The sequence below is a fragment of the Nostoc sp. genome (genome assembly GCF_036917275.1).
In the GTDB taxonomy this organism is placed as follows: domain Bacteria; phylum Cyanobacteriota; class Cyanobacteriia; order Cyanobacteriales; family Nostocaceae; genus Nostoc.
Genome location: NZ_JBALDF010000056.1, coordinates 115344 through 173014, shown reverse-complemented (window position 1 = coordinate 173014; position 57671 = coordinate 115344). Strand labels below are relative to the sequence as shown.

General features: G+C 41.0%; 43 protein-coding genes and 1 pseudogene (2 of these 44 cut by a window edge). 24 read left to right on the top strand and 20 right to left on the bottom strand.

Annotated elements, in window-relative coordinates; genetic code table 11:
- The 13 genes from V7K35_RS21565 to V7K35_RS21505 form a co-directional block, all read left to right on the top strand.
- Positions 1-2226, top strand: the end of a protein-coding gene (locus V7K35_RS21565; RefSeq protein ID WP_335081445.1) for a beta-ketoacyl synthase N-terminal-like domain-containing protein. It extends 3618 nt beyond the left edge of the window; 2226 of the gene's 5844 nt are visible here — the last part of the coding sequence; its start codon lies off the left edge, out of view; the stop codon is at positions 2224-2226.
- Between the two features lie 7 nt (positions 2227-2233).
- Entirely contained in the window at positions 2234-2434 is a 201-nt protein-coding gene (locus tag V7K35_RS21560) for a hypothetical protein (RefSeq protein WP_335081443.1), read from the top strand.
- Between the two features lie 147 nt (positions 2435-2581).
- Positions 2582-3544, top strand: a complete 963-nt coding sequence (locus tag V7K35_RS21555; RefSeq protein WP_335081441.1) for a cupin-like domain-containing protein — start codon at positions 2582-2584, stop codon at positions 3542-3544.
- A gap of 54 nt (positions 3545-3598) precedes the next feature.
- Positions 3599-5155: a condensation domain-containing protein gene (locus V7K35_RS21550; RefSeq protein WP_335081439.1), complete on the top strand. Its 1557-nt coding sequence runs from the start codon at positions 3599-3601 to the stop codon at positions 5153-5155.
- Positions 5156-5174: 19 nt separating this feature from the next.
- On the top strand, positions 5175-6224 hold the full coding sequence (locus tag V7K35_RS21545) for a TauD/TfdA family dioxygenase (protein ID WP_335081437.1): 1050 nt from the start codon (positions 5175-5177) through the stop codon (positions 6222-6224).
- A gap of 19 nt (positions 6225-6243) precedes the next feature.
- The gene (locus V7K35_RS21540) at positions 6244-9483 is read left to right on the top strand and encodes a non-ribosomal peptide synthetase (protein ID WP_335081435.1); all 3240 of its coding nucleotides are present in this window, start codon (positions 6244-6246) and stop codon (positions 9481-9483) included.
- Between the two features lie 9 nt (positions 9484-9492).
- Entirely contained in the window at positions 9493-14349 is a 4857-nt protein-coding gene (locus V7K35_RS21535; protein ID WP_335081433.1) for an aminotransferase class III-fold pyridoxal phosphate-dependent enzyme, read from the top strand.
- A gap of 158 nt (positions 14350-14507) precedes the next feature.
- Positions 14508-19820: a beta-ketoacyl synthase N-terminal-like domain-containing protein gene (locus tag V7K35_RS21530; protein WP_335081431.1), complete on the top strand. Its 5313-nt coding sequence runs from the start codon at positions 14508-14510 to the stop codon at positions 19818-19820.
- Positions 19821-19926: 106 nt separating this feature from the next.
- Positions 19927-20799, top strand: coding sequence for a TauD/TfdA family dioxygenase (locus V7K35_RS21525; RefSeq protein WP_335081429.1), 873 nt, complete (start codon positions 19927-19929; stop codon positions 20797-20799).
- Between the two features lie 81 nt (positions 20800-20880).
- On the top strand, positions 20881-21795 hold the full coding sequence (locus V7K35_RS21520) for a cupin-like domain-containing protein (protein WP_335081427.1): 915 nt from the start codon (positions 20881-20883) through the stop codon (positions 21793-21795).
- 30 nt (positions 21796-21825) lie between these two features.
- A complete protein-coding gene (locus V7K35_RS21515; protein ID WP_335081425.1) occupies positions 21826-22590 on the top strand; it encodes a class I SAM-dependent DNA methyltransferase in 765 nt (254 codons plus the stop codon).
- 113 nt (positions 22591-22703) lie between these two features.
- The gene (locus V7K35_RS21510) at positions 22704-24206 is read left to right on the top strand and encodes an aspartate aminotransferase family protein (protein WP_335081423.1); all 1503 of its coding nucleotides are present in this window, start codon (positions 22704-22706) and stop codon (positions 24204-24206) included.
- 19 nt (positions 24207-24225) lie between these two features.
- On the top strand, positions 24226-25185 hold the full coding sequence (locus V7K35_RS21505; protein ID WP_335081421.1) for a GNAT family N-acetyltransferase: 960 nt from the start codon (positions 24226-24228) through the stop codon (positions 25183-25185).
- 67 nt (positions 25186-25252) lie between these two features.
- Here V7K35_RS21505 and V7K35_RS21500 read toward each other — a convergent pair whose 3' ends face one another.
- Positions 25253-27358, bottom strand: a complete 2106-nt coding sequence (locus V7K35_RS21500) for an acylase (RefSeq protein WP_335081419.1) — start codon at positions 27356-27358, stop codon at positions 25253-25255.
- Between the two features lie 132 nt (positions 27359-27490).
- Positions 27491-27961, bottom strand: coding sequence for a TonB-dependent siderophore receptor (locus V7K35_RS21495; protein ID WP_335081417.1), 471 nt, complete (start codon positions 27959-27961; stop codon positions 27491-27493).
- 407 nt (positions 27962-28368) lie between these two features.
- Between V7K35_RS21495 and V7K35_RS21490 the strand changes: the two genes are divergently transcribed.
- The 4 genes and pseudogenes from V7K35_RS21490 to V7K35_RS21475 all read left to right on the top strand — a co-directional run.
- Positions 28369-28689, top strand: coding sequence for a hypothetical protein (locus V7K35_RS21490; RefSeq protein WP_335081415.1), 321 nt, complete (start codon positions 28369-28371; stop codon positions 28687-28689).
- Between the two features lie 142 nt (positions 28690-28831).
- Entirely contained in the window at positions 28832-29119 is a 288-nt protein-coding gene (locus V7K35_RS21485; RefSeq protein WP_335081414.1) for a tetratricopeptide repeat protein, read from the top strand.
- A 277-nt stretch (positions 29120-29396) separates the two neighbouring features.
- Positions 29397-30497, top strand: a complete 1101-nt coding sequence (locus tag V7K35_RS21480) for a hypothetical protein (RefSeq protein ID WP_335081412.1) — start codon at positions 29397-29399, stop codon at positions 30495-30497.
- Positions 30498-30779 (top strand): annotated as a pseudogene (locus tag V7K35_RS21475) (transposase); the annotation flags it as partial. It abuts the gene before it with no gap.
- A gap of 453 nt (positions 30780-31232) precedes the next feature.
- On the opposite strand, the gene V7K35_RS21470 reads toward V7K35_RS21475, so the two are convergent.
- The 4 genes from V7K35_RS21470 to V7K35_RS21455 all read right to left on the bottom strand — a co-directional run bounded on the left by V7K35_RS21470 (position 31233) and on the right by V7K35_RS21455 (position 34618).
- A complete protein-coding gene (locus V7K35_RS21470; protein WP_335081410.1) occupies positions 31233-31499 on the bottom strand; it encodes an NIL domain-containing protein in 267 nt (88 codons plus the stop codon).
- A gap of 154 nt (positions 31500-31653) precedes the next feature.
- Entirely contained in the window at positions 31654-32532 is an 879-nt protein-coding gene (gene cysW / locus V7K35_RS21465; protein ID WP_335081408.1) for a sulfate ABC transporter permease subunit CysW, read from the bottom strand.
- Positions 32519-33379 (bottom strand): sulfate ABC transporter permease subunit CysT, encoded by an 861-nt coding sequence (cysT, locus tag V7K35_RS21460; protein WP_335081405.1) that lies wholly within the window; start codon positions 33377-33379, stop codon positions 32519-32521. The genes cysW and cysT overlap by 14 nt, the downstream gene beginning before the upstream one ends.
- Positions 33380-33472: 93 nt before the next feature.
- Entirely contained in the window at positions 33473-34618 is a 1146-nt protein-coding gene (locus V7K35_RS21455) for a sulfate ABC transporter substrate-binding protein (protein WP_335081403.1), read from the bottom strand.
- Between the two features lie 402 nt (positions 34619-35020).
- On the opposite strand from V7K35_RS21455, the gene V7K35_RS21450 reads away from it, so the two are divergent.
- A complete protein-coding gene (locus tag V7K35_RS21450) occupies positions 35021-35476 on the top strand; it encodes a hypothetical protein (RefSeq protein WP_335081402.1) in 456 nt (151 codons plus the stop codon).
- 240 nt (positions 35477-35716) lie between these two features.
- Here the strand turns inward: V7K35_RS21450 and V7K35_RS21445 are convergent, their stop codons facing one another.
- The 4 genes from V7K35_RS21445 to V7K35_RS21430 form a co-directional block, all read right to left on the bottom strand.
- Entirely contained in the window at positions 35717-36496 is a 780-nt protein-coding gene (locus V7K35_RS21445) for a class II glutamine amidotransferase (RefSeq protein ID WP_335081400.1), read from the bottom strand.
- A 154-nt stretch (positions 36497-36650) separates the two neighbouring features.
- Positions 36651-36950 carry a putative quinol monooxygenase gene (locus V7K35_RS21440; protein WP_335081398.1) on the bottom strand — a complete coding sequence of 100 codons (300 nt, stop codon included), beginning with the start codon at positions 36948-36950 and terminating at the stop codon, positions 36651-36653.
- 102 nt (positions 36951-37052) lie between these two features.
- Positions 37053-37571 (bottom strand): 5-(carboxyamino)imidazole ribonucleotide mutase, encoded by a 519-nt coding sequence (purE, locus tag V7K35_RS21435; RefSeq protein ID WP_335081396.1) that lies wholly within the window; start codon positions 37569-37571, stop codon positions 37053-37055.
- Positions 37572-37696: 125 nt separating this feature from the next.
- Positions 37697-39271, bottom strand: coding sequence for a group II intron reverse transcriptase/maturase (locus V7K35_RS21430; protein ID WP_335081394.1), 1575 nt, complete (start codon positions 39269-39271; stop codon positions 37697-37699).
- A gap of 607 nt (positions 39272-39878) precedes the next feature.
- On the opposite strand from V7K35_RS21430, the gene nagA reads away from it, so the two are divergent.
- Positions 39879-41060 carry an N-acetylglucosamine-6-phosphate deacetylase gene (gene nagA / locus V7K35_RS21425; RefSeq protein ID WP_335081392.1) on the top strand — a complete coding sequence of 394 codons (1182 nt, stop codon included), beginning with the start codon at positions 39879-39881 and terminating at the stop codon, positions 41058-41060.
- Here the strand turns inward: nagA and V7K35_RS21420 are convergent.
- The 4 genes from V7K35_RS21420 to V7K35_RS21405 form a co-directional block, all read right to left on the bottom strand.
- Positions 41057-41380: a hypothetical protein gene (locus V7K35_RS21420; RefSeq protein WP_335081390.1), complete on the bottom strand. Its 324-nt coding sequence runs from the start codon at positions 41378-41380 to the stop codon at positions 41057-41059. The genes nagA and V7K35_RS21420 overlap by 4 nt on opposite strands.
- 224 nt (positions 41381-41604) lie before the next feature.
- Positions 41605-42729, bottom strand: a complete 1125-nt coding sequence (locus V7K35_RS21415) for a site-2 protease family protein (protein ID WP_335081549.1) — start codon at positions 42727-42729, stop codon at positions 41605-41607.
- A gap of 701 nt (positions 42730-43430) precedes the next feature.
- Positions 43431-44285 (bottom strand): sulfurtransferase, encoded by an 855-nt coding sequence (locus V7K35_RS21410; RefSeq protein ID WP_335081388.1) that lies wholly within the window; start codon positions 44283-44285, stop codon positions 43431-43433.
- Between the two features lie 64 nt (positions 44286-44349).
- Complete coding sequence (locus V7K35_RS21405; RefSeq protein WP_335081385.1) at positions 44350-44763, bottom strand: DUF6220 domain-containing protein; 414 nt, start codon at positions 44761-44763, stop codon at positions 44350-44352.
- 210 nt (positions 44764-44973) lie between these two features.
- Here V7K35_RS21405 and V7K35_RS21400 point away from each other — a divergent pair, with 210 nt between their 5' ends.
- On the top strand, positions 44974-45636 hold the full coding sequence (locus tag V7K35_RS21400; RefSeq protein WP_335081383.1) for a LuxR C-terminal-related transcriptional regulator: 663 nt from the start codon (positions 44974-44976) through the stop codon (positions 45634-45636).
- 415 nt (positions 45637-46051) lie between these two features.
- On the opposite strand, the gene V7K35_RS21395 is transcribed toward V7K35_RS21400, so the two are convergent.
- Both V7K35_RS21395 and V7K35_RS21390 read right to left on the bottom strand, forming a co-directional pair.
- Positions 46052-47764: a putative bifunctional diguanylate cyclase/phosphodiesterase gene (locus tag V7K35_RS21395; RefSeq protein ID WP_335081381.1), complete on the bottom strand. Its 1713-nt coding sequence runs from the start codon at positions 47762-47764 to the stop codon at positions 46052-46054.
- Between the two features lie 708 nt (positions 47765-48472).
- A complete protein-coding gene (locus V7K35_RS21390; protein ID WP_335081379.1) occupies positions 48473-50857 on the bottom strand; it encodes a tetratricopeptide repeat protein in 2385 nt (794 codons plus the stop codon).
- Positions 50858-50991: 134 nt separating this feature from the next.
- On the opposite strand from V7K35_RS21390, the gene V7K35_RS21385 reads away from it, so the two are divergent.
- The gene (locus V7K35_RS21385) at positions 50992-51240 is read left to right on the top strand and encodes a hypothetical protein (RefSeq protein ID WP_335081377.1); all 249 of its coding nucleotides are present in this window, start codon (positions 50992-50994) and stop codon (positions 51238-51240) included.
- A gap of 197 nt (positions 51241-51437) precedes the next feature.
- The gene (locus tag V7K35_RS21380; RefSeq protein WP_335081375.1) at positions 51438-51797 is read left to right on the top strand and encodes a hypothetical protein; all 360 of its coding nucleotides are present in this window, start codon (positions 51438-51440) and stop codon (positions 51795-51797) included.
- On the opposite strand, the gene V7K35_RS21375 is transcribed toward V7K35_RS21380, so the two are convergent.
- From V7K35_RS21375 to nfi, 3 genes are all read right to left on the bottom strand, one after another.
- Positions 51789-53747 (bottom strand): FHA domain-containing protein, encoded by a 1959-nt coding sequence (locus tag V7K35_RS21375; protein WP_335081373.1) that lies wholly within the window; start codon positions 53745-53747, stop codon positions 51789-51791. The two genes, V7K35_RS21380 and V7K35_RS21375, sit on opposite strands and share 9 nt — an antisense overlap.
- A gap of 65 nt (positions 53748-53812) precedes the next feature.
- Positions 53813-54361: an FHA domain-containing protein gene (locus V7K35_RS21370; RefSeq protein WP_335081371.1), complete on the bottom strand. Its 549-nt coding sequence runs from the start codon at positions 54359-54361 to the stop codon at positions 53813-53815.
- Positions 54362-54468: 107 nt separating this feature from the next.
- The gene (gene nfi / locus V7K35_RS21365) at positions 54469-55134 is read right to left on the bottom strand and encodes a deoxyribonuclease V (protein WP_335081369.1); all 666 of its coding nucleotides are present in this window, start codon (positions 55132-55134) and stop codon (positions 54469-54471) included.
- 243 nt (positions 55135-55377) lie between these two features.
- On the opposite strand from nfi, the gene V7K35_RS21360 reads away from it, so the two are divergent.
- Positions 55378-55899 (top strand): hypothetical protein, encoded by a 522-nt coding sequence (locus V7K35_RS21360; RefSeq protein ID WP_335081367.1) that lies wholly within the window; start codon positions 55378-55380, stop codon positions 55897-55899.
- A 235-nt stretch (positions 55900-56134) separates the two neighbouring features.
- Complete coding sequence (locus V7K35_RS21355; protein WP_335081365.1) at positions 56135-57232, top strand: hypothetical protein; 1098 nt, start codon at positions 56135-56137, stop codon at positions 57230-57232.
- Between the two features lie 217 nt (positions 57233-57449).
- On the opposite strand, the gene V7K35_RS21350 is transcribed toward V7K35_RS21355, so the two are convergent.
- Positions 57450-57671 carry the 3' portion of a DNA cytosine methyltransferase gene (locus V7K35_RS21350; RefSeq protein ID WP_335081363.1) on the bottom strand. The gene runs 1035 nt beyond the window's last position, so 222 of the gene's 1257 nt are visible here — the last part of the coding sequence; its start codon lies beyond the right edge, outside the window; its stop codon occupies positions 57450-57452.

The following is a 57671-nucleotide window of genomic DNA, read 5'->3' as shown; positions in this document are numbered from 1 at the left end:
ACTAAACCTCAATTAGATTTTGACATAACAGACGGTCTGCTGATGAATCCCTTAGAGGATGAAGAACGCAGCCGAGGTAATCCATTTTTGTCCAAAGAGCAATGGCAAGAAAAACTGCGATCGCATGGGTTTGGTGAGGTCACTGTTTTCTCAGAGACAGAAGTTTTCGGGGAAGAAATATTTCTGGCTAGAGCTTCGGCAACTGATTCAGCACCTACTGCATTTACAGTTTTGCTTCAAAGAGAAGATGTTCAATTATCTCCAGATAAAAGACCTGATCTTGCCGACTGGTTTTACATTCCTTCCTGGAAGCGCTCCATGCCGCCGCAACCATTTATACCTGGAATTAGGAAAAATCAATCGGGATACTGGTTAATATTTGGGGATGAGTGCGGCTTGAGCGAAAAAATGGTGCAGCAGCTAGCACTTGCGGGTCAGAATGTAATTGGTGTAAAAATCGGGCAGCAATTTGAGCGTGAGAGTGAGTGCAGATATACGATTAATCCTCAAGAACGGGATGACTACGATACTCTGTTTAAAGAACTGCGTCAACTAAATAAGATTCCCAACAAAATAGTTCACTTATGGAACGTCACACCCGACATTGAACCAGAATCAGAAATTAAGTTACAGGAGAAGATAAAGGCACTGGCCTTTTATAGTTTACTGTTTCTTGCCCAAGCAATTGGAGAACACAATCCCACTGATTGTCAAATTACAGTGATCTCAAACAATATGCAGGCAGTAACGGGTGCAGAGGTGTTGTGTCCAGAGAAGGCACTAGTTCTTGGCCCATGTCAGGTCATACCGCTAGAGTATTTAAACATCAGCTGCCGTAGCATTGATATTGTTATTCCAAAATCTGAAAGTAGGCAACAGCAGCAACTTCTCGACCAACTCCTAGCGGAACTAGTAAGCCAACCTTCCAACCAGATTATTGCCTACCGTGGACTTCACTGCTGGGTGCAAGATTTTGAACCAGTCCGATTAGATGCAACCGTTGCCGAAAACCCTCGATTAAAAGAAAGAGGAGTTTATTTGATCACTGGTGGATTGGGGGGAGTTGGTTTGACACTAGCAGAATACTTGGCACAGAGCGTACAGGCAAAATTAGTATTGTTGGGGCGATCGCCTTTCCCGGAACCAGACGAGTGGGAAACATGGCTATCCACTCATGATCAACAAGATCACATAAGTTCTAAAATTCGCAAATTGCAAAGCTTAAAAGCACTGGGTTCAGAAGTCATGACGATTAGTGCTGACGTTGCTGACTCTGAACAAATGTTGGTGGCGATCGCAAAAGTAAATCAACGATTTGGTCAGATCAATGGAGTGATTCATACCGCAGCAATCCTTGGCGGAGGTATGATTCAACTAAAAACAAAAAAAGACGCAGCAAGTGCTTTAGCACCGAAAGTTCAGGGAACACGAGTACTCGAAGCTCTCTTCAAAGAAACCAAGCTGGATTTCTTTGTCCTGTGTTCATCAATGAGTTCATTTATTGGGTCATCCGGGATGGTAGATTATACCGCCGAGAATGCCTTCCTTGATTCCTTCGCTCACTACAGTGCTTCCAAACATGGCACATTCATCAAATCTATTAACTGGGATAGATGGAACAATTTAGGAATGGCAGTTTCGGTCGAAGCACGACATCAGGAGATAACAGGAAAAGAATTGACAGGAGGAATGACTTATGAAGAGGGTATTGAAGCGTTTAAACGTATTTTGTGCAGTAGCACAGTTCCTGAGATGATTGTATCAACTCAAGATTTTTCCAGCCTGATGAAGCCAAAGGAATCAGCTAAGTCTTTAGAGGAAAAATTAGCCCAGCTGAGTCAATCCAAACCAACCCACTCCCGCCCTAATCTTGCAAATGCTTATGTTGCTTCTCGCAATGAAATTGAGCGAAACCTTACTGACATTTGGCAACAAATTTTAGGTATTGAACAGGTAGGTATTCATGACAACTTCTTTGAATTAGGAGGAGACTCTTTATTTGCCACTCAATTAGTTTCTCAACTGTGCAAAACTTTCCAAATAGAACTTTCTTATAAGGGATTTTTTAATCAGCCGACAGTAGCTGAGTTAGCTGAGGTTATCGTAGAAAAGCTGGCAGAGCAGACTGATTTGGAAGATTTAGCTAGAGCTTTAGCAGAGATTGAACAACTATCAGAAGATGAGACGCAGACAATACTTGCTTTCCAAAACGAAGTGATTAACTGAGCTTGATATGACTATTGAATCACCACTTTATTTCTCTGAAATTATTGGGTTTAGTTTTTTGACAATTGGGCTAATTATTGTCACACCGTTAGTTATATATCTGCTTAAAATATTGTGGCAAAAAAATAAATGTAAGTTGGTATGGACGCCTGTTGATTTTGTTGAGCATCGCACTAACCTCTCGAATGATGAATTTATCCGGGAGTAAGCCCAATAAAAGGCTATCTTTTTCCATTAGTTTTGAAATTTCCGTGGTTAGGTCATGTTCTATTTTCTATTGGTTTCATCTAAGGTTTTGATTCCACTATTAACGAATGAAAAGTGCGATTTTTAAAGGAAATCAACTAGACTTAATATGGCTATAGAATCTTTTTCTTTTTTCGACACTCTGAAATTGAGTTTTGTCTTAATTACATTGTTTGTTACAACACGCCTAATCATTTATCTACTCAAGAGAATGTGGCAAAAGAACAAATGCAAGTTGGTATGGACGTCTATTGATTTTGTTGAGCGTCGCAGTAATCTTTCATGTGATGAGTTTGTGCAGAAGTACGCATCTGTTGGCAAACCTGTTATCATTACTGACATGATGCAAGACTGGAAAGCTATGAAAAAGTGGACTTTAGATTTTTTCAAGTCGCATTATGGCTCAATTGAGTATGTCGTAAAGAACAATAAAAATGAAGATAGGGCTTTCATGACTATCGCTGATTACATTGACTATATGAGTCTCAATGATCGTGAGGAATGTCTGTACCTAGCTAATTGGGTGGTTTCTTATTACCCGGAACTTTTAGAAGACTACAAAGAACCTATTTACTTTTCTAATTGGTTCCAAAGACTACCAAGAAAACTTTTACAAAAATATGAATATGATAACCCAGAAATATTTATAGGTTATAAGGGTACATCGGTCGGTCTTCACAAAGATCCTACTAGTTGTGCCGCTTGGTTGGGACTGATTTCTGGACGAAAAAAAATTATTTTTTTTACACCAGAGCAAAAAGATGTTTTGTACGAAGGAAAAGTAGATGCCTTCAATCCTAATTTAGAAAAGTTTCCACTTTACGCCAAAGCAAAGCCAGTGGAAGTCACACTTGAACCAGGAGAAATTATTTATATCCCGCCTAACTGGTGGCATCAAGTGAAGAACTTAGAAAACAGTATTGGTATGGGAAATATTTTTGTGAACGAATCTAACTCAGAATTAGTGTTCCAATCTTTTCTTGAAAAGAGTCCTATCAAAGGTTATCTTATACCATTAATTTTGGAGTTTCCTTGGTTGAGTAGATTTCTGCTTGCTGTTGGTTTACTTTAAACCTAATATTTCTTAAACAATTAGCGCTTTATCATTTGATATTAGTTTGTGTAAATGAGTGACCTTTCCCAAAAAATTGCTGCTCTTACCCCAGGAAAACGTCAACTTCTCCTGCAAAAGCTTCATAACAAAAAAGGGGAGGTCTTGTTGCGATCGCAAATAGTCCCTCAAAGTCGAGAGTCCAACTCGTTTCCCCTATCCTTTGCCCAGCAGCGCCTGTGGTTTCTCGACCAGTTGCAGCCTGGTCATAGCGCCTACAACATTTTCCAATCCATGCGTCTGGTAGGATGGCTAAATGTGCCGATGTTGGAGCAAAGCTTCCAAGAAGTGGTGAAGCGTCATGAAGTTTTAAGAACCACATTCACTACAGTGGATAGTCAATCAATACAAGTTATTGCTCCGACTCCTACTTTTAGACTACTAGTGGTAGATTTGCAACAACTTCCCAAAGACAAGAGGGAAGTTGAGGTTCTGCGACTAGCTCATGAAGAAGCTCAACACTCCTTCAACTTAGCCAAAGGTCCCTTACTCCGAGTTACTCTACTGCGGCAAAGCGAGACGGATCATGTCCTATTGTTGACAATGCATCACATCATCTCTGACGGCTGGTCAATAGGTGTGCTTATTTGTGAAATCGCAGCCCTTTACGAAGCTTTTTCTCTGAGAAAACCCTCACCGCTTTCTCAACTATCTATTCAGTATGCAGATTTTGCCGTTTGGCAGCGACAATGGTTACAAGGAGAGCAACTAGAAACTCAGCTTGCTTACTGGAAGCAGGAATTGGGTAGTAGACTACCTGTAATAGAACTACCCACTGATCGTCCTCGACTAACAATTCAGACTTTCTCCGGAGCAAGGGAAACTCTGATGTTACCCAAAACCTTATCCGAGAAGCTTAAAGCTTTGAATCAACGGCAAGGTATTACGCTATTTATGATACTACTTGCAGCCTTTGGGACTTTGCTTTCCTGGTACACAGGGCAAGAAGATATCGTCGTGGGTACTGATATCGCCAACCGCAACCAAGCCGAGACCAAGAGATTGATCGGGTTCTTTGCCAACCAACTGGTATTGCGTACCGATTTATCAGGAAATCCTACCTTTCTAGAGTTATTAGAACGAGTCCGCGAAATGACCCTGGAAGCCTATGCTCACCAGGATTTGCCCTTTGACAAACTGGTAGATGCTCTGAATCCGAAACGAGAGTTGAATCGCTCACCGTTGTTTCAGGTAAAGCTAGTTTTGGAAAATACCCAAACCCCGTCTTTAGAACTTCCAAATCTGACTATAAGCTCCTTAAAGGTCGAAAATAAAACAGTGCAAGTGCAGTTTGACTTGCTCCTAGAGCTAAATGAGACAGAGAAAGGACTATTTGGTGTATGGGAATATAATACAGACCTATTTGACACTGCTAGTATTGTCCAGATGTCAAGAAACTTTGAAATACTTTTAGGCAAGATTTCGACACATCCAGAAACAAAATTGAATGAGCTAAAAACAATTCTCTCTGAAGCAGACAAGCAGCATAATCTCGCCCAAGAACAAGTTTATCAAAACACTATTCAACAAAAATTAATGAACGCTAAACGCAGAAATAATAGTAGATTATAAGCTTAACAAAATACAATTTATGACAAAAACTGAACCTCAAGGATACAATATCAATCATTTAGGAACAGGAAGACGTAAGAGCGTCAATCTATCGCCAGAAAACTTAATAAAAACAGACTTTATTGAGTCTGACACTAACTTTCCTTTAGTGATCAAACCTAGCATAAAAGGTGTGAATCTGGAAAACTGGGCTGAGAACAATCGTAAATTTGTAAACACCGAATTATTAAAATATGGAGCTATACTTTTTCGAGATTTCAAAGTTAAATCAGTAGAGGAATTAGAGCAAATCATCGCAGCTATTTGTGGAGAAGCAATGGAGTATCGTTATCGGGCATCTCCACGAACTCAAGTAGGTGGTAGAATTTATACTTCAACTGACTATCCTGCTGAACAAAGTATCTTTCCTCATAATGAACACGCATATTCTCTTACCTTCCCGTTAAAAATATTCTTCTTTTGCATGAGTCCAGCGCAGTCAGGAGGAGAAACTCCAATTGGTTCTTGTCGAAAAGTCTTTGAACGGATTAATCCAACTATCCGCGATCGCTTTATTGAAAAGAAAGTGATGTATATGCGTAACTTTGGCGATGGATTTGGTCTTCCTTGGCAAACTGTATTTCAAACAACAGACAAAATAAAGGTAAAGGAGTATTGCCAAAGTCATGGAATTGAGGTTGAATGGAAAACAGGCGATCGCTTAAGAACTCGACAAGTTGGACCCGCTATTATCAAACATCCTCAGACCGGTGAAATGGTCTGGTTCAACCACGCGACTTTTTTCCACGTTTCCACTTTGGAACCAACAGTCCGCGATTCATTGTTGACAAATTTACAAGAAGAAGACTTACCGACTAACACATATTACGGAGATGGTTCTCCAATAGAGCCATCAGTGTTAGCTCATCTGAGAGAAGCTTATCAACAGGAAATGATCACCTTTTCCTGGCAAAAAGGAGATGTATTGATGTTGGACAATATGTTATCAATACATGCCCGTAATCCATTTGTCCCTCCCAGAAAAATTTTAGTAGGAATGGCTGAACCGTATACTCCCCAATGCGTTTAATTGACACAGAGGTATAAATATGCAAGCAGAAAGTATGGAGGGGTTTCAACTTTCACCTCAGCAAGAGCATCTATGGTTGCTGCAACAAATTGATAAAACTGAAGCGTATCGTAGCAATTGCGCGATTTTAATTGAAGGTAATCTCGGTATAAATAACCTAGAATTGGCATTGCAAGATATTGTCGATCGCCATGAGATACTTCGTACCTATTTTCCTTGTCTACCTGGGATGACTCTTCCAGTACAGGTAATTACAAACCACAAGTTAAAATTAGACACAAAGCACAATCTTAGTAATTTGAATATTCAACAACAAGAAGCTAAGATTGAAGCAATATCTCAGCAATTTAACCAGTTATCTTTTGACTATGAGCAAGGTTCAATTTTACAGACATCCCTGATAACTTTATCGCCAGAGAAACATCTGTTATTTATCAGTTTACCTGCTCTTTGCGGAGATAATGCAAGTCTGATAAATCTGGTAGAAGAAATTGCCATTTTATATTCCAATCAATCGCCAAATAAGCTATCTGAAGAACCACTGCAATACGCAGATTTTTCGGAATGGCAAAATCAAATCCTTGAGGCAGAGGAAACAGCACTAGGAAGAAACTATTGGCGCAAGCAAGACTTTTCTGCTATTGAATATTTACAGCTTCATAATGAAATCTCTATTTCGGAAAAACAGAAATTTGAACCAAAATTATTAAGTTCAATAATTGTATCTGAATTAATAGAAAAAATCGAAGTTTTAGCTCAGAAGTATAATACATCTGCTTCTATATTTTATTTAACTTGCTGGTTGATTCTCCTTTGGCGACTTATTGGACAATCCAAGATAATAGTTAGCAACGCTGTTGATGGCAGAAAATATAATGAGCTAAAAAACGCATTAGGGCTGTTTGCTAAATACTTACCAGTTGGTTGTGATCTAGAAGATAATTTCCGGTTTAGTGAAGTTCTACAGGAGATTCATAAATCTGTAGAATCTATCTACAAATGGCAAGATGGTTTTACTTGGGAACAAATATCATTGGATACCAAATCAGAGAACTTGTCTTTTTTACCTTTTGGCTTTGATTTTCAGTCAGAAGATAGAAAGTATTTTGCAGATAGTATAATATTTTCAATTTACCAGCGTTACACCTGCATTGAACGTTTTAAAATAAAGCTCTCTTGTCAGCAAAGGGATGATTTAATAAATACAGAATTTCATTATGATTCTAACCTATTTTGTGCAAAGGATATTGAAGGATTAGCAGGGCAATTTCACAAGTTAGTAGAAAGTGCCGTAAATAATCCAGAAGGTGCAATCAGTGAATTAGAAATTTTAAGCGATCGCACCAGACATGAACTTCTAGTTGAGTTCAACCAAACACAGGCTAATTATCCCCAAGATAAGTGTATTCACCACTTATTTGAAGAACAAGCAGAGCAAACACCAAACAATATTGCCGTTACATTTTCTGGACAGAAACTTACTTACCATGAATTAAACGCTCGTGCCAATCAAATGGCTCACTACCTCCAAAGGTTAGGAGTTGGAAAAGAGGTATTGGTAGGAATTTGTGTCGAGCGATCGCTCGAAATGATTGTTGGCATTTTGGGCATTCTCAAAGCTGGTGGAGCTTATATTCCACTCGACCCCAATTATCCATCAGAGCGTTTAGCCTTCATATTAGAAGATACCAAAACACCAGTATTATTGACTCAACAACCACTGCTTTCGGGTTTACCAGCCCATAACGCCCAAACAATTTGCTTGGATACAGCTTGGGAAATTATTGCTCAGGAGAGTCAAGAAAATCTCCCGTTCAAAACCCATAGTGAAAACTTAGCTTATGTCATTTATACCTCTGGTTCTACAGGCAAACCTAAAGGAGTGCAGATTGCACATCGCCATTTAGTAAACTCTACAACTGCTCGGATTACTTACTATCAAGAAGCTGTTAGTAGCTTCTTATTACTTTCTTCCTTTGCTTTCGATAGTTCTGTGGCGGGTCTTTTTTGGACTCTTTGTTCTGGAGGAATTCTTTGTCTTCCACAAGAAGGGTTGCAATTGGATATCCCAAAACTATTAGAGTTAATCGTCGAAAATCATGTTTCCCATTTATTAAGCCTTCCATCTTTATATACTATTTTATTGGAGGAGGTAAAACCCGAACAATTAGCATCACTTCGTACCATCATTGTTGCTGGTGAATCTTGTCCAGCAGAGTTAGTACAACGTCATCACCAATTGCCATCAAAACCATCTTTATTTAATGAGTATGGGCCAACAGAAGGCACAGTTTGGAGCAGTGTATACCATTGTCGCTCTCAACAAATCAAAGGGCAAGTATCGATTGGTCAACCCATTGCTAATACGCAGATTTATCTACTTAACTCTCATTTGCAACCTGTTCCTGTTGGCGTTATCGGTGAAGTTTATATCGGTGGTGATGGTTTAGCTAGAGGCTATCTCAACCAAGCTGCCTTAACTAGCGAAAAGTTTATTCCTAACCCATTTAGCGATCGCCCAGGAATGCGCCTTTACAAAACGGGAGATTTAGCTCGTTATCAGAGCGATCGCAACATTGAATTTCTGGGAAGGCTTGACCAGCAGGTTAAAATCCGGGGTTATCGTATTGAACTGGGAGAGATTGAAGCGGTACTGGATCAACATCCAGAGGTGCGGGAGATTGTAGTTATAGCCCAGAAGCAGGAACTCCAAGATATGCGCCTCGTGGCATATCTGGTTGCTAACCAGCAGCCAGTTTCTATCATTAGTGAACTTCGCCGCTATTTGTTGGATCATCTACCTGAATATATGATCCCGTCAGCTTTTGTTCTGCTCAAGGAAATGCCACTATTGCCTAACGGCAAGGTAGATCGCCGAGTGCTACCCGATCAGCCACAGTTGAATCTCGAAGAAAATCTTGTGGCTCCTGAGACTGAACTTGAGCAAACTATTGCTATAATTTGGCAAGAAGTACTTCACGTCGAGAAAGTAGGCATTCATCACAATTTCTTCGATCTTGGCGGTCATTCATTGCTGATGGTTCAGATACACAGCAAACTGTATCAAACTCTTAATAAAGATATATCAATTGTCGAAATGTTTCAATATCCAACGATTAGTGCATTGGCGAAACATTTAAGTCAACAATTAGCAGAAAAAACTGATTTGCAACCAAGTCATGATTTAGTTAAGACTCGTAGAGAATCAAAGAAACAACAAAGACAACTCCGACAAAAACATCAAGAAAAAAGCCATTAGGAGGAGGCTATGATGAATCAACCAAATGCATTTGATAGCCTCGATGAGATAGCGATCGTTGGTATGGCTGGTCGTTTTCCTAAAGCCAAAAATATCGAACAGTTTTGGCAGAATCTCCAAGATGGTGTCGAGTCTATTTCTTTTTTCAGTGATCAAGAATTGTTGTCTTCTGGAATTGACTCAGCGATGCTGAGTCAACCTCAGTATGTAAAAGCAGGATCTGTATTAGAAGATATAGAGTTATTTGATGCTTCATTCTTTGATTTTTCTGCGAAAGAAGCCCAAATCACTGACCCACAACACCGTTTATTCCTGGAGTGTGCTTGGGAAGCTTTGGAAGGCGCTGGCTACGATTCGGAAATATATGCAGGTCGGATTGGTGTTTACGCTGGTGTCAGTTTAAATACTTATTTTTTATCACATCTTTATACACAGCCGAAAATTATAGAATCAGTGGGCAGTTACCGAATGTCCATTGGCAATAGTCCAGATTTTCTGCCTACATATATCTCATATAAATTAAATCTTAAGGGTCCAAGCATTAACGTCCAAACGGCCTGCTCGACTTCATTAGTTGCCGTTCATTTAGCTTGCCAAAGCTTACTTAATGGCGAAAGTGATATTGCTCTGGCAGGTGGTGTTTCGATCCAAGTGCCACACAAAACTGGTTATCGCTATCAGCAAGGGGGAATTATGTCTCCCGATGGACACTGCCGTGCTTTTGATGCCAAAGCCCAAGGAACTATTAGCGGCAACGGCGTGGGTATTGTAGTTCTCAAGCGGTTAGAAGATGCTTTAGCAGATGGAGATTGTATTCATGCTGTGATTAAAGGTTCAGCTATTAACAATGATGGGTCTTTGAAAGTTGGTTTTACGGCTCCTAGTGTAGATGGGCAAGCAAAAGTAATTGCCGAGGCTCTTGCAATGGCTAGGGTTGAATCGGAGACGATTAACTATGTAGAGACTCATGGCACCGGTACAGTTTTAGGCGATCCCATTGAAATCGCCGCGCTGACACAAGCTTTTCGCCCCACAGACAAAAAGAACTTTTGTGCGATCGCCTCAGTAAAAACCAATATCGGACACTTAGATGCGGCGGCTGGTGTTGCTAGTTTAATCAAGACTGTTCTCGCACTCAAACACCAGCAGATACCACCCAATTTACACTTTCAGCAGCCCAATCCCCAGATTGATTTTGCTAATAGCCCCTTTTATGTAAACCACAAGCTTTCAGAATGGAAGTCAAACGGTACTCCTCGCCGTGCGGGGGTTAGTTCCTTTGGGATTGGCGGTACCAATGCTCATATAATTCTTGAAGAAGCTCCTGCTGTTGAAACTTCTGGTTCTTCTCGTCCTTGGCAGTTATTGCTGCTTTCTGCTAAGACCAGTTCTGCACTAGAAACTGCAACGGAAAACTTAGTAAAGCACTTAAAGCAACATCCTGAACTTAACTTAGGCGATATTGCTTACACCCTGAAGCTGGGTCGAAGGGCTTTTAGCGATCGCCGGATGTTAGTTTGTCAAAACCTTAACGATGCAGTCACAGTCTTAGAAACGCCTGTTTCGGAACGGGTTTTCACCAAATTCACCGAACCATCTGGGCAACAGATTGCATTTATGTTCCCCGGACAGGGTGCCCAGTATGTAGACATGGGTAGAGAATTATATGATACTGAGACAATTTTCCGCAAACAGATTGATTACTGTTGTGAATTTCTCAAATCTTATCTGAAGTTAGACCTGCGGACATTATTGTATCCGCATCAGCGAACGGAAGCGGCAACACAGCAATTACAACAAACTCATATTACCCAAAGCGCAGTATTTGTAGTTGAATACGCCTTGGCTCAGTTGTGGATGGCTTGGGGTATACGTCCGAATGCAATGATTGGTCACAGCATTGGAGAATATGTCGCAGCCTGCATTGCTGGTGTGTTTTCCTTAGAAGACGCATTGATACTCGTAGCCAACCGAGGACAACTGATGCAGCAGCTTCCATCGGGAACAATGATGGCTGTTTCACTACCAGAGCAAAAAATCCAACCCATTCTAGGAGAAAAACTCTCTTTAGCTGCAATCAATGCACCAGATATGTGTGTAGTTTCTGGATTGGAAGAAGCGGTTGATGATTTACAAAAACGATTGACTGAGGAAGGTGTAGACTGTCGCCGTCTGCATACTTCCCATGCTTTTCATTCCCCAATGATGGACTCGATTCTGTTACCATTCCAGGAACAGGTGAGCAAAATTAGCCTTAATTCTCCAAAAATTCCTTTTGTGTCTAACGTCACCGGCACTTGGATAACCCCAGCCCAAGCAACAGACCCGAAATACTGGGTAAAACATTTACGCCAAACAGTGCGTTTTAGCGAGGGAATTGCCGAATTGCTGCAACAGCCAAAGCGAATTCTTTTAGAGGTTGGGCCAGGGCGGACATTAAGTACCTTAGCTAACAAGCAAAAAGCAGCCAAGCAGGTAGTTCTTTCTTCACTAAGACATTCACAGCAGCAACAATCAGATGTGGCGTTTTTACTAAATACATTGGGTAGACTCTGGCTGGAGGGAATAAATGTGGATTGGTCAGAATTTTATGCTCATGAAGAACGTCATCGTATTCCCTTGCCAACATATCCTTTTGAGCGAAAAAGATACTGGATTGAGCCGATCTTAGTTAATGATCACAATCCATCGCCTAAAAAGGAGATTCCTGTGTCTCAACAGCCACCATTATCAATCAATGCTCCAGATACGCAAATAGTCAACCAAAAATCCGAGAAACCTATAGCAAATACAGTCATTGAACAGATCATTTCACAGCATCTTCAGGTTATGTCTAAACTGGTAGACTTATTACCACAGGGAAGTTTACCCAGAGAAGTTTTGCCTTCATTGGGAGCTATCTATCAAAATGGGCAAATTGCTCAAACTTCAACCAATGGCTCTGCGTTTAGTGTAAATCAGTCTACATTTACTAGAGCAAACTCTGAGCAACAAATCAAAGACCGGAAATTTGCTTCCCAACAAATCGAAAAAGAATCGATGATGTTGAGTCCCCGCCAACATAAACATCTAGATGCTTTAATTGCACTTTTTGTCAAGCGTACCCAAGAATCTAAAAGACTCACCCAAACTTATCGTTCTTGCCATGCCAATAGCAGGGCAGTATCAGGGTTCTTTCCGTTTATTAAGGAGATGATATATCCAATTCATGCAGAGCGTGGCGAGGGTGCTAGACTCTGGGATGTCGATGGCAACGAATATGTAGACATTTCAATGGGGTTTGGTACGCTTTTATTTGGTCATTCGCCATATTTTGCGATCGCAGCCATTCAAGAGCAGAGCAAGCAAGGTATACTAAATGGCCCACAATCGCGTCTTGCAGGTCAATTAGCTGAGTTAATTTGCGAATTAACGGGTGCAGAACGGACAGCTTTTTGTAACGATGGCACAGAAGCAGTGATGGGGGCAGTACGCATAGCACGTTCTGTTACAGGACGCTCAAAAATTGCTTTATTTGCTGGTTCTTATCACGGCGGTTCTGACGGAGTTTTGGTCAAAGGAATAACAACCAACGACGGAACGCTGCGTTCTGTCCCGATGACTTCAGGTATTCCATCATACTTGGCTGAGGATGTGATGGTGCTAGAGTATGGTACTTCCGAATCTCTCAACATTCTTAAAGACCATGCTCATAATTTAGCAGCGATTTTAGTTGAACCGATACAAAGCAGTCGGCCAGATTTTCAGCCTAAAGAGTTTCTATTTCAACTAAGACAATTAACTCAAGAAACTGGAACTGTTTTAATTTTCGATGAGGTGGTTACTGGCTTTCGGATGCACCCAGGCGGCATTCAAGCTTTATGGGGTATTCAAGCAGATATCACTACTTATGGTAAAGCTGTTGCTGCTGGCATCCCTATTGGGGTAGTGGCTGGCAAAGCTGCTTTCATGGATGCATTGGACGGAGGTATGTGGAACTATGGAGATGAGTCTTACCCCCAGGTCAAAACAACTTTTTTCGCTGGTACTTTTTTCAAGCATCCTCTCGTCATAGCTGTCGCCTGGGCTGCACTCAATCACATCAAAAACAGTGGTTCCAAACTTCAGGAGGAGTTAAATCAACGGACAACACAATTAGCCGAGACTCTTAATAGTTACTTTGAACAAAAGCAAGTACCAATTCGAGTTGTTAATTTTGGCTCACTCTTCCGTTTTAATTGCCAGACTCAATTTAGTAATTTACTTTTCTATCACTTGCTTGCAAAAGGAATTTATGTCTGGGAGGGACGCACTCTATATCTATCTACCGCTCATACTGATGAAGACATTGAACAGGTGATTTGGGCGGTCAAGGAAAGCGTAGTTGAAATGCAAGAAGGAGGATTTTTTACATCGGAACAGATTTCAACAAATGGCGGACAGATGATCACCAATCAAACTTTGACTGGCTCATCCTTAAACTTAGTTACTGAATCTCTGCCGATTACTTCAAATGCAAAGTCTGCTAATGAGTTGTTTGAAACCCTAGTTGAGCAAATACCTGATGCTTTGGGAAATACTTATGCTGCTTCCCGTAAAAAGGTTGAGAAAACTATTGCTAACACTTGGCAAGAACTCTTTGGTTTTGACAACGTGAACATTGACGACAACTTCTTTGAGTTGGGCGGTGATTCTCTAACAGCTCTTCAGGCTATTTCTTTGTTAAACAAAAAATTAGACGTTGACATTCCTATAGAGAGTATTTACGAAGCACCAACCATAAACTCTCTTGCGAATATTCTCTGCCCAGAACAGAATGAAATACTTTCTGCTAAACAAAGTATTTCTCGTGGTCAAAGACGAAGAGAAAAAAGAAGTGAACGATAATACTATAGCAGTCCTAAATCATTTGTTAAAATCTCTATTTCTTATCTCTTTGCGTTCTCTGCGTCTCTGTAGTTAGATTAAAAAACTATTTTTCACAACTCCTGCAACGATTGCTATACATAGCTACAACTAATTATTAATTAACAAAAATATAAATTATGATGAACAAATTAGAAAAACTTAATGACGTAGATGAGGCAGATGTAGCTGTTATCGGTCTATCTGGGCGGTTTCCTAAAGCACAGAATATTGAACAGTTTTGGCAGAATCTACGAGACGGAGTAGAATCAACTTCATTTTTTTCTGCTCAAGAATTAGAGTCCGCGGGTATAGACTCTGCAACCCTCAGTGACCCTAACTATGTAAAAGCAGCAGTTCCACTAGAAGATATAGATTTGTTTGATGCGTCATTCTTCGGCTATAACCCTAGAGACGCTGAAATTATAGACCCCCAACACCGCATTTTTTTGGAGTGTGCGTATGGTGCGCTTGAAAATGCTGGCTATGACCCTCAAAGATACTCTGGTTCAATAGGGGTTTACGCTGGTTCAACTATAAGTAATTATTTGTTCAATCTTTATTCAAACCCCAATATTAGAGAATTAGCGAGCGATGTGGAAATTAGTCTGGGAAATCATCCCGATTATCTTTCCATGCGCGTCTCTTTCAAATTAAATCTAACTGGGCCAAGTTATGCAATTCAAACTTCCTGTTCCACTTCTTTAGTTGCCGTCCACGTTGCCTGCCAAAGCTTGCTCAATTACGAATGTGATATGGCCTTGGCGGGTGGGATTTCGATATTGGATATGCAACCAAAAAGTGGCTATTTCTATCAAGAAAATGGGGTTTTGTCTCCTGACGGACACTGCCGCGCCTTTGATGCTAAGGCAAAGGGAACTATTTTCGGTAGTGGTGTAGGAATTGTGGTTCTCAAGAGGTTAAAAGATGCTCTTGCTGATGGCGATCGCATTCATGCAATAATTAAAGGCTCTGCTGTCAATAATGATGGTTCTTTGAAAGCTGGATTCACGGCTCCGAGTGTAGAAGGTCAAACAGAGGTGATTGCAGAAGCGATCGCTGCTGCTGGGGTAGAAGCTGATACTATCACTTACGTAGAGGCTCACGGGACAGGAACACCACTAGGCGATCCTATAGAAATTAAAGCTTTGACAAAAGCTTTTCGTACCAGTACACTCAAGCGTGGTTTCTGTGCGATCGGTTCAGTGAAAACCAATGTTGGGCATCTGGATGCGGCTGCCGGGATCATAGGCTTAATTAAGACGATTCTGGCTCTCAAACACAAACAAATACCACCTAGCTTACATTGTGAGCAGCCCAATCCCCAGATCGACTTTGCTAATAGTCCCTTTTATGTTAATACCACACTGGCGGAATGGAAATCGGGCATAATTCCTCGTCGGGCTGGAATTACTTCTCTTGGCTTTGGTGGAACTAACGCTCATGTGATTGTTGAAGAAGCCCCTGATATCGAAGCATCTAACGCTGGGCGAACCCATAAGTTGTTAATACTGTCTGCAAAAACCAGTTCTGCTTTAGAAACCGCCACAATAAATCTAACAAATCATCTTAAACAGCATCCCGATTTGAATCTGGCTGATGTGGCTTACACTCTCCAAGTTGGTCGTCAAACTTTCAACCATCGCCGGATACTGGTGTGTGATGATATTGATGATGCAGTTGAGGCACTGCATACTTTGGAAACTCAACGAGTTTTCACCTACTACCAACAACCCTGTAATCGACCTACTGTATTTATGTTTCCTGGACAGGGAGCGCAGTATGTGAATATGGGGCGGGAGTTATACCACAGCGAACCCCAATTTACTGAGGAAGTCGATCGCTGCTGCCTGATTCTAAAACCTCACTTGGGGCTAGATTTACGAGATATTCTCTATCCCAGCGAAGCACAAATTGAAACAGCTACAAAGCAATTAAAACAAACTTCTATTACCGAAAGTGCGCTATTTGTCATTGAGTACGCCTTATCCAAATTATGGATAGCTTCGGGTGTGCTACCAGAAGCGATGATTGGTAACAGCATTGGGGAATATGTGGCAGCAACTCTTTCCGGGGTTTTCTCCCTCAAGGATGCTTTGGCGCTAGTAGCTGCTAGAGGACAACTGATGCAGCAATTACTGGAGAAAGATGTCAGCTGTCGAAACCTGCATACATCTCATGCCTTTCATTCTCAGATGATGGATGCCATCATCGAGCCTTTTACCGAGTTATTACAAAAAGTCAAGCGAAATCCCCCCCAAATTCCATTTATCTCTAACGTAAGTGGGACTTGGATTACTACAGCAGAAGCAACAGACCCTCACCATTGGGCAAGCCATCTACGGCAGACTGTGCGCTTTAGCGAAGGAATCACTGAATTACTTAAACAACCAGAGCGAATCTTGCTAGAGGTTGGGCCAGGAGAGACATTGAGTACTTTTGTCAAACAGCATGATAATTTGGAACCTGTGGTGCTGATTTCAATCCGCCATCCCCAGGAGCAACAGTCAGATGTAGCATTTTTACTCAATACTTTGGGTCGCCTCTGGCTTTTCGGAGTTCAAGTAGACTGGTCTGGCTTTTATGCGAATGAACAGCGTTATCGCATCCCCCTACCAACATATCCATTTGAGCGTCAGCGTTACTGGATTTCGCCACAACCACGAGATATCCGCGCGCAAGTGTCATTGAGTAAAAAGCCCGATATCGCGGACTGGTTCTATCTACCTTTTTGGAAGCAATCTGCACCTCCAGGGCTACTTGGTAAAAAAGACTTGGCAGAGCAAAAGTTCTGCACGCTTGTATTTATCGATGAGTGCGGCTTGGGTTCTCAAATGATAAAACAACTCGAACAGCAGGGACAAGATGCGATCGCCATCAAAATCGGGTCAGAATTCTCCAAACTAAGCGATCGCCTATATACCCTCAATCCTCGACAAAGTAATGATTACGATGCCTTGCTCAATGAACTTCTAACACAAAACAAGATCCCTAAGACAATTATTCATTTATGGAGTGTCACACCAGACGACCGCGCAAAATCAGAACTTGAGCGGTTTGACAGCGCTCAATATTTGGGATTCTACAGCCTGTTGTTTCTCACCCAGGCACTTGGAAAACAGAATTGGACTGATAATCAAATTACAGTTGTCTCCAACAACATACAATCAGTCACAGCAGAAGAAATGTTGTGCCCAGAGAAAGCGACTGTACTTGGGCCAGTTAAAGTCATTCCTCAAGAATACTCAAACATCATCTGTCGTAGCATTGATGTTGTTCTTCCAAAGCCAGGAAGTTGGCAAGAGGAGAAACTTGTAGATTATTTGCTGGATGAGCTACAAACTAAATCCTCGGAGTTGGTTATAGCCTACCGTGGTCTGAACCGTTGGGTGCAAACTTTTGAGCCAGTACGATTGTCAGAAGCTAAGGGAAAAACATCAAGATTACGCAACCACGGAGTCTACTTAATTACTGAGGGTGTGGGAAATATTGGATTGATACTGGCGAAGTATATAGCTCAGACAGTACAAGCAAAACTCGTCTTAATTGGACAGAAGAATCTTCCCCAAAAAGCTGAGTGGTTCGGGTGGCTGGAAACTCACGATCATCAGGATGAGGTGAGCTGCGAAATCAGGAAATTGCAGGCGTTAGAGGAGTTAGGAGCCGAGGTTTTAGTTTTGAGTGCAGATGTAACCAACTTTGAACAGATGGAAAGAGCGATCGCCTTTGTTACGGAGCATTTTGGCGACATACATGGTGTTATTTACGTAGCAGAGATTGTGTGCGACAACTCACTAAAATCTGTTCAAGAAATTTCTCAAACGGATTGTCAGTGTCACTTTCAATCAAAAGCTGATGGACTATTCGTACTAGAAAAAGTCTTGCAAGGGAGAGAGCTTGATTTTTATCTATTGATATCTTCTTTATCATCCATTTTGGGAGGGTTAAGATCCGTCGCTTATTCAGCCGCGAACATTTTTATGGATATTTTTGCTCACAAACAAAATCAAACAAATCCCGTTCCCTGGATTAGTGTTAATTGCGATCGCTGGCAACTTGGAGAAGAAAAAAACACAGCTAGTAAAACAACATTATCTGAATTATTTCTCACACCAGAAGAAGGTATAAAAGCTTTTCAACGTATTTTAAGAAGTGAGAAGATAACTCAAGTTGTTGTCTCAACAGGAGATTTACAAGCTAGGTTTGACCAATGGCTAAAGCTAGAATCTTTAGGCGATGTTGAGCAGACCTCTTTTGCTGGAGACATAAAAGAGAAATTAGCTTCAACAAGTCTTGCCAGAATGCTCCATTCCCGCCCCAATCTAGGAAATGATTATGTAGCTCCTCGCACTCATATTGAACAAACCCTTGCTCATATCTGGCAAGAAATTCTTTGTATTGAGAGCTTAGGCATAAACGATGACTTTTTTGAGCTTGGGGGACACTCGCTTTTAGCTGTACACTTAATAGCAAAAATTAATAAACAGTTTGGTAAAAATATTCAATTATCTGCTATTTTCCAGAGTCCAACTATCAAACAGTTAGCAAATATTTTGCACGAGCAGGCTAATTATCAAACCTCGTCCCCCTTAGTCGCAATTCAACCTCAGGGTTCCAAGCCACCTCTGTTTTTTGTGCATCCAGTAGGTGGGAATATTCTCTGCTACTACGAATTGTCACTTCATTTGGGTTCAGATCAACCATTCTACGGGCTGCAAGCACTAGGTTTGAATGGGGAATCGCAGCCCTATACCCGAATAGAAGATATGGCAGCTAAGTATATTGAAGCACTACGCGAGATTCAGCCGAATGGCCCATATTTTCTGGGAGGTTGGTCTATGGGCGGTATTGTCGCTTTTGAAATGGCAACTCAGTTAATAAGAAATGGCGATCGAGTTGCCATGCTTGCCATGCTAGACAGCCCAGCACCAGTTAACAGAGAGCAAATTGCAGAAATTGATCACTACAACGATGTCAAAATATTAGTCGATTTTGCCATAGATATGGCACAGTCTGCTGGGAAAAATTTATCGGGTTCGGTTGAGCAACTTCAAGGACTGACTTTGGATGAGCAATTAAGCTATTTTTTAAAGCAAGCAAGGATAGTTAACCTCGTGCCTTTGGATTTTGAACTAGAACAGCTTCGTTATCTTCTGAAGGTTTTTAAGAGTAACGTACTAGCTCTACAGAGTTATATACCACAAGTTTATCCAAACCGAATTATATACTTTCATGCTAGCGATGAAGTATCTAATGATTTGCATAATCCTACTTTAAGTTGGAATGAACTTTCAGGTGAACCAATAGAGATAGTTACGATCCCTAGCAATCATTACACAATTATCACAAAGCCTCATATTCAAGTTTTAGTAAAACATTTAAATTTGTTTTTAAATCAGCACCAAAATGAACAGAATAAGGTGCTAATAAATAAGTTAAAAGATGTTCATTAGACAAATATTTCTAGCTTAAATAAATGCTTTTTACGTTTAGTCGGAAAGTGATATTTTTTTAGCCAAATAAATATAAAATCCCTAAAAAATCAGAGAGATGAATTATATGAGCAATAAAATCGAGCCACTAGGCACTAGCACAGGAAAGATCCTATATAGTAGTCATAACCAAAATATTCTTAACCTCTCCGTAGCAGAGACTATGGAGATATTCAAGTCATCTGGAGTTATTCTATTTCGAGGTTTTGGGGTAACTCCTAAGCAGATGAAAGATTTTTCCCAAAAATTTAGTGGCAGACACATCATAGACTTTACAAAAGTCAGCATTGATTCTGACAAGTTTGTTAATTTTGTAGATGGCGGGATAGATAGTCTTATTCCTCATAGTGAAAATTCTTGTTTTCCCTTTCGACCGGATGTTATTTGGTTTTGCTGTACTGTACCAGCAGAAAAAGAAGGCGAAACTTTATTCTGGGATGGTGTTCGAGTGTGGGAGGAACTAAGTCAAGAGTCAAAACAGTTATTTCTTTCCAAGAAACTAAAGTTTTCTTATAATAATGTTCCGCTTGATAGATTGAAGGTATTTATAGGTTCAAATGCTAATAGTATAGATGAGATCAAGCGAATATTGGACAGTCTTGATGGTGTAAGTTATCAGTTTGACGATGATAAAACTGTTTCTGTAGAATATACTTGCTCATCTCTGGTAAAAAACAAATATAATCATCAAAATGCATTTGCTAATCACTTTTGGGTATATCAAAAAAAGACAGAAGAAGCAATTTTTGAGGACGGTTCAAGAGCTTCTGATGAAGTCGCTAAAGAAATAGAGACAATATTCGACAAGTTAACGGAAAAGATCCCGTGGGAAGCAGGTGATTTGGTGATGATGGATAATTCCAGATTTCTACACGGTCGTGGAGCATTTAACGATAAGCGACGGCAAGTTTTTACTACTCTAAGTAACCTTAAGTTATGATAAGCTGTTTCACATTTAACTTGCATATTCACGTGATAGACTGTCATTTTTCATTAATTATTAAGCAAGGAGAAATCTTTTATGTCCTCGTCTTCAACAACTAGCTATTCCAAATCTCAGAGGTACAATAACAAATGTAAGTTAATATGGACGCCAGTTGATTCTGTTGAACGTCGTAGTAACCTCTCCTATGAAGAGTTTGTTCAAGAGTACGCATCTGTTGGAAAGCCTGTAATCATAACTGATGCGATGAAAAACTGGAAAGCCTTAACGAAGTGGAATATGGATTTCTTCAAGTTAGAGTACGGCTCATTCGAGGCTTTTGTATTAGATTATAAGACTGAAACTAAGATGTGGGGTCGAACTTACATTTCAATGAATATTGCTGATTATATAGATGTTATAAATAGTGGTACTTGTGACAAATTGCTCTACTTATCGGAATTCCATGTTGGCGATCATCCCGAACTTTGGGAAGATTGCAAAGATCCAATATATTTCAACGATTGGTATAGGAAAATACCATTAGACATCTTTAAAAAATATATCAACGATACCTATGATATCCAGATAGGTCAGAAAAATACATCGGTAGGTCTTCATTGCGATCACCGTCATGATAATGCATGGGTTGCAGTGATTTCTGGGCAGAAACAAGTTGTATTGTTGTCACCAGACAAACAAAAATATTTGTACGAAGGTCAAGTTGACTGCTTTAACCCAGACTTACAAAAGTTTCCACTCTACGCCAACGCCAAACCAGTGGAATGCATACTAAATAAGGGAGAAATGCTCTACATACCGCCGGATTGGTGGCATCATCTAAAAAACCTCGAAAACACAATCGGCTTGGCTATCAACACGATGAATGAATGGAGTTATGAATTAGTTCGTCAAGGTTTTTTAAAGCGGAATCCAATAAAAGGTCATCTTTTTCCGCTAATTGTGAAATTTCCGTTTCTAGGTAAAGCTTTATTGGCTGTTGGTTTGGTCTAACACTAAACGTAAAGCAAGGAGAAATCTTTTATGTCTTCGTCTTCAGCAACTAGCTATAACAAATTCGATGAACCATTTGCCCGAATATATAACGAGACTTTGGGTCCAAGTTACAATCAAATAGCCTTGCCAACCTTGGAAAAATTATTATTACCATACATTCCTGAAAAAGCGAATATCCTTGACCTCTGTTGTGGTACAGGGGAAGTGTCACAATGGCTGCTAAATAAAGGTTATCAGGTGACTGGAATTGATCGCTCTCAGAGAATGTTGGAATATGCTCATAAGAATGTACCTAATTGTAAATTGATTCTTAGCGATGTGCGCTTCTTTGAATTGCCGCCTACTTTCCATGCAGTTTCTTCAATGGGTTTGGGTTTCAATCACATTCTGAGTTTGTCAGAATTAATAGCTACTTTCCAGAATGTGTACAATGCACTTGATAGCAACGGTATATTTGTATTTGACTTACGTCTAGAAGATGCATATAGTTCCACTTTAAACAATCGTGTATTAGGCGATGTTAAGGATGACTATGCTTGGGCTATGAAAAACATTTATCATCCAGAAAGCAAAGAATGTCGAGTTTTTGTAACGACATTTCAATTAAGAGACGTAGATTGCTGGAAACGCTTAGACACTACTTTTTCACTGATGAGTTATTCAAAGGATGAAGTTCAGTCATCTCTAGAAAATATCGGCTTTACAGAAGTTATTATCTATGACATAAAAGTTGATTTAGAATTAATTGCAGAGGCTGATATGGTCTGCTTTGTTTGTCGAAAGCCAAGTTAAATATTCAGCATAAAATTGGCTAAGTTCATGAATAATTACTGTCTGTTTTGACAGAGTTAGATGCTTGACTTTGGAAATATTTATTTTTTCCATGCAGGTTAATAAATAGAAGAATGAAAAAAATAAAATCTGAATTACAAGACAATAAACCGCAGATTGATTCGATACTATCTTCCAACAAGATATCAATAGAAGGTCTGAATTACCGTCAAGAAAAACATTTAGAAACTTTAATTGCACGCTACACCGAACGCACAAAAACATCAAAACAACTGATGCAAGCCTATCGTCCGGTTTTGGCTGATCCAAGAGGTTTAGAAGGATTTTACCCTCTGATAAAAGAGATGGTTTATCCCGTTATTGGTAAGCACGCTTTGGGTTCTAGAGTTTGGGATATCGATGGCAATGAATACATAGACATAGTAATGGGGTTTGGGGTGAATCTCTTTGGTCACAACCCCCCCTTTATTAAGGAAGCTCTGGAACAGCGACTTGAACAAGGCATACATTTTGGACCACAATCAGATCTTGCTGGTGAGGTTGCTGAGTTAGTCAGTGAACTAACGGGGATGGAGCGAGTCACCTTTAGTAATACAGGCACAGAAGCTGTAATGACAGCAATACGCTTGGCACGAGCAGCAACAGGTCGCTATAAAATTGTTCGGTTTTCAGACTCTTATCATGGGCATTCTGATAGCACTTTAGTTAAAGCAGAGAAAGCAGACGGCTTACGTTCAGTACCAGGTTATCCAGGAGTCCCGCCAAATGTTGCTCTTGATGTTTTAGTTCTGGACTATGTGAATCCTCAGTCGCTTGAAATCATCAAAGCGCATGAGCAGGAATTAGCAGCTGTAATCGTTGAACCAGTACAGAGTAGCCGACCAGACTTACAACCTCAAGAGTTTCTCCAGGAACTGAGGCAATTGACAAGAGAATCAGGGATAGTTTTAATATTTGATGAAATAATTACTGGCTTCCGGGTTCATTTAGGTGGCGCACAGGCTTGGTTTGGTGTTGAAGCCGATATAGCTACCTATGGAAAAATTATCGGGGGCGGTATGCCAATTGGTATTATTGCTGGTAAAGCTACCTACATGGATAAAATCGACGGTGGTATGTGGAACTATGGGGATCTATCTTATCCTCAGCCAGAGGCAGAAACGACATTTTTTTCTGGTACCTTCTGTAAGCATCCGCTAGCTATGGCTGCTGCACGAGCAGTACTGAAGCGTCTTAAGAGTGAAGGACCTGACCTTCAGGAACAGTTGAATCAACGCACATCGCAGTTCGTTAAAACGCTGAATACTTACTTTGAAGCTGATGAAGTACCTATCAGACTTGCGAATTTTGGTTCAATATTTAACTCTGTTCGTTTTGGAAATTCAGCCTCATCGGTTAGTTCGGATGCTTTAGAGAAGATGCAGCTCATAAGTCTGTTACTATACCATCACCTTCTCGATAAAGGAGTTTACCTGCGCTCATCATTACATGCACTATCCACAGCCCATACAGATGAAGACCTTGATTTCATTATTCAGGCTATTAAGGATAGTGTAAGGGAACTGCGAGACGGAGGTTTTTTGCCTAGTATCTCTGACAAATTGGCTAAAACATAAAAGCTGTTCGGAGGAATTGATGATTAGTCTAATAGTCCGCTCTTATGAGGGCGAAACTGATTTACAGTCGATTTCTGACCTACTAAAGGCTTGTGAAGCAGTTGATAAACTGAACCAAGAGGCATCCGTCTGCGAACTGCGGCAGGCATCTGATGACCCATCTCTGGACAAAGGGCGTGATGTCCGTCTGTGGGAAGACCCCGAGGGGAAGCTAATTGGCATTGGTCATTTGGAAATTTCCACATCAGATGAGATTGTCAATGGCTTTCTCTCGTGCCGCGTCCACCCTAGCGCCCGTAGTGGCAACCTGGAAAGGCAGATTATCGCTTGGGGTGAAGAGCGGATGCGCCAGGTTCAACAGGATCTGGGTGTGGGTGTTAAATTGAGTACTGCGGCTCGTGATGACAAAGCAGGTTTTATTGCTCTACTCGAAAGTAGTGGTTTCAAGTCTGAGCGTTACTTGCTGACAATGAGGCGATCGCTTAAAGAACCCATCCCAGAACCACACTTACCAGCAAATTTTACCCTCCGCCAAGTTAGGGATCAACAAGATGCCGAAGCATGGGTAGAGATGCATAACCAGTCATTTATCGACACTTGGAATCACCATAAATTAACCGTCGAACATTACAAATACCTACGGAGTCACCCCACATACAGACCCGATTTGGATCTGGTGGCGATCGCACCTGATGGCACTTTTGCAGCCTGTTGCAAGTGCATAATTAATCTAGAGAGTAATACTCGCAACGGACACAACGAAGGCTGGATTGATGAACTCGGTACAAGACGTGGTTTTCGCCGGATCGGGCTGGGACGTGCAATGTTGCTTTTCGGAATGCGTCAGTTGCAAGCTGCTGGTATAGATATAGCAAAGCTGTCAGTCGATTTTAATAACCCGAATGGTGCTTTACAGCTTTACGAATCCGTTGGCTTCCATAAGCTCTACACTTGGATTTCCTACATTAAGGATGTTTAATCAGCACCTTAATTGTTCGATAGCTTTCTTGTCGATTCCCTCAAGTGACGTACTCACGCTTACTGATTCAGAATACTTTACGTTCTTCTAGATGAGCAAGAATATCAGAGCGATCGCGCCACACCTGACGCAACTTTTTATTGGCGAACATCTGTAACTGGTCGCTAATGTGGGGTGATCCAGCTTGAGTTGAATTGCCGTAGCTAGTTATTGCCATTGCCTTTACTGGGTTAGAAAATTCAATCGCAGCAACATAGGAATCACCTGCAACGGCTTTGAACTGATCCTTTTCGGCAGGCGCAAAATGGAGTACACGAAAAATTCCCAGATCACCATCCGCACCATTACCAGGCAAATCCACATCACCCAACTGTAGCCGAAAAACCTCGCCCCAGGGTACATCAATCGCCCCATAAGTCTTTTCTATCTGTGCTGCTACTGCTTGCAGAGTTGCAACTGCACTTTCAGGATTAGCTAAACCATCGGGTGTGGTGCGTGGAGAATTTTCATTCCAGGGTTTACTAAACATCTTATCTAAGTCCATCTGTTTTACCCAAAAGGCAAATAATACGGCCCCGCGACTATCTGCATTGGCTTGCCGATCCCAGGTTTCTAAGACATTAGCTGCTTGCTGCCCTAAGTCCTCACCGTACTTGCGTGTAGCCGGAATTAAATCATCCAAAATCCGATCAGCCAGTTCCATACGGGTAGAGTACTTGTCTGCAACCATTTTATCGAAAGAGATTTTTTTATCTTCAGCCAACATCCTTACAGAACGTTGTGACCGGAAATCCATGAAATGAGGTGCCATGTAAGGCGGGTAATTATCTGCTTTAATGGCGGCTGGAAATGTAGTTGTCCAAGGTGGGTCATTTGTATTTTGCAACCAGCCACTCTTCGGGTCAACTATGCGCGGTAAATCTTGGTAAGGATGAATTTTTGTCCACAAGGTTTTAGATGTATTCCCTGGGATTATGCCTTGCCAATATTTAAAATCACCCCTAGAGCGCACTGGAACTTGACCATTGAATAGGTGCATAATATGCCCTTCTCTATCTGCATACATCACCGTAAACATTGGCAATTGCAAGCGCTGGAGTGTCTTTTCAAACTGGGCAAGGTTTTTTGCTCGTGCCATATCCCACCACTGCTGGAGTACACCTGGTCGGTCAAGACCTGCAACTCTCAGCGCCAGAGTTTTACCATTTTTCTCGGCTACTATAGGCCCGTGGACAGAACTTTTCACTACTAATGGTTGCTCTTGCAAGGAGCCATCTTTCTGCTTCACCTTTAAGGAAACAGTTTTGTTCTGGAAGTTACGAACTTTGTCATCAAAGCGGTACCCATTACCTGCGAGTGTGAGTTCATAAAGATCCCAACCATCATAGGTGTCAACGGTGTGAGTCCAACCTAAGTTGTTGTTAAATGCGATCGCTAATACGGGAATACCAACAAGTGTTGCTCCATAAGCATCAATTCCTGGTGCGGTAATTTGAGCTTCATACCACAAAAATAAATCTGACCAAGGTAGATGTGGGTTGGCTAGCAACATGGCGTTCCCATTGGCAGAATGAGTTGGTGCGATCGCCCAACCATTAGATCCTGCTTGCAACTTTTCTTTGCTCAGGTCTAATACTTCCTCTGGATTGACCACAAAGGTGAAATTTAGTACCCGATGTAAGTGAGCCATGACATCTTCTGCCTTGACTGGTAGCACCACCTCAACTTGATCATCAATCAAGTCAGGATTTTGTTTTGCGTAAGCATTAATCCCAGTTGCAAAAGCATCAAGATAACTACGAAAAGTTGGACTCTGTGCCTTGTACCAAGAACGGGCGCGTTCTGGGACTCCCGCAGTCTGTACCCAACGATCTGAATCTAGGTATTTATCTCCCCAATATTCGGCTGCGCGTCCCCGTGCTTGACCATAGAGATGCAAAAGCAAATCTCCATGACTTTGCATTTGTGCCCAACCAAAAGCATAAAATGCACTTTGGTCATCTTTTCCGTAGATGTGCGGCACACCATAGGTATCCCATAATATCTCTGTGGATTTCGTTGGTACAGCTATAGTGCGGCTTCCGATAAACAAAACCAGTATTAAACTGAGTATTAAGGGTAAAATGCGTATCGATTTTCTTTTGTAAACCCTAAGTAAACTATCAATCCTCATGAACACCACCATGTACAGATGTAAGGCCTGGTGACTAAAACTCCTATTGGGCATTGGTTATTCTCCTTGTCCCCCGATCCCCAGTCCCCTCTTAGCACGCAAGTGATTTTGACAAAGCAGATTTAAGTTGATCTAACAATACCACTTTGTTGAGAAAATATATCGAGAATAATGTTTATAATCTCTGTCATTATATTCAAAAAATAACTTTAAATCCGTATTTTCACTAAGCTTCCAAGCGATGACTGGTGCAATAAATATCTTCTGGGAATTAATAAAATCTCTGAAACTACCAGTATTCTCGTATGCAATATTGAGGCGATAGAGCAGAGTTTTGTATACATTTAGAGGATCTGATAAATCCAAAGCTGAACGATAGAAAGCATAATTTCCAGCACTGAGATCGACATTGTAGTAGGGGTCACTTAGAGGTTGCTTCGTCACAATATTGACAATCCCACCTGGTTCAGTTTCTCCAAAAAGCACAGATGCTGAACCCTTAAGTACCTCAACCCGTTCCACATTTGCAAAATCTGTGGATGGAAAGTTGTCACGAATTCCATCTCGAAAAGTTATTTCTTGCGTAAATCCCCTAATTCTCACTCTTGCACTTATTGGAACGCAGAACAAAATAGAGCTTGTAACCAGCAGAACTTTCAATATTTGCCTGAACACCATTTGCCACCCCTACACTTACTCCCCGGCTGCCATTAACTCTCAATAAATCAGCAAATAGCTGCTAGCTACTGAGATATGTAATCAGCTACTTGAGAATCCAGATTACAGGATATGACTAAGCAATTGCAAATAGTTATCAAAATTTATTTACAAGGAATGTTGACAGATAATAAGTTTTTGATTTTGTCGTAGATATCGCCTTACTCATTACCAAGTGATTAAAGAGTTCCCGAAGTCAGGTTAGGTGGTGTTGCAAGGATTTTGTTAGATTTTATTTCATAGTGGGCATACTGCAAGTATCAAGTAAGTAGCATCAAAACAGAGAAAACAGTATGTTGACGACACAGCCACAAGAAGAAATTACATCATTGAAGCAAAAATTAAGACATGAAATCAGCAAACTATCAGGTGCTTCAGAGAATAATATACCTAAGTATATTTGCATCAATAACCTGAATTCAAAGCTAGAAAGATTAGAAGAAATCAAGAAACTTCTTAGTATAGATAAATATAAAATTGTTTTTATAGGTACTATTGGTCAAGGAAAAACTACAGCTATCTGCCATCTTTTTAACTTAATAAGCGACTTCAAGGTTTCCAACACTATTGGCTGTCCAACTAATTCGGCTATTGTCTGGGGTCGATATTTTTGATGTAGGGCGACTGTAGACATAGGATTTATTAACCTTAATTCGTCGCCCTTACTCCTGTTAAGGAGATAGGATATTGTTTAAACTTGTGAACAAGCTATGCTATGGTTAATCCGGCATATATGAAACTAATCATTAACCAATCATGAATAATCTACAACAACCGCGAGAAGAGGAAGCCAAAGTTTACTACAATCGCGGTCTTATTTACTATGAGCAGAAAGAATGGGAATTAGCACTGGCTGATTACAACAAGGCTATCCAACTTAATCCTGATTTAGCTCAAGCTTACTACAATCTTGGTGTTCTTTATTATCAAATTCATGAGAAACAAAAAGCAATAAAAAATTTGCAACAAGCTGCAAGATTATTTATGACTCAAGGTAATATTGCAACCTATGAATCTGTCATAAATCTGTTAAACAGATTATAGAAAGCCTCTTTAGTATACTGCGTCTAAGCTGAAACCTATAGTTCCTATATCGGAAATTCAAGTTTTCAAGATGGACGAGGTATAACATCAAATTTCTAGAAAGCATCTTTGAGATAATATAATAATTAATGATAATAAAAAATTCCTATCCACTAAAAAGATAAAAACTTGCTTGACAAGTTTTAGATTTTTTTCTCATTTATATTATAAGTAGATGGATAGCTTATAATTGTCTAAATAAAACTTGTTTTACGTAATATCTGAGGATGAATTAACAATGAATAAAGATGAAATAAATGTTCAAATAGCTAAAATAGATTGTAGATTAACAAGTGAAAATATCTCTATCGCTGACAGACTTGATATAGTAAGAAATGAATTATTTCCAGATATAAATTCAAATGAAGATGATTATCCAGATGTAGATGCTTTATTAGGTAGAGTCTCTCCTGACCGCTTACTAAATTATCTTTTTGAAGTTGATAATTGGTATAAAGAAAATTATGGCGATAAGATATATCATCTTTCTTTAAATATTAAAGAGACTCCATTTTTTTTCCAAGGTGAAATTTGGTACTTTGCACACCCCGAGAAAGTTGACAACAATTCTAATGCTATTGAATTCACAAATTTCCCAAAAATAGTCAAGCAAAATTTAACAGAAGAGGACATTGAGCATTTAAAAAATTTATATGAGCAAGGCAAAAATAAATTATATACCATCAATAATTTAGAAGATGTTGTTAGGTATTGCGACCCCAGAAATCCAGAAAAACTAAGAAAGATTATTGATAATCTTTTCGATTTACCTAATGAAACAATAGATTTTATTCGTTTTGCACTTGAAGACTTACATCTTGCTATTGTTACTTTAAAAAATACCAGAGATTATCAATTTGTAATTTTTCCAGCTTCACAAGCAATTGAAAAACTCTTCAAAGCTTGCATAATTGCAGAACCATTGTTAAAACAATTAGACCAAAATATTTATATATTTCCTGAACAAATAGAATCACAAACAGAACTAATAGATACCTTAAGGAAAAAGTATGGACATAAACTATTTCATATACTTGACAAATTCAATAATATTTTTACAGTTCATGAACAAATAAAGCTAGAAATAGATAAATTTCCCAACGCAGAAAGAATGTTTAAAGAAGGTATAAAGAAGGAGGATCATATAAACCCTAGATATGATGTGATCCCAATTTCTGCAAAAGAAGCAGTAGAAATCATAGATGCTACATTAAACATTTTTGAATTATTAAGCGATAAATTTCTTAAACCTTTATACAGATTCATGTATTATCCTGAACTTGAGGAAGGATATGATGAATACTTTAGTAGATTAGATGATGATTATTTTGATGAATAAAATCGAGATGTGTTTGAGACCTGGTTGGAAACTTGCTTAGTACCTGTACTTAAACCAGGGCAAGTTGTCACAATGGACAATGCCACCTTTCATAAAGGTGGACGTATTGAACAGTTGATTCGAGAGGCTGGCTGTGAAGTCTTGTATTTGCCATCTTATTCCCTAGACCTCAACCGAATTGAGAAATGTTGGTCATGGCTCAAGAGTCGAATCCGCAAACAAATTCAGCATTTTGACACTCTTCGAGAGGCTATGGAATCTGTCTTACGTTTGGCGTCCTAACTCATCTGGCTATTGCTATATTTTAAAAAAGCTCAAAATGGAAATTTTGATAGTTTTGCTTATCTGATTAGAAAATACGCTAAATATACAACTAATAAAGTAGTTTTTAAACTTAAACAACAGCAATCTGAAATAGAAGGATATTTGTTCAATATACAAGAAAATAAAGTTTATTATGATCTATGTGGAAAATATTCCCAAAAACAACAAAATTTTGATTACCAGGATTTTGAAAAACTAATTTCTATTGCTTATTAAAGAAAAACCTAACCCCCTAACCCCCTTCCCGACGCGGGAAGGGGGAAAATTCAAAGTCTCTCTTCTTTTAGGAGAGACATTTAGAGAGAGGTTTCCAAATACTGTGAAAAGCCAGAAAAAACAAGAGGGTTTAGGTTAACACATAGTAGGGACGTGCAGCTAGCTGTACGCTCCTACTATGTGTTGCTATAACCCTTACCAATCACTCGCTTGAGCGTCATCCCAGACTTGCAACTTCAAGTCGTGGAGATAGGTTAACCCACTCTGAATTTGTGCATCTGTTCCTTGTAATTCAAGATCAAACCAACCATCACCGACAGCGTTGGCTCCCAAAATCGCTGCCGTGATATTCACAGTCAGTCCATAGTCAGACACCAGGCGAGAAATGACAGGTTCCTGGTGATAATCTTTAGGAATTCTTAGTCGAATCCGTTTATTGGTAAGTGTATTGTCACTAGCCATATCTGAATTATTTCAATCGCTGATAACGGATTGATACAGAACTACCTTTAACCCTAATAGTAATTTTCTGAGAGGTTCTAGGTAGATCGTACCATGTCCCCTGTATTTTCTTGTATTCTATTTAAAGGATAACTGTTCTAACCGCTTGATTTTTCTATTCAACATCTTTAATGCGGGTTTTCCGTTCTAAAATCTCCTTTAGTACTAAGGTTACTACTGCTAACAACGCTAACAGTACAGCCGCAGAGAAAGCAGCTTCGGTTTCGTACTGTTTGTAAGCATCTTCTACAAACAATGGTAAACTCTGGGTTTGGTCAGCAATGTTGCCAGATACCACCGAAACCGCCCCGAATTCACCCATTGCTCTGGCATTGGTCAAAATTAACCCGTAGAGTAAGCCCCAACGGATACTAGGTAAGGTGATGCGCCAAAATATCTGCCAATCTTTCGCACCTAGAGTTCTCGCAGCTTCTTCTTGATCCTTACCAAATTCCTCTAAAACAGGAATTACTTCCCGCGCCACAAAGGGCATACTCACAAAGGCTGTAGCCAGCACCATACCTGGAAAGGCAAAGATTATCTTGATATCATGTGCTTGCAGCCAAGGGCCAAACCAGCCATTGCGTCCGTAAAGTAGCACAATCATCAATCCTGCGACTACGGGCGAAATCGAAAAGGGCAGGTCAATAATGCTTAAAACTACGGCGCGTCCAGGAAATTTATGACGAGCGATCGCCCAGGCTGCACATAACCCAAATACTGTATTTATAGGCAGAGAAATCAAAGCTAGCAACAGTGTTAGCCAAGCTGCATGGAGAAAAGCTGGTCGCGTCAGGTTGGACAGAAACGGCCCAAATCCTTTGCTAAAGGCTTGGATAAAAACGTTGATTGCAGGGATGTATTGAACTAAGGCTAAATAGGCGATCGCTACACCAATTAAAACTATTGGTACCCAACTTTTCTGCTCTTTAGGCTTGGCTATTTCTGTATCAGACGCAGAAGATGAGTGAAAACTTGGCTTATCTACTGTCATATCGCCTTGCCCATGCTTGTAAAAAATTAATTGCCAATAGCAATACCAACGAAATTGATAGTAAAACTATGCCAATTACTGTTGCACCAGAATAGTCATACTGCTCTAACCGTTGGAAAATTAGCACAGGTGCAATCAAATCTTGATATGGCGTATTGGAAGAGATAATCACAGTTGACCCATATTCCCCAACTGCACGGGAGAAACCCAAGGCAACACCAGTCAAAATCGTCGGAAATAAAGGCGGCAAAATCACTTTCCAGAAAGTCTGCCATTGAGAAGCCCCCAGACACCAGGCGGCTTCTTCAATTTCATGTTCCATTTCCTGAAGCACAGGTTGCACAGTTCTGACGATAAAAGGTAGTGAGATAAATATCATTGCCACCGCTACTCCCGTGCGGGTGAAAGATACCTTAATTCCCAGTGGTGCTAGTAGCGAACCTATCCAGCCATTATCGCTGTAAACTGTTGCCAGAGTTAGCCCTGCTACCGCAGTTGGTAGTGCAAAGGGTAAATCCACTGTGGCATCAATCAAGCGTTTGAAGGGAAAGTCGTAACGAACCAGAACCCAAGCGATTAGAGTTCCAAAAATGCCATTTAGTAAGGCAGCAAATATTGCTGTAACAAAAGTGACATTATATGTAGCTAATGCGATTTCACTGGTTGCGATCGCCCAAAATCTTGCTGGAGGTTCCGTACTCGCTTTCAGGAACATCGCAGCTATGGGGATAAACAACATCACTGTCAGGTATCCTATAGTGATTCGCCAAGTCCACGGAACTTGCCCCAATCTCTTCCAGAATGGCGTTTTGCGTTCAACTTCCACAGAAGGAGATACAGTCGTCATAGTCAAAAATTCAAAATTTTAATTTCAAAAAAAGTTTTTTGCCAGTGGTCAGTTGTTTTTTATACTGACCACCGACCATTGACTAATGACTAATTACCGTTTAGTTTGGGCTTGAATCTTATCAAACACGCCCCCATCTGCGAAGAACTTCTTGTCAATCGCGCTCCAACCGCCTAAATCTGCAACTGTACCCAGAGTTTTCAGCTTGGGAAATTTGTCTGTGACTTCCTTGTTTTGAGCTAAAGTCTCATCCACAGGACGGAATCCCAATTTAACAAACTCTTGCTGTGCTTCTGGGCTATAAAGGTATTTCACAAAACCTTCAGCAACTTCGCGGGTTCCGTGCTTATCGACATTTTTATCTACCACAGCGATCGGATTGTCAATGGATATATTCACATCGGGAACGACATAATCAACCTTCTCGCCCTTTTGCTGTGCCAAAATAACTTCGTTTTCGTAGTTGATTAAGACATCTCCCTGCCCTTGCTTGGCAAATGTATCAGTAGCTTCCCGCGCATCTTTAGGCAAGATTGGCACATTTTTGTAAACTTTAGTCACAAATTCAGTAGCTTTAGCCTCATCGCCACCTGTTTTAATTACAGAATCCCATAGTGCTAAGAAATTCCACTTAGCACCGCCAGAAGTTTTGGGGTTAGCAGTAATCAATTTCACACCGTCTTTGGCTAAATCTTGCCAGTTCTTGATGCCTTTAGGATTGCCGGAACGAGTGACTATTGCTGCAACAGATTTGGAAACAATACCATTGTTGGGAACTTCCTTCTCCCATCCTGGTTGAATCAATCCAGCCTTCTCAATCTTTGTGGTGTCTCCAGCTAGTGCCAAGTGAACAACATCTGCTTCCAAACCATCGATAACAGCACGAGTTTGGGAACCAGATCCGCCATAGCTTTGCTTGAAGGTAACAGTTTGGTTATGATCTTTCTTCCACTGTTCTACAAACTTAGGAATAATTGCTTCGTGAGCTGCTTTGGTGACAGCAAAGGAAACGAGGGTTAGTTCAATATTATCCTTGCTTGCAGCAACAGGACTAGCTGTAGGGGTTTCAGAGGAAGAATTACTTCCAGTTCCACCAGAGCAGGCGGCAAGCGCCATACTCAATAAAGTACCTACTAAAAAGAGCGATACAAAGCTTTTGAGCGAATTTAGTCTGAACCGATAGGTTCTATGTTCAGCAATCGCTTGTAATCTTTTCAGTGGGCGTTGCCACAAACTCATTCTATTTCCTCCACTATATCTACGGATAATTGATGGTAATACAGTTATATAGTGTTTATCATACTGGATGATTCCATCTATCTAGTTGCAAACACCAAAAAACCTCACATTCTTTATCAAGAATATGGTGATTCTACCAGTTTTGTGAGCAATTACAATGCTTTTACTTTCAACTATTTAACCCTCGTGTCGATGGATACTCCAGTTTCCAACCTGGGCGAAGCTATCAGTAGGTCGTTTGCAGGGTGATTAGCGTTTAGCAGTGTTATCGGGGATAGACTTGGAGTTAACTGTTGCTCAGGTGTTTGGTTGGCTAAAAATGAGCAGTTAGAGAAACCTTAGTAAAATTGACGACTATCGTCTCCAATATTACACTAGATATTGAGTGATAAGTTTTTAGATATGAAATCCTACACCGACATATACAACGACTATTTGGCTAATGTTTATCCCTGTGCAGAGGAGGAATATTCTTGGTATAAAGAAGCTGGAAATTTAAGAGATGCTGTCGAAAAAGCTTTTCTTAGTAGAAACAAAAACGGAGAAGTTGAAAACCATCAAGCTGGTTATGGTATTCCCAAGTGTTTACCTTTAGCGGCTGAGATTGCCTTAGAACATTTTGATGCTGAGTGTATTACTGGTTTTGACAATTTTAAAACTATTGATCAATTTGTTCGCTCTGTTAGAAAGGAAGTTAAAGGCTTTGGTGAATTAGCCAATTATGATGTGACAATGCGTATTGCTCACTATGTGGGTTGTGGAGAACTTCAGGTAGTCTATCTTCATGCAGGTGTTAAGACTGGATGTCGCGCTCTAGGTTTGAATGTAAAAAATAGACGTATCATACCTGTAGAATAATTTCCTGTACCCTTTAACCAATTAAGCGGAGATCATCTAGAGAATTTACTTTGCATTTATAAAGAAGTGTTAGCTAATTCTCTAGCCGAAGTAGGTAAAACTTGTATTCGCCCAAAAACAAATTCTTCCTGTATCAGTAAAAACAGTTGCGCTTAAAATGCTAATAATATATGAAAAGTATGAAAAACAAAACCCATCTAGAAAGTTTCTAAATGGGAAAAATTGAGCAATTATTTATTCTTAACTAAATGCATATTTCAGAGGTAATCCGTCCTGAAAAATTAGTAATTCTCCCGGTTGGATTTTTGTCCAAACTTCGTTGTCAGTCAGGGGTGTGGTAGCAATGACAGCGACGCGATCCCGTTCAGTAGTCACCTCCCGAAAATCTACAGTCATGTCTTGGTCAATTAAATGGGCAGCTGCAAAGGGCGCTTGGCGGACAATGTAACTGAGTTTGGTTGAACAATAAGCAAATAAGTGTTCTCCATCTGATAATAAATAATTAAATATACCCAATTTTGCAATTACATCTGTAATTTCTTTCAGTACAGGGTACAGTTCCTTGATGTCAGGCTTACCCTCAGGAAAGCGCGATCGCAATGTTTCTAGCATCATACAGAATGCTTTTTCACTATCAGTGTTACCTACAGCTTGATAAAAGCCTAAATTTTCCGGATCAAAATCTGGCAAATTACCGTTGTGGGCAAACACCCAATATTGACCCCACAATTCTCTGCGGAAAGGATGGCAGTTGTGTAGGGCAACTTCACCCTGAGTAGCTTTGCGGATATGGGCTATGACATGGGTTGAGTGGATGGGATAACTCCGCACCAACTCTGCTACTGGAGAAACAACAGAAGGTTGGGCATCTAAAAACATCCGACATCCCTTTCCTTCAAAGAAAGCAATGCCCCAACCATCGCGATGATCATCCGTTTTTCCTCCCCGTGTAGAAAACCCTTCAAAAGAAAAGCAAATATCCGTTGGAACATTGCAGTTCATTCCGAGCAATTGGCACATGGATGTTGTAGCTCTCAATTTTTCACTAAGGCCTCAGGATCAAGATACTTCAGAATGCTGCATTGATTCTGGAGCGATCGCTTCAATCTTGAAATTTAATCAAATATTTTAAATGCTCCCCTACAATAAAGAATCTGCTTCAAGTTAGCAATGACTATGCCAAAAGATGGTATCGGCGGACATCTGGTGCAGCAGTCACTAAACCTTCGAGTTTGGCTACTCCCGCTTTGAGGTGGGGTGAATCTAGATGAGTATTCAGGGCTTGATCAGAAGTCCACTCCTCTACAAAAGTAAAGTCTGTTGGATCAGACTGGTTTTGCAAAAGTTCATACTTGATCGCACCTGCTTCCTGACGGGTTGGCTCAATCAGTTCCAACAGTACAGCTTTTAGTTCTTCTACTTTGTTAGGCAAAGCTATAAAATGGGCAATTACGCAAATAGTTTGGTTAGTCATTTGTCATTTCTTATTTGTTATTGTTCATGGGGTAGAGAGGATGGAGGGGCGAGGGGAAAGACTTGCTGCTCTGCTGCTGCACCACTCTGCTGTTAACATTTATTAAAACATCTGCTGTAAATATTGCTCATAACCTAGTTCTTCTAGTTTTGCTTGCTTTGCAATTATTGATTCAGATAGGGTTTGGCGATATTGCTGCACTCTTTCTAGCAATTCTGGTTGGCCAGTTGCGAGGATTTGTACTGCTAAAAGTCCGGCATTTTTGGCATTACCGATCGCTACTGTTGCCACAGGAATACCAGCAGGCATCTGTAAAATAGAATACAAAGAATCAACACCTTGTAAGTTACGGGTGGGTACAGGAACACCGATCACAGGAAGTGGAGTTAAAGACGCTACCATTCCAGGCAGATGAGCAGCACCACCGGCACCAGCAATAATCACCTTAATACCGCGTTGGTGTGCAAGTTGAGCATATTGTACCATCCGTTCTGGGGTACGATGAGCAGAAACGATCGCCACTTCGCTCTCAACGCCAAATTCCTCACAAACTGCGATCGCGTCTTTCATAGTGGGCAAATCGGAATCGCTGCCCATGATAATACCGACTAAAGGAGTCATAGAATTTTTGATTTTTGATTTTGGATTAATCGCCGATTGGTTTGAGTCGATGAGGGATATTATTCCCCGCACCTCTCAGTTAGATCCGTGCGTACCCGTTTCCGTGTACACGGCTCCCGATGTTCTCAGCTTGCGCTTTTGCTCATGTGTTTGTAATCGTGGCAACTCTCGTGAATTGCTTCAAGATTATTTTTCTTCCAGTTGCCATGATTTCCATCGATGTGATGCAGGTGAACCCGTTCCTCATCGATGAACTTTAAACCGCAGGAAGCACATCTATGGCTTTGCTTCTTAAGGGCAATAGAAGTTTCGCCGTCGTAGAGCTTACTTTTACGTTCGCTCCAGTAGGCTGTATCTCCGTCATAGGGGGATTTTGTTCCCTGAACCATGACGTGTTTATTTTCGGAGTAGGAAACTGCTGGGAATGCTTTTTTAACTAACTCTTTGCTAGTGTGGCGTAATTGCTTGGTTTCCTTGTTAAATACCGTGCAGGCTCTGTGGTTCATGAGCCAAAGTGATAACTTTGACCCGTCCATCTTGCAGAACTTATGGTAGTTTCTCCACCCTCTAACTACTGGGGCTAATTTCTCAGCCTTTGTGGTAGCGCCATAATTCGAGTTGTTGACGATGTGTTTTACTTTCTTACGGAACGCTTTGAAGTTGTCCACTGAGGGAGTACTTTTAAACTTTCCATTGCTTTGCACTTTGAAATGCCAACCGAGGAAATCAAACCCATCTGTCGCGGCGGTAACTTTGGTTTTCTTTTGGCTTACATTCATTCCGCGTTTGCGGAGAAACTCGCTGATTCTTTCAAGTATCTCTGTTGCGTCATCTTTGGGTCGGAGTATAATAACCATGTCATCCGCGTAGCGGATTGATGGCTCTCTGATATCCTTGGTTGAGGTTTTATCAGTGATTCTGTGTTTTAGGTTTGCGTGATGTCTGTGTATACTCTCAATCCCGTTGAGTGCGATATTTGCTAGTAATGGGCTAACCACTCCACCTTGTGGTGTACCCTGTTCGGGAAATTCTGGGTTGACTCCAGCCTTGAGGCATCGGAATATTCCGAGTTTTAAGCCTTTAGGGGCAATGAGTTCGTCCATTATTGCCGTGTGGTTAATCCGGTCGAAGCACTTTTCGATATCGAGTTCGATTACTCGTTTTTCTATTCCGTTGGAACTAGAATTAAGGTTTCCAAAGATGTACCGTTGTGCATCATGGGCAGAGCGCCCAGTTCTGAACCCGTAGCTCCTGGCGTGGAAAGTGGCTTCATGCGCTGGTTCGAGTGCGTATTTTGCGAGGCATTGCCAGGCTCTATCCGCGATGGTAGGTATTTTAAGCATTCTGGTAGTCCCATCCTTCTTGGGGATGGGGATTTCCCGTAGTCCTTGATGCTTCCAGTTTCCACTATTCATTTTCAGTAGTTCTTCAAGGTTGAAGCGTTCTATGAATGAAAGGGATTTCTTACCATCAATACCAGCCGTCTTTTTACCAGCATTTAGCTGAGATACAAGTCTAATTGCAAGAAATCGAGCCGAGGTTGATTTTAGAATAAGCTTTTGGAGTAACCGCGCTTTCCGCTTGTCTCCAACTTGAACAGCTTTAAATACGCGCTTTTGAAGGCGGAAAAGATTTCGGCGGAATTTCTTCCACGGTAAGGCTTTCCAAGATTCACTAGTTTTATAACTGTGTCTAATCATTTTCTCTTCTGGAGTTTGTATTTTTCTGAACACCTCGCAACAATTACGTTGCGTCCTACCCGACTCAAAGGATTTCCGTATCCCGTCTTACCTACCTGGGGTTCGACTTCCCCAAGACCTTTGACTCGTTTTTATTCGTTCCCTCGGAGAGATTGATTGTTCCTTTAGATGTAGCCAATTCACCTACTGGATTCCCTAGACTCTTTGCCGATATTATGAAATTATTCGGCGGGAATGAACTCCAGTGAGGTCAGGGGTTTTTGTGTTGCGTCCTGCCTTTTTATAAGATGCTTTTATAGGCTCTGTTTCATCATGGGAACTCCCTGTTAGCGCCAGTGTCAGCCCGCAACGGCTGTCTGATTGCACCCTGTTCCCAGCTTCACTCTACAAGAACCGAGCTTGTTCGGTGTGGGCAGGTAAGGAGTCAATTCTGAGTCTGAATGGCAAGACTTGCACTTGCATCTGACCGAGAGTTCAGCCTTTAATGACAGTGATCTGCTGTCGGGCTGGCTTAGTTATGTACGGGCTGGATACCGTGATTCACTAAGCAACGAATCGCACTTTCATCTAAAATCGGATGAGATTTAGCTTTCTTTTCACCAGTGTGATGATTCAAGCAACACAAAGTCCCGTAGACATTATCAATGCTAGAGTGCCTGGTTACAAAAATTTGCAGATGCTCTTGGTTAATCAAGAGGGCATAATTGAGCAAATCTTGCCAATGGCTACACTAGGAGTACACAGCCGTGCGCCTCTACTAGATGTAGCAGGTGACTGGATTTCTCTAGGTGGCGTTGATTTGCAAATTAACGGTGCTTTAGGTTTGGCATTTCCCGATTTGACAGTTGAAAATGCTCACTTGTTGGTGAAAATCTCACAATTTTTGTGGGATGCTGGAATAGATGGATTTTTACCGACACTTGTAACAACTTCGGTAGAAAATATTCAGCGATCGCTTGCTATTATTGCTGAGGTTCTCCTTAGTCAGCAAGCAGGTGCCAAGATTCTGGGAGTACATCTAGAAGGCCCATTTTTAAATTTCCAAAAGCGCGGCGCACACCCAGCAGAGTACCTGTTACCTCTAACAATTGACGAGGTAAAGCGGGTTTTGGCTGATTATGCCCATATTGTGAAAGTGATCACCTTAGCGCCGGAGTTAGATCCCACTGGTGAAGTAATTCCATATTTGCGTTCTTTGGGGATTACTGTCAGTTTAGGGCATTCTCAAGCAACAGCTGCCCAAGCGCAACGTGCCTTTGATCAGGGTGCAACGATGGTAACTCATGCTTTCAACACTATGCCAGGATTACATCACCGCGAACCAGGATTATTAGGGGCAGCAATTATTCATCCTGATGTAATGTGTAGTTTTATTGCTGATGGGAAACACGTTTCACCCACGATGCTGCAAATTTTACTTCGCGCTAGCTATGAAGAAAAAGGGTTATTTCTTGTCAGCGATGCCCTTGCACCTTTGGGGCTACCCGATGGCGTGTATCCTTGGGATAGTCGGCAAATTGAAGTTAAAAACGGTACAGCACAACTAGCGGATGGCACTTTGTCTGGGACGACTTTACCCTTATTGGTGGGAGTGCAGAATTTGATGAAGTGGGGAATTTGTGACGTAGAAAGTGCGATCGCTTTAGCTACTAATGCACCTAGACAAGCGATTGGTTTACCAGGAATTGCCAAGAGTCAACCCGCTAATTTATTACGCTGGCATTGGGATGAAACTACAAAAGAATTAACTTGGGAACGTGCTATCACCGCAGATATGGGTATATCTTAAGTAATCCATATCAGATTAACTTTGTCTTCCTTCATCCCCACACGTACTATAAATTCATGTCCATCATCAGCAAAACTCAGCTTCCACAAATAGGTCTGAGTTTCTCCTTGTTTGAGATGACCGAAATAAGTAGTTGTATAACCCTCAGACATGCGTGGAATTAGCGGGGAGCTAACTTGGTCAAATATTTGTTTGGTAATATCTCTTCTGTACTCTAAATCACCTACCGTAAGAAAAAGTTCGTAATTTCCCGCCGCAGTGGCAGCCAAAATAGTCTGCAAATAATTAATCACGTTTTCAGGGGGATTTGTCGAATTCATATATCATCCTCCTATGTCTAGTGTGATTTAGAGATCAGGTGTTGACTAACAATATAAGTACATGATACTTGATTTATTGAACTTTAAAGATCGCACCATCGTTTATTAACGGGGTAATCTTGTTTAAAATCCTTTAGACCACTGGCTTTTGCGTCTGTTACTCCTGCTTATGGGGAAAAAAAATTTCCCACCACAGCGTAGCTTGGTGGGAAAGTGTCAATAAACTATGCAGGGCTAGGTTGAGTTCGGCTTTGAAGTAGTTGGATAATTGCAGCTTTTTCTAAGATTCCAACTAGAACGCCATTCTCACGAATTACGGGAAGCACAGATAGCTTTTGTTGTTCGAGTAACTGCATGGCTTCCAGCAGAGGTTGATCGGATTGGACTGTGGTAGATTCGGTAATTGGTCGCATGACTTCTTTGACTTGAGTTTCTGACCACAATGCTGTTGGGATGGTTCGTAAATTATCAACAGCGATCGCACCTACTAATTGTCCATGATCATCAGTCACTAAAAACCGATGCCAGTTTTGCCCACTTATGACTCGCTCATCGGCAAACTCTCTCAGGGTAAGATTAGCAGATACAATTGGGCTATCGAGAGTTACAGCATCTTCAGCGGTCAAACCTGTGAGTTTTTCTTGCACTCTGGCAAATTGAGCCGCATTACCAGCATTTTGCAACAAGAAGAAGCCAATTAACAAATTCCACAAGTTACCGAAGCTGCCAAATAATAGTAGGGGAAGTACACCAGAAAGAACTGCTACCCAACCAAAGATTTGCCCAACTCGACTAGCAAAGGTCACACCTTTATAAGGATTACCTGTAATCTTCCAAACGATAGCTTTCAGTATATTTCCGCCATCTAAGGGCAAGCCAGGAATAAGATTGAACAGGGCTAATGCCAAGTTAACAGAAGCTAGAACACCAAGAATTGCCGCTAACGGCCCTGATGCAGCAGTAGTAACACCAATCACTGTAACGATACCGCATAGTATGAAGCTAACTAACGGGCCTGCGATTGCTACCCAGAAAGCTTCACCTGGGGTTTTTGACTCTTTTTCTAAGCTAGCCAAACCGCCAAATATAAACAGTGTGATGGATTTAACATCAATTCCCTGACGAATCGCAACGAAACTATGGCCTAATTCATGGGCGACGACAGAGGCAAATAACATCAGCGCTGTCATCAATCCTAATAGTAAAGCTAATCCCGCAGACAATTGGGGAAATTGCGCCGCCAGTCCACTGCTATAGCTCCAAGTTACTAAGCCCAGAACTAAAAACCACGACGGATGGATATAGAAGGGAATTCCGAAGAGATTACCAACGCGAATTGTGCCATTCATGTCGTTCACCTTTGATTTCAGCTTCGAGAGGTTTGCTTTCATCCTTCTCGATGTCTTTAGTGTAACGAAAGGTTAAGAGATTTTAATCTTGATGACGGTAGTGGTGTCCGTCGGTAAAGGTGCGGTTATTGGGAATATTGCGAACAAGAGTAATGACATCTTCAAGCGTTTACTAGAGAACTAGGAGATAAACAAGATAAACTCTAATAATCGCTAAGTACAATTTTACATAGAAGCATAGCGTTTTTAATGTAGGGGAACGCATTAACAATGTAAGCCAACGCATTAACAATGTAAGCCAACGCATTAACAATGCAAGCCAACGCAATAACAATGCAAGCCAACGCAATAACAATGCAAGCCAACGCATTAACAATGTAAGCCAACGCATTAACAATGTAAGCCAACGCATTAACAATGTAAGCCAACGCATTAGCATTGCAGGGTATTGTCTTTGATTAATTTGCTATGAATTACTGAAATGCTGTACTAAGAACTATGGGATATTGAAGTGAACTCTAGTAAATCAGATATATCTTCTAGTAATGAAAGCTTTAGTAAAACGCGGCGCTACAAAGGAGAAGATAGCAGCAGTCACACTTCGTACCATCACCAAAAAGGGCAGGGATTATCCCCAGGCTTAGTATCACGCTCAAGAAAATGGGTACAAGAAAAGCAAGTATATTTCCAAATAACTCTGACTATCTCTCGATCGCTACATCAGGGAGGCGACTCCACTCATTCCAAGAGCCATCATAATTCCGAACATTCGGATAACCCAATAAATACTTCAAGACAAACCAGATGTATCCAGAACGCGCACCGATAGTACAGTAGGGGAATACTTCTTTATCAGCTGTAATGCCATGACTATTATAAAGATTTTTCAGGTCGTTAAATGATTTAAAAGTTCCATCCTCATTGAGAATTAAGATATGCTCAAGATGCACTGCACCTGGAATATGTCCAGTGAGTTCACCTGCTTTTGGTGGCTGATTGAAAAACCACTCACCACAATATTCTTGAAGTGTTCGGACATCCAACAATACGCTTTGGCGTAGCCCGTTGTAGACATCGCTTCTACCAATCGATGCCTGAACTTCATTATGTAATACTCGCAGATGAGCATCAGGAGTTTTGGCATGGTAATCAGTGTTAGCAAAGGTGGATAACTCAGTTGCCAGTGGACAAGCTTCTGACTTCCATTTCTGGTAGCCACCATTGAGAACTCGGACATTCTCATGCCCAAAGACTTTTAATAACCAGAAAATCCAGGCTCCTGTTCCAGGATAACTACCATAGGCAATCACTGTTGTGTCATTGGTGATGCCTGAACGTGCCATCAACTTCTCAAAAGCTTGTGCATCCCAATTCATCTTCAAATCAGGCAATAGTAAGTCTGTAAATATGTTCCAGAAGACAGCACCAGGAATGTGAGCATTTTTGTACGGCTCTGGACTCATATCTACTTCGATAATGCGAACGTTTGGATCGCTGAGATGATTTGCTAGCCACTGGGTATCAACGAGAACGGATGAATCAGCGTATTGAGACATTTAATATTTCTCCTGTAATATGGCTAAAAGAATTGAAAGTTGTGTTTCCTTTTCGGATTTAGTCTTAGTTGTGGTTAGGAAATACGATGTGTGATGTCCGATGTACTAGGGTTGTAGAAATAGAGAATAAGGAAAAGCCGATAAGTGGGTGGAAGACTGCTAAAGGAAAAGAAGTCTTCAAGTGAATTGTGAGAAATTGCAGTCCCAGCAGTACTGGTATACTTGCTGTAAGGCTCTGGACTCTTGAGGGAAAGGGAATCAAAAACACCCATATCAATAAAATTAGTGAGAGTCCGCTATATCCTCGCACGAGCCAAATATGTAGGTTCCACCAATCAGAGTTGTAAAAGTAAGCTAATCCAACACTCAATACTTGGGTTGCTAAACAGAGATTGAAAAACACTGCTACGATTAAAAAACTAATTTGAATCCAGCGCCCGGATATCTGTGTGTGATCAATGCCAGAATTTACAGTCATGGTAAAGTAATCCAAAAAAAGCAAACAAAGGATTTGACTTGATTAGGACTTACGCAAAAATTGCCAAAAAGCTTAATTTATCGAACCGCCAAGACGCCAAGAACGCCAAGAATCGTAGAGTGTGCGTAAGTCCTATTGATGTGACTAAAGCTAAGATAAGTCTGGTTGCTATACTGCGCCTAGACCTCGAAAGGGTACACTTTGCCAATCATGATTGCCTTACAAGCTCTATTTCATGCAATTGCTCAAGCTAAAGATGAACAGACGTTGCGATCGCACATATCCGCAGAAATGAGTCAGTATTTTTCAGCTACACGAGGTGGGCTATTTTTCTTTGCTCAAATTTCTCTAGTTGACAGCAAGCTCCAAAAAGCAATGCAAATTGCATTATCACCCCAACACAATCCAGTTGCACGCTACTTACTAGAACACCATGCCCCTGTTCATGAAGCTTTGGTAGTAGAACCTAAGACGTGGAAGTTGATTTGTCCTCGTGCTGATCACTGGCACGTTATGGCAGGGCCGATTGTCAGTAATGGTCAGTTAGTAGGCGTGGTAGGTTTTACCCGTAAGCAAGGAATGCCTGCATTTGACTCACAAAATCTTATAGATTTGAGTGCGCTTTGTCTGCACGTTTCGACTTGGGTAGCAACGGTGAGATTACAACAACCACTATTACAGACAAAGCGTTTAACGCCTCGTGAAATGCAAATTGCTGACTTGGTGGCTGAAGGACAAACCAATGCAGAAATTAGTGCTGAACTTTGGATTACTGAAAACTCTGTCAAGCAAGCCTTAAAAAGGATGTTTCGCAAGCTTGAGGTTTCATCACGGACTCAGATGGTTGCAAAGCTTTCCACAGTTTCAAAATAGATATTGCTGAATCAAGAGATGATTCTTATGGGGTGGGCATCCTGCCATTAATGTCAAGTGGTTAAAACTCAAGGATTTCGCAGACAATGGGCGATCGCAGTTCCTAGAGGATTAGCCTTGCCTTTTTTACTACTGCGAATTTGCCAATAGATTCTAATGCGGCTAAACCCGGACAATTTTTTTACCACACAAAAAGAATCTCAATCTAGGTGCGTAGCGTTATACAAGTATTCGGGTGGCCGCCTAGATAGGTACAAAATGGAACACGTTGTAATGGCTTATACCATTTATTTGTGAAGCTGCGCCAAATCTCTTAATTAATTATTTCTTGGCGTACTTGGCGCTCTTGGCGGTTCGTTCTTTATTTCTTGCACTATAGGCGCATCTTCATCCAGAATTGGTATTAGGCATCCACCTATGCTGCAACTGTCTCCATCTGCTGAGAACTTTTGTGCAACATTGCACCAATTATATCAGCAGGAACAGGACGACTAAAGTAGAAACCCTGACCTTCATCACATTCCCGCATTTGCAGGTATTCAAGCTGTTCTTGAGTTTCCACACCCTCTGCCGTGATCTTCAACCGGAGGCTCTTTGCTAAGGCAATGATCGCATCGGTGACGGCGGCGCTATCAGGATTAAATATGACATCCTGCACAAATGACTGATCAATCTTGAGCATGTTCACAGGAAAACGCTTTAAGTAGTTCAATGAGGAATAACCCGTGCCAAAGTCGTCTAGAGCCAACCATATACCCAGTTCTCGTAATTGCTTTAAAGTTTTAACAGATCGCTCAATGTCACCCATCAAGAAGCTTTCTGTCACTTCCAGTTCCAGGTAAGATGCTTGGAGTCCATTCTCCTCAAGAATCTGGCTGATGATCTCAACTAGATTTGGTTGTTCAAATTGTCGAGCTGACAAATTCACAGATATCCGAATTGGGGTAAATCCAGCAAGCTGCCAAGCACGGTTTTGGGCGCAAGCAGTTCGTAAGACCCATTCGCCAATTGGTACGATCAAACCATTGGCTTCTGCAATGGGAATAAACTTTACTGGAGAAATCCAACCGAACGTAGGATGCTGCCAGCGAACTAACGCTTCCATAGCTGTAACTTGTCCACTCTGTAAATCAATTATAGGTTGATAATAAACCAGCATTTCATTGCGCCCAAGCGCTCCATGTAATTCATTTTCTAAAGTCAGTCGCTCCTGCAACTGAGCATTAATTTCTGGCGAATAGAATTGGTATTGGCTACGCCCTTGCTGCTTCGCCTGATACAGTGCTATGTGAGCCTGTTGCAAGAGTTTATCTACACTATTAGGATCATTTAAGTCATTAATTGTGATACCAATGCTAGCGGTGAGATGAATCGAGTTACCCTTTATAAAAAAGGGTTTGCTCAGGGTACTCAAAAGCATCTGAGATAACTTAATCATATTTTCAAAAGAATGAATGTTAATGCGGGCAAGGGCAAATTCATCTCCACTTAAATGGGCAAGAATATCCGTTTGCGCCATGCAGGTTGATAACCTATAAGCAACTGCTCTTAACAACAAATTTGTTGTCTCATGCTCTAACCCATGACTAATATCGGTGAAATCATCAATAGCCAGGAAAAAGATAGCTACAAGGCGCTGGTTGTTTTCAGGTTGAGATAGAGTTTGATAGAGGCGATCGCGAAATAAATCACGATTGGGCAATCCAGTTAGATCATCATAATTAGTGATGTAGTGAATTAACTCATCTAATTTGTGAAGAGTTTGTGAGGTATCCGCCATCAAGGTACCCGCTTCATCAACAAATTCTGTAGGCAGTTCAGGTAGTGTTTTGGTATTCAGATAGTTTTGCAATGCAGCAGATGTCAAAATGACTGGTTTGAGGAGATAGTGTAGGGCGTAGAGAGTGGCAGCCGTACCCGCTAAGGTAGCCAACAGAGCAATGATCATAACTCGCACCGCCATCTCCAAGGAATAGGAGTTTGAGATGATGAAACTCAAGAGTAAGGTCAGAAGTGGTACATGAGTGCCCAAAAATGCCACCAACATGATTTTAGCTGTGTAACTTTTCTTGAGCCATCCGAAATGAGCTAGGAATGAATACAAGTAGAGCTTGTGATCGAGTTTCATAAATTCTGTTTGATAGTTGGCGAATTAGTTCCGAGCTATCCTGGCAAAAGAGTATTTTTGATTCGCAATCCAGTAGAATTAGCTCTCATGGAACCCAACCCTCATCAGGTTATATATTATGCTTCCCAACATAGGTTTATACTTAATATCTATAACGATAAAGTTTCTGTAAAACTTATTCCACAAACAATTCCAAAATCAAAGTTTAATTGTATTAATTGTTACGATAATAGTAGTGATCAGTTGATTTAAATGTGATGTGAGAGCAAAATTAAGGACAGATAAACACTGATGCATGTGAGTGTTTACCCGTAGTTTAAGTTCACTAATTTAGATTTATGCAAGAGGTCTAAGAGAGGGAAAGCTTATTCGTTGGGTTAGATTTCTGAGATTTTGATATTAGTAATAATACTTTTCAAACATCCTTTAAGGGACTTTCAAAGCCTCTAAACCTCAAATTTTGAGTGTTTGTACTCAAAATGGCTATGCGATGTCTACGACGGGCTACGCCTACGCTCTATTTTTCACTGTACTTTAGATATAAAAGGGTAATTGCACGTTGTCAATTAGCATGGAAATCGAACCGCAGAGGCGCAGAGGACACGGAGAAAGAGATTAAGAGGGAGCGATCGCTGCTAAAGTTTGAACTACAACTGTTGTGTGGCATTAATTTGGTGTGATTTTGTGAAAGGGTGCGATCGCGTAGCGCTATGCTTCTTTTAAGAACCTGGCATAATTTCCCCGAACCCTCATTGTATCGGGATGACCTACACCTAAAGTCTGTTCGCAAATTGCTAAAGCTTGCTGAAACAAGGTTTCGGCTTCGCTGTAGCGTTCTGTAAAATGATAAAGTTCTGCGAGATTGTTCAGGATAGTGGCGACAGCGGGGTGTTTTTCTCCCAACAGGCGTTTACTCAGTTCTAAACCTTGCTGATACAGCATTTCTGCTTTACTGTAGAGTCCTGTAGAACGATAGAGTTTTGCAAGATTGTTCAGGCTAGTGGCGACATCGGGATGTTCTTCTCCCAACAGGCGTTTACTCAGTTCTAAAGCTTGCTCAAACAGGGGTTCGGCTTCGCTGTAGCGTCCTGTAGAAACGTAGAGTTCTGCCAGATTATTCAAGCTAGTGGCGACATTGGGATGTTCTTCTCCCAACAGGCGTTTACTCAGTTCTAAAGCTTGTTTAAACAGGGGTTCGGCTTTATTGTAGCATTGTGTAAAACCGTAGAGTAATGCAAGATTGTTCAGGTTAGTGGCGACATCAGGATGTTCTTCTCCTAGCAAACGTCTGTTCAGTTCTAAAGCTTGTTTAAACAGTACTTCTGCTTTGCTGTAACGTCCTGTCAAACGGTAGAGTTCTGCAATATTGTTCAGGCTAGCAGCAACATCAGTATGTTCTTCTCCCAACAGACGTTTTCTTAATTCTAAAGCTTGCCCAAATAGGGGTTCAGCTTCGTTGTAACGTCCTGTAGAAACGTAGAGTCCTGCGAGATTGTTCAGGCTAGTAGCGACATGGGGATGTTCTAAACCAAGACGATTTTTAGTGAATTTTTCACACAGTTGTAACCAAGGTTCTGCTTGCTGATAAAGTCCTTGACCCTCATAAAACCAGCCTAAGCTTGTGAAAGGCCAAATTAAATCCTCGTCGCTGAGATATTGTGATAGGTGGATTGCAACTTCTGCAATGTGGGAGATAAAGGGAGTGAGGTTGAGAATATCTTCACGGTTAGGCTGTGGAGGAATTTGCTTTGCGACCTCTAGCATAAGCGCTGCAAAGATTGTTTTTAGCTTATCCGCCTCACTTGACTCATCCAACTTCATTTGGAAAAATTGCCGAATCAGTGGATGTAGACGATAAATTCCTTTACTTTGCCATTGGATTAAATGCAGTTTCCGCAACTGGGCTATAGCTTTTTCCCAGAGTTCTTGTTCATCATCATCTTCTATCGTCTCCACTAATAACGGAATATCAGCCAAAGCATACAAACTCAGCCTACAGCCTAAGCGTTGTGCATTTTCATCCAACTGTTCCCAACTCAATCCAAAAGCTTCAGCCACACCATATTCATAATGCATCAATTGGTTAGTCTTGGCTATTGCTTCGTGTTCCAGTCGCTTTTTTTCTAGCCGCTTCAGCAGTGTTTCCAGAGACAAATCTGGCATTGTATCCAGATATCGCCCCACCAACTCTAACGCCAAAGGCAAATATCCCAAGAATTTACAAATTTCTCTCGCAACCCAAGGTTCGCTTTTAAGTCGTTCTCTATCAACCAGCGATTTTAATAATTTCATCGCCGCTAATGGTTTGAGAACACCCAAACGTAATTGCGGCAAAGTTCTGTCAAATTTCTCGCGCGTTGTCAGCAATACTTTAAACCGGGGTGATTCTGGGGGTAGATAAGGCTGAACCTGTTTTTTGTAGTCGGTGACATTATCAAACACCAGCAGCACTTCACCTTGTTGCCAATTCTGCCAGCAGTATCTCAGTCTATCTGCTGATTCCCAGTCGTCCGGTGTAATTCTGTTGAATTTTAATTCAAAAAATCTGAGAATCTGAATTCCCACATCAGTACTCTGTGCAGATAACCAGCAAACCCCACCTTGATAATTCTGTAAATGCTGTTTGGCGTATTGGGTAGCCAGTTCAGTTTTGCCAACTCCACCCATACCCGCCACAGCCACAATCGCAACTTGCCAAGATGTTTGTAATGAGGAGTGCAGGTTTTCTAGTTCCGCCTCACGCCCCACAAATTTTTCAAATGGAATAGCAGGGGGAATATTGTGATGAATTTCTTTTATTGTGGGGTGGATATCTTGCCCGCCATTATATTTCCTTGTCAGGCAAGCCCGTAACTTTTCTAGCTTACCCCGGCTTTCAGAATTGGCTAACTCAGGATAACTCTGGGCGAATTTGTCATAAACCTCAGTCATCCGCTTTTTCAATGCAGCCGCACTAATATTCAACTCGTTGGCAAGTTTTGCCTCACTCTTCCCTGAGTTTTCAGTCTTCAATCGCTCAACAAAAGCTGCCGTTTGCTCTGGGGATAAGCTATTAGTAGCAGCTTCGTTGGCTAGAAAATCAGCCCATTGCATAGACAGCTTGTGAGATTTCTTCTCGATTCTACTTAATTTCTACCTTCTCTCTACTTTGTCTCCATTTCTAGGGAATCTCCTCTTCTTCTGGCAGAAATACCATTTGCATAGAAACATTTAGAAGAGGTTCAGCCATGAAAACTGCCTTAACAACTCCAGTCAACTCTAATCAAACCACCCAAACTTTGCAATTAATCCCCGCCTCGCCAACATCGGTAGAGAATCCATCTACCTGGATGCGAGATGGATACAGTCCTACTGAAATCATTCTCGCGGCGGCAATTTTAACTTCATTGTCGATTGGGGGAATTGCCTCTATGATTGTGGCGATTACGGGTTTAGTTAAAACTTTAGTACGCCCAACAAGCGAAAAAACTAAGTGAGGGGACTAGCAAAGGCAAATTCTTCGCTTCGTTGCTATCCCGCCTCGGAATCAATTCCGAGACTAATAGCTTAAGTCCATTCAAACGGACTAAATTTTAGTTAATTTGAGTCAGTTTTAACTGACTTATGCTGTTAGCCTGCGATTTGAATCGCAGGCGGGCTGAAGGTATCGCCTGTTACTTGAGACTTTGAGCTTTTGAACCTGAACGTTGAGCCTTTGAACCTCAATGTTGAGCCTTTGAACCTCAATGTTGAGCTTTTGAACCTCAATGTTGAGCTTTTGAACCTCGACGTTGAGCCTTTGAACCTCAATGTTGAGCTTTTGAACCTCGACGTTAAGCTTTTGAACCTCGACGTTGAACCTTTGAACCTCAATGTTGAGCCTTTTTACTCGAACGTTGAGCCTTTTTACTCGAACGTTGCACCTTTTTACTCGAACGTTGCACCTTTTTACTCGAACGTTGAGCCTCTGAACCTCAAATTTGGAATTTGGTACTCGAAACAGCCAGGTAAATACTCTATTTCTCCTGCCTTCTGCCTCCTTATACTAAGGTGACTGATTTAATGCCCACTTCAACCACTGTCCAAAGGAACTTACAACATTCAACCTTTGAACTCCAGGCGCACGGGCGGCGGCGAGTCCATCAACGGCCACTAATGCGGCATATTGCAAGCCCAAGAAACTATCAACTGCTGCATAAGGGCCACCTAAAGTAATAGCTCCAGCAGCATACATTTGACCTTTATCACTACGCATTTCTACTAATTCAAAATTGTTCGCTACAGTCAATCGTCCCAGGTGATTCACTGGGAGGTTGTAATGTTTCACCAAATCTGCTATGAGAGGATTGGCATCTACTTTGGCATCTAGTCCAGTAGCATCAACAATAAAGTCAGCTAGCAGTTTCATTTCCCCAAAGCTTTGCTCTCGGATACGGGTAATAGTCCGGTTTTGGGCATCTCGTTCTACATCCAAAACCTCTCCGAAGGTAATTTGATACCAACCTTCGCTGATGCCTTGGGCAGTAATTTGTTGCCAGTCGTGGCGGTCGGCGGTGGTAGTTCCACCCCAGTCTGCTAGTAAACGCTTGCGTTCATCAGGACTAGCTTTTTCTAACATTGCCCGGAGTTCGCCGCCCCAACAAGCTTTCGGCCAGTTAAAGGGTTGAAATTCGTAATGATTTTTGACGAGGCGCTGGGTATTTTGAAATTTATTGCCTTGGGGTTTAGGCGATCGCATTAAATGCAAAACTGCAATATTCTGATTTCGCTTTCTAGCTTCATAAATCCGTTGAATAATCCGCGAAGCCACAATTCCCCGCCCACGAATCAATACTGTACCACCTCGTTGCTCTAGTTGCTCATAAACATGATCATGGGCTTCATAAGCATTGACGACAGATTTAAAGTCTTGATATTTTTCCCTATAAGCTTGCAAATCTGGGAGAAACTGAATTGCTGGATACCCAGTAGCTAAATGTAAATAACGAGTAACTAAAAAAGCATAATTTCCTGGCCCACGAGAATAAGCTACGCAATACCTGCCATCATCAGTTTTGCGAATTACCCTAACTCGCCCATAGCGATAAATTTGATTCCAGCCAATCCGCTTCGCCTCCCTATCTATGGAATCAAAGACATTACCCGCACGCGGAGTATAAGTTTCTGCAAATGTTGGTTCAGCAAACACTTGCCACAAATACTTGAATGCTGACTTCATCTCTCCCTTGGTGAAATCGTGCCAAGCCTCACGCAAGGCATAACTTGGCCAACCCCAAATATTATCAGGACAAGAGTCAGAATTAGATCGCAGTCTTTCATGTAAGGGAATTTGCGAATTCAAACAAAGGCGCTTGTAACGAGCATAAGGCTCCGCCTCTAATCCCAAAGCTACAATTTTGTCAGCAGGCACACCACTAATTCGCAGCAAATCAGCCCAAAAAAAGCTACCCAGTCCTGCCCCGATCGCTAGATAATCAGATTCATCTACTGGTAAACCCGTAGCATGAAGTGCTTGCACAGCGACTTTTTGGGACTGAAACGCTAATGGCGGGAAATTACTCGCCAAGGGTCTTAGCGGCTGAACGGCAGGCAAACTGGGGTCTGGGAGATTGGTCTTTGCATTGAAGTGAATCGTTGAAGGGGGGGTGGTATCTGGTGCAGAGGCGCTAGCAGCAAATGTCACCATGATCACATAGGGGCCAATTTGCAACGTATCGCCATTAACCAGGACACTGCGGGTTTGTGGTTGACCGTTGACATACACACCGTTAACGCTACCTTGGTCAATCACCACCAAATGGTCTTGTTCCCACTCAATTAGGGCATGATACCGAGAAACTTCGTTACTGTTAAGCAGCATCCTAGAAACCCGCCCTCCCCTGAGTTCAGCAGGTAACCGAGCGAATTCTCGACCAAAAGCGATCGGCATACTCAACATTGGTTCTCGCCGTTCTCCCGTCGCTGGATCTTCCCAACTCAATTTAATTTGTAAGTCATTTGTCATTAGTCATTCCCCTCTGCTCCCCTGGTTACTGAGCGCAGTCGAAGTATGCCCCTCTGCCCTCCTTCTCAACTACCCGGTGCTACTAACACACTCACAGCCGCAGCCAAAGATGTCCCACACCAACGACAGCCAATTTGTAAATTCTCTCCTGGCGAAACTTTATGACATTTGGGGCATTCTAAACCATAAACTCCTGGCAGTGGTGCGGGGGGTGTGGCTGGATAGTGATGATGTCCGTGTACTGGTGGATGGGGTGAGAGCAAAATTGTTGCTGGAATGCTGCCCGTGGAAATGCTAGTAACGTTGAGTTTTATTTGTCCTAAAGAGATATTAGTGCCTTCAGTTAAAGGCATTTCACCTTGGACTAATTGCCGTCCATCGACAATAGGGGGATTTTGCGATCGCAAATTCCTGATATAAAAGCCCTGTTGCTGGTGATGAAAAAAGATTTCAACGTGCAGACCAGAGACAGTAGGGTGACTCAGAACAATATCGCACCGGAGTGGGTCGCGACCGATGCGGACAGTGCCAGGATTTTGACTTGACTGTTGTTCGTAAATGTTCTGAGTTTTATCTTTACCTGCATCGTGCCACTGTAAAGTTAGTGCGTTCATTGTTCTAACTTCATAACTTGTATTTAGCTACTTCAGCTTCTATCTGTGCGATTCCTAACACGATTGAGTCGGTGCAAGCAAGTCTTTAGAAAAAACTTCAACAAGCTTTATTTCGCCGACGCTAATTTATCTGCAATGCGTGTAGTTTCTGGCAGGCGATATTTTGGCGTGCAGCGTAATACATAGTCAATTGCTGTCGGTAAACTAATTCGATGGCCACTGGAGATGTACAGAGGTTTTACTCCGGTGCGCGATCGCAAAACTGCCCCAATAGTTTCACCGTTATATATTAGTGCTTGTGTGCTGCCTTTGGTTTCTGCCAATTCTTCATGCTTACCTATCAACCTCGACTTAGCTACACCAATTGTTGGCATATCTATAAGTAACCCTAGATGGCTAGCTATACCTAATCTGCGGGGATGAGCAATTCCTTGACCATCACACAGGATCATATCTGGTGTTGTTTTAATCTTCTCTAAGGCATCAAGAACGGCTGGAATTTCCCGAAATGAGAGGAACCCAGGAATATAAGGAAAGCTCGTAGGACGGTGTGCTAGGCTTGTCTCGAGCACTTGCAAATCAGGGAAACTCAGGACTGCGACAGCTGCCCGGCTAATTGTTCCATCAGCTTCAAAACCCATATCCACTCCAGCAACGTACTGGATAGGTTCTTGCAGTTGATCCTCAGTAATTACTTGATCGCGCAGCTTTTCTTGGATAACTATGGCTTCTTCCAGCGTTGAAGGCCAAGCATGATCGTGATAAATTTTCATATTTAAAAGTGGAATTAAACTGATTAATATTAATCTTGTTAATTTGGCAAACACAAAAACAAGAGTTTTTGATGTAGATACCGGGAAAATATCTTTATTACAAAAATCTGTGAAATACTATCTTTATACTAGATATTTTAGCCCAGATTACCTTATATATTGCATCATAATGTTACTTCCGGCTGTCAAGAGGGAATCCTGAGAATATCAGTTTAATTTCCTAAATTTTCTCTTTTAGTGGTTATGACACAGCCAAATATTCTAAAACTTGCAAAACAGGGAGATACCCAGGCGATCGCATCTCTGATGAACCGCCATCTATACCCCAAAGGGATCACTGCAAAAGTTGCCTTCAAAGATGCTTGCTTAGAGGTAATCCTAGAATCTGCCCAAGTACCAAATCGGCAAACCTTAGTTGCATTTATTCGCAAAGGTTTAACTGGTTTAGGGGCTGCATCTATTGAAAGAGTGAAAGTTTACGGACAACAAACGGGTGAGGAGTTTCCAGCTTGGAGTAAAGAGTTTGATTTGGGCATAGCAGAAGTTGAAATAGAAACAATAGATGATGAACAGTCTTCTAGTAATTCTCAAACTCTAACTATTTGTATTAACTTAAGTGGTGATACTGCACAAGGATTAACAAACCAAGATTTTGAATTGATTGCCAATCAAATAAGTAGTGATATTTTATCATCCTATACTGAAATTTTTGTCCAAAAAGTAAGTATTAGTAATGGGATTTCTGTGATTACAAAGGAACGTTAGTATTTAATATGCTTCACATATAGGTGCAGACAAAGAGTTTATAATCGAGGTTTTTACAATAAGTATAGTAAATCTAAGTAAATTATAAATATGGGGCTAAAAATGTTATTTTTACCTGTAACTAGGGAACCATGAGATAGAAGATATTTCTCAGATTTTCGGATTTATTGGTTATGACACAGCCGAATATTCAGGAAGTTAGTAAGCAAAAGCTACAAAAGTTTTACTGGCCTTTATGTTTCCTTATCCTAGTTCTTGGTTAAAAGCATTGATTTTGACTCTATTTTTGAGAGTTATTATATTTATAATCAATAATACTGGAAAAATCGGCTATCAGATCGTCTATTTTGTAAACAGTCCAGAATTATTTTTTATATTTACAATACTGTTACTCCTATCTCCAATTCCTATAATTTCTTTTACTCATCACTGCTTACACTTGCTCATTGGTCGATTTATACCAGAAATTCAGGCACCGGAAATAGGTAGAACACAAGGATTCTTACCAGGAATAATGAGTTGGTGGGAAGGATTGTATGCTTGGCTTGTAATTGCGATTTCTACACTGATAACAGCTTTGTTTTCTACAATACTTCTACCATCCATTAATCTTAATTATGTCAGACTAATTGAAGACTACACACAAATACCAAATATTAATAATATAATGTTAATATTGGGGTTTTTCTATATTTCTGGTGGGGCAATAACTTATCAAATTGAATATTTGGTAAGACACAGAATTATATCTACTTATTCTGGCAATAAAGAAATAGATGCAAGTAAATCCACCACTGATTTAAAGGCAGATAAAGAACTAAATAGATTGCGCGGTGAAATGGGTTTACACAAAATGAAATCAAATACTTTCTCAAATAAAGAAGAAATCCCAATCATCAAGAATCAACATAAATATCGTAATTTAAATAAAAATTGGCTGCTTATTTTTTTAATATTTTCAATTGCTGTAGGAATATACTTTTCATCAAAATTTGTAGAGATACCTCCCTTTACCTCTAAAGTTCCAACACAAATCTCATCAAAGTCTGTATTAGTTACACCCTCACCAGTGATTTCCAAATCGCCGACTGTGTTACTTGAAACTGATACATTCCGAGAGGCAGTAAGTAAAGCAATTAATGCAGCTAACCTTACTCAATCAGCAAAATCTCCAGATGAGTGGAAAACAGTTGTAAGTCAGTGGGAAGCTGCGATCGCACTTATGAAAACTGTGCCATCTTCTAGCCCAAATTATATAATAGCCCAGCAAAAAATCATAGAATATCATAAAAATCTGAACTACGCTGAGAAAAATGCCGTCGGTGGCAAGTAATGCGATCGCACCTTAAAGTTAAACTAGAAAAAGCAGTGCGTAGGCATAGCCTGTCGTAGACATCTAGAGAATAATGTTAAGACAGCACGGGCTTTTGTGCCTCTTAAAAAGGAAGAATTAACAGCGATCGCTGAACGGACTGGTAATATCTGGGAAGATAGTATATTCTTCCGTGCCTAGACTTAGCCCAACCTTGCACATATTACAGAGTGTATTCTTATAAACAGGACTGATAATGTTGTGCCGCTTGGGACATATTAAATTGTAGTAGCTTTTCCTCTGGCAACTTGTATCCCAAACTCGGTTTAAAAGGCGAAATATTTAAACTGCGAATAATTTCTGCCGCCACAGCCTTTGCTAGTAAGGGTGGTACAGAGTTACCGACTTGTCTAAATCCGTGCCATTTAGTTACATGAAATCTAAACCAATCGGGGTAAGA

Coding starts and splice junctions, on each gene's coding strand:
- V7K35_RS21450 (WP_335081402.1), top strand. CDS start 35,021: ATGAAATCCTACACCGACATATACAACGACTATTTGGCTAATGTTTAT.
- V7K35_RS21520 (WP_335081427.1), top strand. CDS start 20,881: ATGTCCTCGTCTTCAACAACTAGCTATTCCAAATCTCAGAGGTACAAT.
- V7K35_RS21385 (WP_335081377.1), top strand. CDS start 50,992: ATGAAAACTGCCTTAACAACTCCAGTCAACTCTAATCAAACCACCCAA.
- V7K35_RS21360 (WP_335081367.1), top strand. CDS start 55,378: ATGACACAGCCAAATATTCTAAAACTTGCAAAACAGGGAGATACCCAG.
- cysT (WP_335081405.1), bottom strand. CDS start 33,379: ATGACGACTGTATCTCCTTCTGTGGAAGTTGAACGCAAAACGCCATTC.
- V7K35_RS21505 (WP_335081421.1), top strand. CDS start 24,226: ATGATTAGTCTAATAGTCCGCTCTTATGAGGGCGAAACTGATTTACAG.
- V7K35_RS21550 (WP_335081439.1), top strand. CDS start 3,599: ATGAGTGACCTTTCCCAAAAAATTGCTGCTCTTACCCCAGGAAAACGT.
- V7K35_RS21415 (WP_335081549.1), bottom strand. CDS start 42,729: ATGAATGGCACAATTCGCGTTGGTAATCTCTTCGGAATTCCCTTCTAT.
- V7K35_RS21440 (WP_335081398.1), bottom strand. CDS start 36,950: ATGACTAACCAAACTATTTGCGTAATTGCCCATTTTATAGCTTTGCCT.
- V7K35_RS21535 (WP_335081433.1), top strand. CDS start 9,493: ATGATGAATCAACCAAATGCATTTGATAGCCTCGATGAGATAGCGATC.
- V7K35_RS21400 (WP_335081383.1), top strand. CDS start 44,974: ATGATTGCCTTACAAGCTCTATTTCATGCAATTGCTCAAGCTAAAGAT.
- nfi (WP_335081369.1), bottom strand. CDS start 55,134: ATGAAAATTTATCACGATCATGCTTGGCCTTCAACGCTGGAAGAAGCC.
- V7K35_RS21405 (WP_335081385.1), bottom strand. CDS start 44,763: ATGACTGTAAATTCTGGCATTGATCACACACAGATATCCGGGCGCTGG.
- V7K35_RS21395 (WP_335081381.1), bottom strand. CDS start 47,764: ATGAAACTCGATCACAAGCTCTACTTGTATTCATTCCTAGCTCATTTC.
- V7K35_RS21490 (WP_335081415.1), top strand. CDS start 28,369: ATGTTGACGACACAGCCACAAGAAGAAATTACATCATTGAAGCAAAAA.
- V7K35_RS21515 (WP_335081425.1), top strand. CDS start 21,826: ATGTCTTCGTCTTCAGCAACTAGCTATAACAAATTCGATGAACCATTT.
- V7K35_RS21525 (WP_335081429.1), top strand. CDS start 19,927: ATGAGCAATAAAATCGAGCCACTAGGCACTAGCACAGGAAAGATCCTA.
- V7K35_RS21470 (WP_335081410.1), bottom strand. CDS start 31,499: ATGGCTAGTGACAATACACTTACCAATAAACGGATTCGACTAAGAATT.
- V7K35_RS21485 (WP_335081414.1), top strand. CDS start 28,832: ATGAATAATCTACAACAACCGCGAGAAGAGGAAGCCAAAGTTTACTAC.
- V7K35_RS21555 (WP_335081441.1), top strand. CDS start 2,582: ATGGCTATAGAATCTTTTTCTTTTTTCGACACTCTGAAATTGAGTTTT.
- V7K35_RS21370 (WP_335081371.1), bottom strand. CDS start 54,361: ATGAACGCACTAACTTTACAGTGGCACGATGCAGGTAAAGATAAAACT.
- V7K35_RS21445 (WP_335081400.1), bottom strand. CDS start 36,496: ATGTGCCAATTGCTCGGAATGAACTGCAATGTTCCAACGGATATTTGC.
- V7K35_RS21545 (WP_335081437.1), top strand. CDS start 5,175: ATGACAAAAACTGAACCTCAAGGATACAATATCAATCATTTAGGAACA.
- V7K35_RS21410 (WP_335081388.1), bottom strand. CDS start 44,285: ATGTCTCAATACGCTGATTCATCCGTTCTCGTTGATACCCAGTGGCTA.
- V7K35_RS21540 (WP_335081435.1), top strand. CDS start 6,244: ATGCAAGCAGAAAGTATGGAGGGGTTTCAACTTTCACCTCAGCAAGAG.
- V7K35_RS21420 (WP_335081390.1), bottom strand. CDS start 41,380: ATGAATTCGACAAATCCCCCTGAAAACGTGATTAATTATTTGCAGACT.
- V7K35_RS21500 (WP_335081419.1), bottom strand. CDS start 27,358: ATGAGGATTGATAGTTTACTTAGGGTTTACAAAAGAAAATCGATACGC.
- V7K35_RS21455 (WP_335081403.1), bottom strand. CDS start 34,618: ATGAGTTTGTGGCAACGCCCACTGAAAAGATTACAAGCGATTGCTGAA.
- cysW (WP_335081408.1), bottom strand. CDS start 32,532: ATGACAGTAGATAAGCCAAGTTTTCACTCATCTTCTGCGTCTGATACA.
- V7K35_RS21375 (WP_335081373.1), bottom strand. CDS start 53,747: ATGACAAATGACTTACAAATTAAATTGAGTTGGGAAGATCCAGCGACG.
- nagA (WP_335081392.1), top strand. CDS start 39,879: ATGATTCAAGCAACACAAAGTCCCGTAGACATTATCAATGCTAGAGTG.
- V7K35_RS21530 (WP_335081431.1), top strand. CDS start 14,508: ATGATGAACAAATTAGAAAAACTTAATGACGTAGATGAGGCAGATGTA.
- V7K35_RS21390 (WP_335081379.1), bottom strand. CDS start 50,857: ATGCAATGGGCTGATTTTCTAGCCAACGAAGCTGCTACTAATAGCTTA.
- V7K35_RS21430 (WP_335081394.1), bottom strand. CDS start 39,271: ATGATTAGACACAGTTATAAAACTAGTGAATCTTGGAAAGCCTTACCG.
- V7K35_RS21560 (WP_335081443.1), top strand. CDS start 2,234: ATGACTATTGAATCACCACTTTATTTCTCTGAAATTATTGGGTTTAGT.
- V7K35_RS21510 (WP_335081423.1), top strand. CDS start 22,704: ATGAAAAAAATAAAATCTGAATTACAAGACAATAAACCGCAGATTGAT.
- V7K35_RS21480 (WP_335081412.1), top strand. CDS start 29,397: ATGAATAAAGATGAAATAAATGTTCAAATAGCTAAAATAGATTGTAGA.
- purE (WP_335081396.1), bottom strand. CDS start 37,571: ATGACTCCTTTAGTCGGTATTATCATGGGCAGCGATTCCGATTTGCCC.
- V7K35_RS21355 (WP_335081365.1), top strand. CDS start 56,135: ATGTTTCCTTATCCTAGTTCTTGGTTAAAAGCATTGATTTTGACTCTA.